This window comes from Caballeronia glathei, assembly GCF_000698595.1.
GTDB classification, from domain to species: Bacteria; Pseudomonadota; Gammaproteobacteria; order Burkholderiales; family Burkholderiaceae; genus Caballeronia; species Caballeronia glathei.
The window spans coordinates 1-54,723 of record NZ_JFHC01000020.1 but is presented as its reverse complement, the minus strand read 5'-3'; the positions used below and the strand labels follow the sequence as shown (position 1 = coordinate 54,723).

Annotated in this window: 56 protein-coding genes and 1 pseudogene; 24 read left to right on the top strand and 33 right to left on the bottom strand. The window is 66.0% G+C overall.

All coding sequences use genetic code 11. From position 1 onward, the window contains the following. The first annotated feature begins 114 nt into the window (after positions 1-114). On the top strand, positions 115-1,161 hold the full coding sequence (locus BG61_RS14710) for a phytoene/squalene synthase family protein (protein ID WP_035935606.1): 1,047 nt from the start codon (positions 115-117) through the stop codon (positions 1,159-1,161). Positions 1,162-1,293: 132 nt separating this feature from the next. On the opposite strand, the gene BG61_RS14705 is transcribed toward BG61_RS14710, so the two are convergent. Next, positions 1,294-2,718, bottom strand: a complete 1,425-nt coding sequence (locus BG61_RS14705) for an aldehyde dehydrogenase family protein (protein WP_035935608.1) — start codon at positions 2,716-2,718, stop codon at positions 1,294-1,296. A 101-nt stretch (positions 2,719-2,819) separates the two neighbouring features. On the opposite strand from BG61_RS14705, the gene BG61_RS14700 reads away from it, so the two are divergent. After that, positions 2,820-3,713, top strand: a complete 894-nt coding sequence (locus BG61_RS14700) for a LysR family transcriptional regulator (protein ID WP_035935610.1) — start codon at positions 2,820-2,822, stop codon at positions 3,711-3,713. Between the two features lie 42 nt (positions 3,714-3,755). On the opposite strand, the gene BG61_RS14695 is transcribed toward BG61_RS14700, so the two are convergent. Then, positions 3,756-4,277 carry a MarR family winged helix-turn-helix transcriptional regulator gene (locus tag BG61_RS14695; protein ID WP_035935613.1) on the bottom strand — a complete coding sequence of 174 codons (522 nt, stop codon included), beginning with the start codon at positions 4,275-4,277 and terminating at the stop codon, positions 3,756-3,758. Between the two features lie 346 nt (positions 4,278-4,623). On the opposite strand from BG61_RS14695, the gene BG61_RS14690 reads away from it, so the two are divergent. From BG61_RS14690 to BG61_RS14655, 8 genes are read left to right on the top strand one after another with little or no spacing between them, the layout of a single operon-like run. Beyond that, the gene (locus tag BG61_RS14690; RefSeq protein ID WP_035935780.1) at positions 4,624-5,886 is read left to right on the top strand and encodes an amidohydrolase/deacetylase family metallohydrolase; all 1,263 of its coding nucleotides are present in this window, start codon (positions 4,624-4,626) and stop codon (positions 5,884-5,886) included. Positions 5,887-5,906: 20 nt separating this feature from the next. Beyond that, positions 5,907-8,306, top strand: coding sequence for a xanthine dehydrogenase family protein molybdopterin-binding subunit (locus BG61_RS14685; RefSeq protein WP_035935614.1), 2,400 nt, complete (start codon positions 5,907-5,909; stop codon positions 8,304-8,306). Then, positions 8,303-9,133, top strand: a complete 831-nt coding sequence (locus BG61_RS14680; protein ID WP_035935616.1) for an FAD binding domain-containing protein — start codon at positions 8,303-8,305, stop codon at positions 9,131-9,133. The genes BG61_RS14685 and BG61_RS14680 overlap by 4 nt, the downstream gene beginning before the upstream one ends. Further along, positions 9,130-9,648, top strand: a complete 519-nt coding sequence (locus BG61_RS14675) for a (2Fe-2S)-binding protein (protein WP_035935619.1) — start codon at positions 9,130-9,132, stop codon at positions 9,646-9,648. Before BG61_RS14680 ends, BG61_RS14675 begins: the two co-directional genes overlap by 4 nt. A 20-nt stretch (positions 9,649-9,668) precedes the next feature. Then, positions 9,669-10,382 (top strand): SRPBCC family protein, encoded by a 714-nt coding sequence (locus BG61_RS14670; RefSeq protein WP_035935622.1) that lies wholly within the window; start codon positions 9,669-9,671, stop codon positions 10,380-10,382. After that, entirely contained in the window at positions 10,379-11,560 is a 1,182-nt protein-coding gene (locus tag BG61_RS14665; RefSeq protein WP_035935624.1) for an oxamate carbamoyltransferase subunit AllG family protein, read from the top strand. Before BG61_RS14670 ends, BG61_RS14665 begins: the two co-directional genes overlap by 4 nt. A 7-nt stretch (positions 11,561-11,567) precedes the next feature. Further along, the gene (hpxZ, locus tag BG61_RS14660) at positions 11,568-11,945 is read left to right on the top strand and encodes an oxalurate catabolism protein HpxZ (RefSeq protein WP_035935783.1); all 378 of its coding nucleotides are present in this window, start codon (positions 11,568-11,570) and stop codon (positions 11,943-11,945) included. Next, positions 11,942-13,153 (top strand): amidase, encoded by a 1,212-nt coding sequence (locus BG61_RS14655; RefSeq protein WP_035935627.1) that lies wholly within the window; start codon positions 11,942-11,944, stop codon positions 13,151-13,153. The genes hpxZ and BG61_RS14655 overlap by 4 nt, the downstream gene beginning before the upstream one ends. Before the next feature lies 1 nt (position 13,154). Here BG61_RS14655 and BG61_RS14650 read toward each other — a convergent pair whose 3' ends face one another. Together BG61_RS14650 and BG61_RS14645 are read right to left on the bottom strand one after the other, a co-directional pair. Then, a complete protein-coding gene (locus tag BG61_RS14650) occupies positions 13,155-13,715 on the bottom strand; it encodes a MarR family winged helix-turn-helix transcriptional regulator (protein WP_063741023.1) in 561 nt (186 codons plus the stop codon). Next, on the bottom strand, positions 13,712-14,371 hold the full coding sequence (locus tag BG61_RS14645) for a DUF1989 domain-containing protein (protein ID WP_035935629.1): 660 nt from the start codon (positions 14,369-14,371) through the stop codon (positions 13,712-13,714). Before BG61_RS14645 ends, BG61_RS14650 begins: the two co-directional genes overlap by 4 nt. A gap of 438 nt (positions 14,372-14,809) precedes the next feature. On the opposite strand from BG61_RS14645, the gene BG61_RS14640 reads away from it, so the two are divergent. The 4 genes from BG61_RS14640 to BG61_RS14625 are packed head-to-tail and all read left to right on the top strand — an operon-like array spanning position 14,810 to position 17,835. After that, positions 14,810-15,682 carry a transporter substrate-binding domain-containing protein gene (locus BG61_RS14640; RefSeq protein WP_035935788.1) on the top strand — a complete coding sequence of 291 codons (873 nt, stop codon included), beginning with the start codon at positions 14,810-14,812 and terminating at the stop codon, positions 15,680-15,682. Between the two features lie 22 nt (positions 15,683-15,704). Further along, complete coding sequence (locus BG61_RS14635) at positions 15,705-16,349, top strand: amino acid ABC transporter permease (protein WP_035935632.1); 645 nt, start codon at positions 15,705-15,707, stop codon at positions 16,347-16,349. After that, entirely contained in the window at positions 16,346-17,005 is a 660-nt protein-coding gene (locus BG61_RS14630) for an amino acid ABC transporter permease (protein ID WP_035935633.1), read from the top strand. Before BG61_RS14635 ends, BG61_RS14630 begins: the two co-directional genes overlap by 4 nt. Before the next feature lie 11 nt (positions 17,006-17,016). Continuing rightward, the gene (locus BG61_RS14625; protein WP_051672529.1) at positions 17,017-17,835 is read left to right on the top strand and encodes an amino acid ABC transporter ATP-binding protein; all 819 of its coding nucleotides are present in this window, start codon (positions 17,017-17,019) and stop codon (positions 17,833-17,835) included. Between the two features lie 65 nt (positions 17,836-17,900). Here the strand turns inward: BG61_RS14625 and BG61_RS14620 are convergent, their stop codons facing one another. The 3 genes from BG61_RS14620 to BG61_RS14610 form a co-directional block, all read right to left on the bottom strand. Then, a complete protein-coding gene (locus BG61_RS14620; RefSeq protein WP_035935637.1) occupies positions 17,901-19,412 on the bottom strand; it encodes an aldehyde dehydrogenase in 1,512 nt (503 codons plus the stop codon). Positions 19,413-19,428: 16 nt separating this feature from the next. Continuing rightward, complete coding sequence (locus tag BG61_RS14615) at positions 19,429-20,820, bottom strand: MFS transporter (protein ID WP_035935790.1); 1,392 nt, start codon at positions 20,818-20,820, stop codon at positions 19,429-19,431. 71 nt (positions 20,821-20,891) lie between these two features. Continuing rightward, on the bottom strand, positions 20,892-21,623 hold the full coding sequence (locus BG61_RS14610; protein WP_035935640.1) for an enoyl-CoA hydratase/isomerase family protein: 732 nt from the start codon (positions 21,621-21,623) through the stop codon (positions 20,892-20,894). 66 nt (positions 21,624-21,689) lie between these two features. On the opposite strand from BG61_RS14610, the gene BG61_RS14605 reads away from it, so the two are divergent. The 4 genes from BG61_RS14605 (at position 21,690) to BG61_RS14595 (ending at position 25,700) form a co-directional block, all read left to right on the top strand. Continuing rightward, on the top strand, positions 21,690-22,448 hold the full coding sequence (locus BG61_RS14605) for a GntR family transcriptional regulator (protein WP_129572206.1): 759 nt from the start codon (positions 21,690-21,692) through the stop codon (positions 22,446-22,448). Between the two features lie 309 nt (positions 22,449-22,757). Next, entirely contained in the window at positions 22,758-22,919 is a 162-nt protein-coding gene (locus BG61_RS40080) for a DUF3563 family protein (protein WP_075584164.1), read from the top strand. Between the two features lie 329 nt (positions 22,920-23,248). Further along, entirely contained in the window at positions 23,249-24,892 is a 1,644-nt protein-coding gene (locus BG61_RS14600; protein ID WP_035935647.1) for an acyl-CoA synthetase, read from the top strand. A gap of 10 nt (positions 24,893-24,902) precedes the next feature. Continuing rightward, positions 24,903-25,700: an enoyl-CoA hydratase gene (locus BG61_RS14595; protein ID WP_035935650.1), complete on the top strand. Its 798-nt coding sequence runs from the start codon at positions 24,903-24,905 to the stop codon at positions 25,698-25,700. Here the strand turns inward: BG61_RS14595 and BG61_RS14590 are convergent. The 10 genes and pseudogenes from BG61_RS14590 to BG61_RS14555 form a co-directional block, all read right to left on the bottom strand. Then, positions 25,691-26,083 (bottom strand): DUF779 domain-containing protein, encoded by a 393-nt coding sequence (locus BG61_RS14590; RefSeq protein WP_035935652.1) that lies wholly within the window; start codon positions 26,081-26,083, stop codon positions 25,691-25,693. The genes BG61_RS14595 and BG61_RS14590 overlap by 10 nt on opposite strands. A gap of 64 nt (positions 26,084-26,147) precedes the next feature. After that, entirely contained in the window at positions 26,148-27,668 is a 1,521-nt protein-coding gene (adh, locus tag BG61_RS14585; protein WP_035935792.1) for an aldehyde dehydrogenase, read from the bottom strand. 239 nt (positions 27,669-27,907) lie between these two features. Continuing rightward, entirely contained in the window at positions 27,908-28,441 is a 534-nt protein-coding gene (locus BG61_RS14580; protein WP_035935655.1) for a cupin domain-containing protein, read from the bottom strand. Positions 28,442-28,622: 181 nt separating this feature from the next. After that, positions 28,623-29,783 carry a porin gene (locus tag BG61_RS14575; protein WP_129572207.1) on the bottom strand — a complete coding sequence of 387 codons (1,161 nt, stop codon included), beginning with the start codon at positions 29,781-29,783 and terminating at the stop codon, positions 28,623-28,625. Between the two features lie 99 nt (positions 29,784-29,882). Next, on the bottom strand, positions 29,883-30,236 hold the full coding sequence (locus BG61_RS44000; RefSeq protein WP_051672528.1) for a hypothetical protein: 354 nt from the start codon (positions 30,234-30,236) through the stop codon (positions 29,883-29,885). 33 nt (positions 30,237-30,269) lie between these two features. Then, on the bottom strand, positions 30,270-30,425 hold the full coding sequence (locus BG61_RS43995) for an SMP-30/gluconolactonase/LRE family protein (RefSeq protein ID WP_232256328.1): 156 nt from the start codon (positions 30,423-30,425) through the stop codon (positions 30,270-30,272). A gap of 9 nt (positions 30,426-30,434) precedes the next feature. Next, positions 30,435-30,506 (bottom strand): annotated as a pseudogene (locus tag BG61_RS43990) (hypothetical protein); the annotation flags it as partial. Between the two features lie 37 nt (positions 30,507-30,543). Then, a complete protein-coding gene (gene kce, locus BG61_RS14565; protein WP_035935657.1) occupies positions 30,544-31,476 on the bottom strand; it encodes a 3,5-dioxohexanoate:acetyl-CoA acetone transferase in 933 nt (310 codons plus the stop codon). Between the two features lie 36 nt (positions 31,477-31,512). Beyond that, positions 31,513-32,319, bottom strand: a complete 807-nt coding sequence (locus BG61_RS14560) for an SDR family oxidoreductase (RefSeq protein ID WP_035935659.1) — start codon at positions 32,317-32,319, stop codon at positions 31,513-31,515. Between the two features lie 42 nt (positions 32,320-32,361). Continuing rightward, positions 32,362-33,006 carry a GntR family transcriptional regulator gene (locus BG61_RS14555; RefSeq protein ID WP_129572212.1) on the bottom strand — a complete coding sequence of 215 codons (645 nt, stop codon included), beginning with the start codon at positions 33,004-33,006 and terminating at the stop codon, positions 32,362-32,364. 467 nt (positions 33,007-33,473) lie between these two features. Here BG61_RS14555 and BG61_RS14550 point away from each other — a divergent pair, with 467 nt between their 5' ends. Together BG61_RS14550 and BG61_RS14545 are read left to right on the top strand one after the other, a co-directional pair. Further along, a complete protein-coding gene (locus tag BG61_RS14550; RefSeq protein WP_035935663.1) occupies positions 33,474-34,868 on the top strand; it encodes an L-lactate MFS transporter in 1,395 nt (464 codons plus the stop codon). A gap of 18 nt (positions 34,869-34,886) precedes the next feature. After that, a complete protein-coding gene (locus tag BG61_RS14545; protein ID WP_035935664.1) occupies positions 34,887-35,021 on the top strand; it encodes an MFS transporter small subunit in 135 nt (44 codons plus the stop codon). Positions 35,022-35,383: 362 nt separating this feature from the next. On the opposite strand, the gene BG61_RS14540 is transcribed toward BG61_RS14545, so the two are convergent. Both BG61_RS14540 and BG61_RS14535 read right to left on the bottom strand, forming a co-directional pair. Beyond that, on the bottom strand, positions 35,384-35,938 hold the full coding sequence (locus tag BG61_RS14540; protein WP_035935667.1) for a cytochrome b: 555 nt from the start codon (positions 35,936-35,938) through the stop codon (positions 35,384-35,386). Positions 35,939-35,954: 16 nt separating this feature from the next. Continuing rightward, on the bottom strand, positions 35,955-37,019 hold the full coding sequence (locus BG61_RS14535; RefSeq protein WP_051672527.1) for a catalase family peroxidase: 1,065 nt from the start codon (positions 37,017-37,019) through the stop codon (positions 35,955-35,957). A 507-nt stretch (positions 37,020-37,526) separates the two neighbouring features. Between BG61_RS14535 and BG61_RS14530 the strand changes: the two genes are divergently transcribed. Then, complete coding sequence (locus tag BG61_RS14530) at positions 37,527-37,853, top strand: BON domain-containing protein (protein ID WP_051672526.1); 327 nt, start codon at positions 37,527-37,529, stop codon at positions 37,851-37,853. A 162-nt stretch (positions 37,854-38,015) separates the two neighbouring features. Here BG61_RS14530 and BG61_RS14525 read toward each other — a convergent pair whose 3' ends face one another. The 3 genes from BG61_RS14525 to BG61_RS14515 form a co-directional block, all read right to left on the bottom strand. Beyond that, complete coding sequence (locus tag BG61_RS14525) at positions 38,016-38,441, bottom strand: hypothetical protein (RefSeq protein WP_035935798.1); 426 nt, start codon at positions 38,439-38,441, stop codon at positions 38,016-38,018. A 93-nt stretch (positions 38,442-38,534) separates the two neighbouring features. Further along, positions 38,535-38,738: a hypothetical protein gene (locus BG61_RS14520; protein WP_035941707.1), complete on the bottom strand. Its 204-nt coding sequence runs from the start codon at positions 38,736-38,738 to the stop codon at positions 38,535-38,537. A gap of 58 nt (positions 38,739-38,796) precedes the next feature. Further along, positions 38,797-39,759, bottom strand: a complete 963-nt coding sequence (locus tag BG61_RS14515; protein ID WP_051672525.1) for an AraC family transcriptional regulator — start codon at positions 39,757-39,759, stop codon at positions 38,797-38,799. Between the two features lie 329 nt (positions 39,760-40,088). On the opposite strand from BG61_RS14515, the gene BG61_RS14510 reads away from it, so the two are divergent. Then, entirely contained in the window at positions 40,089-40,397 is a 309-nt protein-coding gene (locus BG61_RS14510) for a high-potential iron-sulfur protein (protein WP_035935677.1), read from the top strand. A gap of 31 nt (positions 40,398-40,428) precedes the next feature. Here the strand turns inward: BG61_RS14510 and xth are convergent, their stop codons facing one another. The 4 genes from xth to BG61_RS14490 form a co-directional block, all read right to left on the bottom strand. Further along, on the bottom strand, positions 40,429-41,253 hold the full coding sequence (xth, locus tag BG61_RS14505) for an exodeoxyribonuclease III (RefSeq protein WP_035935803.1): 825 nt from the start codon (positions 41,251-41,253) through the stop codon (positions 40,429-40,431). 207 nt (positions 41,254-41,460) lie between these two features. Beyond that, on the bottom strand, positions 41,461-42,555 hold the full coding sequence (locus tag BG61_RS14500) for a M14 family metallopeptidase (protein ID WP_035935679.1): 1,095 nt from the start codon (positions 42,553-42,555) through the stop codon (positions 41,461-41,463). A 25-nt stretch (positions 42,556-42,580) separates the two neighbouring features. Continuing rightward, positions 42,581-43,774 (bottom strand): M20 aminoacylase family protein, encoded by a 1,194-nt coding sequence (locus tag BG61_RS14495; protein ID WP_035935680.1) that lies wholly within the window; start codon positions 43,772-43,774, stop codon positions 42,581-42,583. 196 nt (positions 43,775-43,970) lie between these two features. Further along, positions 43,971-44,855, bottom strand: a complete 885-nt coding sequence (locus BG61_RS14490) for a LysR substrate-binding domain-containing protein (RefSeq protein WP_035935683.1) — start codon at positions 44,853-44,855, stop codon at positions 43,971-43,973. A gap of 206 nt (positions 44,856-45,061) precedes the next feature. Here BG61_RS14490 and BG61_RS14485 point away from each other — a divergent pair, with 206 nt between their 5' ends. After that, positions 45,062-46,381 carry an MFS transporter gene (locus tag BG61_RS14485; protein WP_035935804.1) on the top strand — a complete coding sequence of 440 codons (1,320 nt, stop codon included), beginning with the start codon at positions 45,062-45,064 and terminating at the stop codon, positions 46,379-46,381. 1,060 nt (positions 46,382-47,441) lie between these two features. On the opposite strand, the gene pdxA is transcribed toward BG61_RS14485, so the two are convergent. Genes pdxA through BG61_RS14470 form a run of 3 tightly spaced genes read right to left on the bottom strand, consistent with a single transcriptional unit; the run spans position 47,442 to position 50,765 of the window. Then, positions 47,442-48,443 (bottom strand): 4-hydroxythreonine-4-phosphate dehydrogenase PdxA, encoded by a 1,002-nt coding sequence (gene pdxA, locus BG61_RS14480; protein WP_035935686.1) that lies wholly within the window; start codon positions 48,441-48,443, stop codon positions 47,442-47,444. 37 nt (positions 48,444-48,480) lie between these two features. Beyond that, entirely contained in the window at positions 48,481-49,785 is a 1,305-nt protein-coding gene (locus tag BG61_RS14475; RefSeq protein ID WP_051672524.1) for a four-carbon acid sugar kinase family protein, read from the bottom strand. Next, entirely contained in the window at positions 49,782-50,765 is a 984-nt protein-coding gene (locus tag BG61_RS14470; RefSeq protein WP_035935687.1) for a 2-keto-3-deoxygluconate permease, read from the bottom strand. Before BG61_RS14470 ends, BG61_RS14475 begins: the two co-directional genes overlap by 4 nt. 277 nt (positions 50,766-51,042) lie before the next feature. Here BG61_RS14470 and BG61_RS14465 point away from each other — a divergent pair, with 277 nt between their 5' ends. Then, positions 51,043-51,834 carry a DeoR/GlpR family DNA-binding transcription regulator gene (locus BG61_RS14465; protein WP_035935807.1) on the top strand — a complete coding sequence of 264 codons (792 nt, stop codon included), beginning with the start codon at positions 51,043-51,045 and terminating at the stop codon, positions 51,832-51,834. A gap of 72 nt (positions 51,835-51,906) precedes the next feature. Here the strand turns inward: BG61_RS14465 and BG61_RS41905 are convergent, their stop codons facing one another. The 4 genes from BG61_RS41905 to BG61_RS43670 all read right to left on the bottom strand — a co-directional run. Continuing rightward, entirely contained in the window at positions 51,907-52,335 is a 429-nt protein-coding gene (locus BG61_RS41905; protein WP_129572208.1) for a hypothetical protein, read from the bottom strand. A gap of 61 nt (positions 52,336-52,396) precedes the next feature. Then, positions 52,397-53,791: a hypothetical protein gene (locus BG61_RS14460; RefSeq protein WP_035935690.1), complete on the bottom strand. Its 1,395-nt coding sequence runs from the start codon at positions 53,789-53,791 to the stop codon at positions 52,397-52,399. Continuing rightward, entirely contained in the window at positions 53,788-54,051 is a 264-nt protein-coding gene (locus tag BG61_RS39760; protein WP_035935692.1) for a PAAR domain-containing protein, read from the bottom strand. The genes BG61_RS14460 and BG61_RS39760 overlap by 4 nt, the downstream gene beginning before the upstream one ends. Beyond that, on the bottom strand, positions 54,048-54,723 hold a 676-nt coding region (locus BG61_RS43670), incomplete at its 5' end, for a T6SS immunity protein Tli3 family protein (protein WP_035941705.1). The genes BG61_RS39760 and BG61_RS43670, both read right to left, overlap by 4 nt.

Genomic DNA, 54,723 nt, shown 5'->3' with positions numbered 1-54,723 from the left:
GGCGCCACGGCTGCGCCGATACCGTTACCCGGTAAAATCCGTCCTTTCCCTGGGAAGCGGACCATGTGTCACCGCGGCAGCACCGCTTCCATCACGCCAATCCTGCAATCGAGCATGCCCGACACCCAACGCGCCTTCCTGCTGGGCGAACTGCTGAAAAACGTTTCCCGCTCGTTCTACCTGACGCTGCGCGTGCTGCCCGCGGGTCTGCGTGAACCGATCGGACTTGCGTATCTGCTCGCCCGCGCCGCCGACACGATCGCGGACACCTCCGTCATCCCGCCCGAGCACCGGGTCGAACTGCTGCTTTCGCTGCGCGCGCAGGTCAACGGCGTGGCAGACCAATCGCGGCTCGCGCGCATCGAATCCGACGTCGCGGGTCAGCAGGCGGACTCGCACGAACACGCGCTGCTCGCGTCGATCAAGCCGATGCTCGCGCTCCTCGACGCGCTGGATGACGGCGACCGCGCGGCCGTCCGGCACATCGTGACGACGCTGACGATGGGAATGGAATTCGACCTGCGCACGTTCCCGGACGAGCGTTCGGGCCGCCTCGCCGCACTCGATACGGCCGATGAACTCGATCACTACACGTATCTCGTGGCGGGTTGCGTCGGCGAGTTCTGGACCACGATCACCCATGCGCACCGACCCGAAGTGCAGCACTGGGACCTGGCGCGGATGCCGCAACGTGGCGTGCGGTTCGGAAAGGCGTTGCAGCTGACCAATATCCTGCGCGACTGCGGCAAGGATTTGCGCATCGGCCGCTGCTATGTGCCTGCCGCGCTGCTCGAGCCGCTCGGCCTGCGCGCGGAGGACCTGCTCCAGCCGGGCGCTTCACGCGACGCGAAACCGCTGCTGTTCGATCTCGTGCGGCGCACGCTCGACCATTACCGCGAGGCGGCGGACTATACGCTCGCGATTCCGCGCCGCTGCGTGCGCTTGCGGCTCGCCTGCCTGTGGCCGATTCTCATCGGCCTCGAAACGCTGCTGCTGCTCGTGCGCAACGACGCGTGGCTCGATCCGGCACGGGCGTCGAAAATCTCGCGCAACGATGTATACCGGCTGACGGCGCTCTCGCTGCCGGTCGCCGGATCGAACAGCGTCGTGCGCGGCTGGATCGGGCGGCTCATCGCGCGCGTCGAAGCGCAAATGCACTGAGGCCGGACGGCCCGCGTCCGGCATGACGACGATGCACGCGCTTTTACCGCACGGCGGCAACGCCGTGCGGCCGAGCAGCATGCGGACCGGGCCTCAAATGCCGGCGCGGACACGTCGCATCACGCGGCTACGTCACGCGGCTACACCGAGAATCGACTTCGGCTCCAGAAACGCTTCCAGTCCGAACGTGCCGGATTCGCGGCCAATCCCCGACTGCTTGAAGCCGCCGAACGGCGCGGCCGGTTCGTGCGCCAGCGTGTTGACGAGCACGCGGCCCGCCTCGATACGTGCCGCGAGCGCATGCGCCCGCGCAGGATCGGCGGACACCACGTAAGCCTGCAAGCCGTAATTCGTGTCGTTGGCGATGGCGACGGCTTCTTCGATGTCGCGGTAGCCGATGATGGACAGAACCGGGCCGAAGATTTCCTCGCGCGCGATGGTCATGTCGTTGCTGACGCCGCCAAAGAGCGTCGGCCGCACGAACCAGCCGCGCCCGATGCCCTCGGGGCGGCCCTCGCCGCCGGCGAGAAGCCGCGCGCCCTCGTCGATGCCGATGCGGATGTAGCGCTGCACGCGCTCCCACTGCTTCTGGCTGACCATCGGCCCGACGACGGTTTTCGGGTCGCGCGGGTCTCCGGCGCGCGTGCCGGCAACTTCCGCGCGGGCCAGTTCCTCGAACTCCGCCATGCGCGCCTGCGGCACGAGAATGCGCGTGCCCGCGATGCAGGCCTGTCCGCTGTTCATGAAGCCGGCCTGAATGGCGAGCGGCACGGCCTGCGCGAAATCCGCGTCATCGAGAACGATCATGGGCGACTTGCCGCCCAGTTCCAGCGTCACGCGCTTGAGCGTCTCCGCGCCCGCGCGCAGGATCGTCTTGCCGACGACGGTCGAGCCCGTGAACGAAATCTTCGCGACGTCCGGATGCGTGCTGATCTCGGCGCCGACGGTTTCCCCCCGGCCGGTGACGATATTGATGACGCCCGCGGGCACCCGGGCTTCGTGCAGCGCTTCGGTCACGATCCGGGTCTGCATCGCGCTCATCTCGCTCGGCTTGATCACGGCCGTGCAGCCCGCCGCCAGCGCGGCGGCAAGCTTGCCGCAGATGAAGCCCGCGTTGCTGTTCCATGGCGTGATGAGGCCGGCCACGCCGAGCGGCTGCATCACCACTTCCGCCGCGCCCGCCCGGCGCGTGAAATCGTAATCCCGCAGCACCTTTGCCGCTTCCTGAATGACGCTGGTGGCGTGCTTCACCATGAAACGCGCGCGCGAAACCGGCGCGCCGTATTCTTCGATGATCGCATCGAAAAGCGCGTCCTCGCGTGCCTCGACGGCGTCGTGCATCCGCTGCAGGATCGCGAGGCGCTCCTCCTTGCTCGTGCGCGAATAGAGGGCAAACGCCCGCTTCGCCGCCGCGATCGCATGCCGGGCATCCGTTTCATCCGCGAGCCTGACCTTGCCGATGACTTCCGCCGAAGCGGGATTGTAGAGATCGAACCACTCTTCGCCATGCGGTGTGACGAAGGCGCCGTCGATATAGATCCTGTCGATATGCTGCATGCCTGCTCCCGCGAGCTGTCTGAATCCCAGGGAAGATAGCCCGCTCGCATTGGCCTGACTAGCCATATAATCCGGCATGACACGTTGAGCAATCTGGGACAATGAACACCTCCGGGCTTGGCGAACTGGAAGCGGTCCTCGCGGTGGCGCGCCATCGCAGTTTCCGCGCGGCGGCAACCGAACTCGGCATCTCGACCTCGGCGCTGAGCCACTCGATTGCGGCACTGGAAGCGCGAATCGGCGTGCGCCTCTTCAACCGCACGACGCGCAGCGTATCGCTTTCGGAAGCTGGCAGTCAGTTCGTCGACAGCATCGCGCCCGCGCTGTCGGCAATCCGCGTGGCGATCGAGCAGGCAGGCAGTTTCCGCGATACGCCCTCGGGCACGTTGCGCATCAATACCTCGATCGGCGGCGCGCGGCAGGCGATGCCGCTCTTCATGGCGTTCCTGCAGCGCTACCCCGAGATGAAGCTCGACGTCGTCACGGAAGGGCGGCTCATCGATATCGTCGTCGAAGGTTTCGATGCGGGCATCCGCCTTGCCGAGACCGTGCCGCGCGACATGATCGCCGTGCCCTTCGGCCGCTCGCAGCGTTTCGCGGTGGTCGCGAGCCCGGCGTATCTCGCCGGGCATCCTGCGCCGCGCACGCCGGCGGACCTCGCGTCGCACCGGTGCATCCGCACTCGCATGGCGAGCGGCATGATCTACCACTGGGAATTCGAGCGTCATGGCGAAACGATGACGGTCGCCGTCGACGGCGCGCTGACGCTCGACGAAGCCGGGCTGATGCTCGACGCCGCGCGCTCGGGCGCCGGCATCACCTATCTGACGGAGTGGCAGGTCAGGGACGATCTGGCCGCCGGCACGCTCGTGCGCATGCTCGAAGACTGGACGCCGCCCTTCGACGGCCTGTGCCTCTACTATCCCGGCCGCCGGCACATACCGGCAGGCCTTCGCGCGCTGATCGAACTCATCCGCGAACAGGCGAACGCGTAACCCGTCGCGCCGTGAGGCGCTCTTTCGCTGCGCCAGCGCACGCTACTCCGACGGAGGCAAACGGAACGGCACGATGCTGTTGTCGTTGTTCGCCTCGACGAGGCGAATCAATTGCAGCATGAAGAAATCGCGCTCCATGGGCGGGAGGTGTTCGACGGTCCGCTCGTGTGCGCGCTGCACCGCGGGCCCCATCTTCGTGACGAGCCGCTTGCCCTGCCGCGTGAGCTTGACGAGCTTCACGCGCTTGTCGTGCGATGCCTGATTTCTCGCGATCAGCCCGCGCGACTCCAGACGCGGGATCACTTCCGCGACGCTTGAACGCTCCAGTCCGACTTCGATCGCCAGCGTGTTCTGGTCGATTTCGCCGAGTGAATCGAGCGTCGTAAGCAAACTGTATTGAACCGGTGTGATATTGAAAGCGCTCGTCTCTTCGGCGAAGAGCGATCCATGAATCTGATGCATGCGGCGGATCAGGAAGCCGGGCCGGCTGAAAAGCGGCGACCTCGCCTGCAGCGCTTCGAGTTCCTGCCGGACAGAGCCGGTGTCTGCTTCATCGTTGATCATCGTCGACGTGGACCGGAGGTTGAACGACCTTCGCGTTTGGCGAACGCCCTGTTGTCATCATTCTATGCGATTCCAGCGCCACGACGAATATAGGTGGCACACCACGCTAATTCACCATAAGCATGCGCCGCGCATGAATCCGGTGCGGGTGCGGGCACGCGCCGCTCATGCTGGTGCATGAGGCGTCCGCCAAATGCGTGGTATAGCCCGCATTGTCCCGATGCTCCGGCCCGGGGCCCTTGTGGCTGCGGCCTTCGCGCCACATTCAGGCTCATCCGGACAAACCGGCACGCTATTTGCGGTACACCACGCATCTCGCCAACTCCCCATGAGCCGTTATCCGCATATGACCCAGGTCCTACTCAAAGGCGGCCGCGTCGTCGATCCGTCCGCCGGGCTCGACGCCGTCCTCGACATTCTCGTTGTGAACGGCCGCATCGCGGCCATCGGGCCGGACCTCGCCGCACGCGAAACGGACGCGGAAACGATCGACTGCCGCGACCGCCTCGTCCTGCCGGGCCTGATCGACACCCACGCACACGTCTACCAGTACGTGACCGGCCGCTTCGGCCTGAACGCAGACATGTGCGGCGTGCAATCGGGCGTGACGACGCTCGTCGATCAGGGCGGCGCAAGCTGCATCACGATGCCGGGCTTCAGGCACTTCGTCGCGCAGCCTGCCGCGACACGCGTGCTCGCCTACATGTCGGCGTATCTGGTCGGCGGACTCGAAGGGCACTATTACCCGGACCTGTACCGTCCCGACTGTCTCGACGCCGCCGCCACCGTGAAATCGGCGCTCGCCAACGCGGACCTGGTGAAGGGAATCAAGGCGCATGCCGAGATCGGCGGCTTCGCGCGCTGGGGGCTCGACGTCATGAAGATCGCCGCGAAAATCGGGCGCGATGCGAACCTGCCGCTCTACATCCATTTCGGGCAGTTGTGGCCGAAGCCCGAAGCGGGCGGCCTCGCCGTGAATCCGGATTCGATCTTCGATCAGGTCGTCGAGACGCTCAAGCCCGGCGACATCCTCGCGCATCCGTTCAGCCGTCACCCGGGCGGCTTCGTCGAAGAGAACGGACGGCTGCATCCGCTCGTGCACGAGGCGACCGCGCGCGGCCTGAAGGTGGATGTCGGACACGGCTCGCATTTCAGCTTCAATACGGCGCGCATCGTGCTCGACAGCGGCGTGATGCCCGACACGCTCGGCGCCGACATGCACGGCTACAACACGACCGTCCCCGCGCCCGCCGGCACGCCCGACAGCCACCCTGACGAAGAGCATTCGTTCCTCGGCCGCTCGCAGTTCAGCCTCGTGAGCGCGATGACGAGCATGCTCGCGCTCGGCCTGCCGCTCGACCACGTCGTGCGCATGGTGACGAGCAACGCCGCGAAGCTCGCCGGCATGGAGGACCAGATCGGCACGCTGCAAGTGGGCCGCGGCGCCGACATCAGCGTGCTCGACGATCGCCGCGGACGCTGGGTGCTGGAGGACAACGAGGGCACGAAGGTCGTCACGGACCGCATGCTCACGCCGCTCTTCTGTCTGCGCGACGGCGTGCGCTTCAACGCGAACTCGCCGAGCCTGCCGCTCGCGATGGCCGCCTGACCCGCCCACGAGGGAACACGATGAAACGCCCGCTCACGCCCCCTTCGCCGGACCGGCCGCAAGGCATCGGCGCCTCGCTTGCGCGCAAGGAGGATGACCGCTTCCTGCACGGCCGCGGCGAATACGTCGGCAATATCCGCATGGTCGGCATGCTCGACGTCGCGTTCGTGCGCAGTCCGATCGCGCATGGCCATATCGTCGGCATCGAGAAGCCGCCGGGCTTCGAGGGCGCCGTCTATACGCTCGCCGACCTGGACGGCGTGAGTCCGATCGTCGCGAACTCCGGGCTGCCCGGCTTCAAGCCCTCGGAGCAGACGGTGCTCGCGGGCGGCAAGGTTCGGCAGGTCGGCGAGCCGATCGCGATGTGTGTCGCGGCGACGCGCGCCGCTGCCGAAGATATCGCCGCGCAGGTGTTCGTCGACTTCGAGGAACTGCCCGCGGTCGTGGACATGCTCGCCGCGCGCAGCGAAGGCTCCGCGCTCGTGCATGAGCATTGGGGCGACAACGTCTTCCTGGAAACCTTCGTCGACGCGAAGAGCGAGATCGATCTCGACGCGATCCGCGAGAACGCGCCGATCCGCGTGCATCGCAAGCTGCGCACCGCGCGCCAGAGCATGGCGCCGATGGAAGGGCGCGGCGTCGTCGCGCATTGGGACAGGCGTCTGTCGCAGCTGATCGTGCACACCTCCGCGCAGATGCCGCACATCACGCGCACGGGACTCGCGCAGTGCCTCGGGCTCGACGAAGGACAGGTGCGCGTGATCGCGCCGGACGTGGGCGGCGGATTCGGCTACAAGGGCATTCTGCTGCCGGAGGAAGTCTGCTGCGGCTGGCTCGCGATGCGTCTCGCGCGGCCCGTGCGCTGGCTCGAAGACCGCCGCGAGCAACTGACGGCCAACGCCAACTGCCGCGAACACGACTACGACATCACCGCCTATGCGGAGCGTGACGGGCGCCTGCTCGCCGTCGAATGCGAAGCGACCGTCGATTCCGGCGCCTACTCGTCCTACCCGTTCTCGGCGTGCCTCGAAGCCGCGCAGGTCGGCAGCATTCTGCCGGGGCCGTACAAGATGGACCGCTATCGCTGCCGCACGTGGTCGGTCGCCACCAACAAGCCGCCGATCCTGCCGTATCGCGGCGTCGCGCGCACCGGCGTGTGCTACGCGATCGAAACGATGATGGACGCCATCGCGGTCGAAGCGGGCATCGAGCCGCACGAGGTGCGGCTGCGCAATCTCGTCGAGGCGCACGAGATGCCGTTCGACAACATCACGAACAAGCACTTCGACAGCGGCGACTATCCGGAGGCCGTGCGCCGCGCGGTCGCCGCCATCGACCTCGCCGCCGTGCGCGAGCGGCAGCGGCGCGGCGAGCCGGACGGACGGCGCATCGGATTCGGCATCGCGGTCTTCTGCGAGCAGGGCGCGCACGGCACGTCGGTCTATCACGGCTGGGGCATTCCGATGGTGCCCGGGCGCGAGCCGGCCGTGATCCGCCTCACGCCCGACGGCGTGCTCGAAGTCCGCGCGGGCGTGCACTCGCACGGCCAGGGCATGGAGACCACGCTCGCGCAGATCGCGCACGACGTGCTCGGCATCGATACGGAGCGCGTGCGCATCGTGCTCGGCGACACCGGCGTCACACCCTATTCGACGGGCACGTGGGGCTCGCGCTCGATCGTGATGGCGGGCGGCGCCGTCGGGCAGGCGGCGAAGGAGCTGAAGGCGCGGCTGATGAAGATCGGCGCGTGGCTGCTGGCGGAACCAATCGAGCGGGTGCGCTGGGAAGGCGGCGCGGTGGTGGGCGCGGCGGGTCGCCGCACGCTCGAGCAGATCGCGCACACCTGGTATCTGCAACCGCAATTGCTGCCGCCCGATGTCGATCCGCGCGGGCTCGAAGTCTCCACGTCGTATCAGGCTAAGCGCGATACGGGCACCTTCAGCTATGCGTGCCACGCGGTGGTCGTCGCCGTCGACACGGCGCTCGGGCAGACCGAGATCCTCGACTACGTGATCGTCGAGGACGGCGGCGTGCTGATCAATCCGATGGTCGTCGACGGACAGGTCTACGGCGGCGCGGCGCAGGGCATCGGCACGGCGCTCTATGAGGCGATGCCGTACAGCGAGGACGGGCAGCCGCTCGCCTCGACGCTCGCCGACTATCTGCTGCCCGGCGCGACCGAAGTGCCCGCGATCCGCATCGAGCACATGGAAACGCCCGCGCCCTACACGGAGTTCGGGCAGAAAGGCATCGGCGAAAGCGGCGCGATCGGCTCGCCCGCCGCGATCGCGAATGCGGTCAACGACGCACTGCGCCCGCTCGGCGCCGAAGTCAACCAGTTGCCGGTGTCGCCGCGCGTCGTGCTCGAGGCACTCGCCGCCGCGGCGCGTGAAGCCCTCGGAAAAGGAGTTCCCGCATGAAAGCGGCCGCCTTCGACTATGAAAAGCCGCTCGCCTGCGACGAAGCGATCCGCCTCGTCACGCCGACGGACGGCATGGGCAAGTTCGTGTCCGGCAGCCAGTCGCTCGGCCCGATGATGAACCTGCGTCTCGCGCAGCCCGAACTGCTGGTGGACCTGCGCGGCATTGCCGCGCTGCGCGAAACGCGCAGCGACGGCGAGTACGGCGTGATCGGCGCATGCGTGACGCACGCCGAGATCGAGGACGGCGCGATCGAGGACTTCACGCAGGGCCTGATGGCGCATGTCGCGCGGGGCATCGCGTATCGCGCGGTGCGCAATCGCGGCACGCTCGGCGGCAGCCTCGCGCACGCCGACCCCGCCGCCGACTGGATCAACGTGATGTGCGCGCTCGCGGCGGACTTTCTCGTCGCGGGGCCGGGCGGCGAGCGCGTGGTGGCGAGCGCCGACTGGATGGCCGGGGCGTTCACCACCGCGCTCGAAGCCGACGAGATCCTGACCGGCGTGCGCATCCGGCGCCTGTCGGATACCGCGCGCTGGAGCTACTACAAGTTCAACCGCAAGCCGGGCGAGTTCGCGGAGGCGATCGCCGTCTTCATCGACGACGCCCGGGCCGGCATCTGCCGCGCGGTGATCGGTGCGATCGACGCTCCGCCCTGTCTGATCGCCAATGCGCGCGCGCTCGTCGACGATCCCTCGCCCGCGCTCCTCGATCCCTGTCTGACCGGCGCGGGGCTCGAGCCCGGCACTTACGAATACCAGGTGCATCGCGTGGCGCTCATGCGCGCCGCCGCGACGCTACGCGAACACGGCAGGAACCCGCAATGACCGACGCCATCAGAAAGCCGCTGCAACTCACCGTGAACCGCGCGAAGGTCGCGGACTTCGTCGAACCGCGCACGAGTCTCGCGGACTTCCTGCGCGAGCAGCAGATGCTCACCGGCACCAACATCGGCTGCGAACAGGGCGTGTGCGGGGCCTGCACGCTGATGGTGGACGGCGCGCCCGCGCGCTCGTGCATCACGCCCGCAATCGCGTGCGCGGGGTCGGACGTGCGCAGCATCGAGGGCTTCGACGACGACGCCCTGATGAACGAACTGCGCGCGGCCTTCACGGCCGAGCACGCGCTGCAATGCGGCTACTGCACGCCGGGCATGCTCGTGACGGCGCGCGACATCGTGAGCCGCCTGCCCGACGCCGACGACGCGCGCGTGCGCCTCGAACTCTCCGGCAATCTCTGCCGCTGCACGGGCTACGTCGGCATCGTGCGAGCGATCCGGCGCGTGCTCGACGCGCGCCGTGCCCGCGCCGCGCAGCCCCTCGCTGCCGCCGTCACCGCCTGAACCCTTCGCCGCGAGAGCCTATGGAAATCGAACAGAGCTTCACTGTCCCCTATCCGCCCGACGCCGTATGGGCCTGCTTTCACGATACGCCCGGCATCGTCGCGTGCCTGCCGGGCGCATCGCTCAGCGCGCCGCCCGTCGGCGGCCTGCTCAAGCTCGCGATGACCGTGAAGCTCGGCCCGATCGTCGCGAGCTTTGCCGGCGACGGCGAGATGAAACTCGACGAGGCCGCGAGGCGCGGCAGCGTGAGCGGCGGCGGCGTGGATCGCAAGAGCGCGTCGCGCGTGAAGGGCGAAGCGGCTTTTTCGCTGGACGAGCCGTCGCCCGGGCGCACGCGCGTCGACGTCAAAGTCGACTACACGATTGCCGGCACCCTCGCGCAGTTCTCGCGCGGCGGCATCGTGAAGGAGCTCGCGACCCGCATGACCGAGGCATTCGCCGCGAACCTGAAGGCGAAGCTCGACGCCGCCGCGGCGGATGCGGCCACGGTCGAGGCCCAGGCCGAGGCGGAGGCAACCGAAGCCGGAACACGCGAGCAGGCCGCGGAAGTTCCCATCGAGGCAGGCCCCTACACTGCCCGGCCCGCGGCCAACGACCCACCCGCCGCGCGACCCGCCCCGCGACACGTCGACACGGCCCCGTCGGGTGCGCCGCTCAACCTCGGCAACATGTTCTGGAAGATCCTGTGGTCACGCGTGCGCGGCTGGCTCAGCCTGGGAAGCAGCCCGCGATGAGCACGCAGGCCGCCAATAGCGCGGCGCTCGCGCGGATCTACGCCGTGCGGCCGCAATGGCGCGCGGTGGCGGCGGCGCGCGACGCCGTCGGCCTGCCCGACTTCACGCTGCTGCACGCGGGGCCGCCGTACGACGATCCGCGCGATCCGCCGGCGCCCGTGCTGTCCTCGGCGGTCATGTGCTGTCTGCACGAGGACTGGGCGCCCACCGAAGCGGAGGCCGTGCGGCTCATCGCGAGCGGCGGCGTGCGGCTCGCGAGCGCGCAGTCGTTCGGCGTCGTGACGCCGCTCGCCGCGGTCGTCTCGCCTTCGGCGACGCTCGTCGAAGTCTGCGACGCGAACGATCCCGCGCATCGCGCGTGGTCGCTTCTCGGCAGCGGCGCGGGTCCGCAGATCCGCTTCGGCACGCGCAATCATGCGCTGCTCGAGCGGCTCGAATGGCGTGACACGATGCTCGCGTCCGCGCTTGCGGAAGCGCTCGAAAGCGGCCCGATCGATCTGCTCGCGCTCGCCGCAGCGGGCCTCGCGGATGGCGACGACCTGCACGCGCGCACCACCGCCGCGACGGCCGCGCTTCGCGAACGCCTTGCCCCGCGCATGCGCGAGCCCGCCGTCGATACGATGCTGCGGGAGACGCCGCTCTTTTTCCTCACGCTGTGGATGGCCGCGTGCCACCTGATGATGGACGCCGCCGCGAGCAGCGGCGCCGATCCCGCGTGCACGCTCGTCGTCGCGCTCGCGGGCAACGGCCGCAGTGTCGGCGTCCGGCTTGCGGGCAATCCGTCGCGCTGGTCGACGCTTGCCGCCGACGCGCCTCGCGGTCCCCGGCTCGACGCGGCATCGCAGACGCTTGCCGCGCCGCTCACCGGCGACAGCGGCGTGATCGACGCAGCCGGCTTCGGCGCGCAAGCGCTCTCTCTTGCGCCCGAGCCCGCGCAGGCATTCGCCGGCTGGCTGCCCGCGGCCTGGCGCAGCGAACAGCCGCCCTTGCTCGCGGGCGCGCATCCGGCTTTCGGCGGCCATCGCTGCGCGCTCGACGCCGCTGCGGTATCGTCGATGCGCATCGCACCGCTTGCCGCAATCGCCATGATCGGCGCCGATGGCCGCGCAGGCCTCCTTGGCCGCGGCCTGTACGCCGCGCCTGTCGAACTGTTCGACGCCGCGCTCCATGCGCAATGAAGACACCATGCTGATAAACGATCCCGCCACCCTTGCCGCCGTCGATGCGGCCTTCGATGCGTACGAACGCGCGCTCACGACCAACGACGTCGCGATGCTCGACACGCTCTTCTGGAACAGCCCGCACACCTTGCGCTACGGCGCGACGGAAAACCTTCAGGGTTACGACGCCATCCGCGAGTTCCGCGCGCAGCGCCCCGGCAAGGGCCTCATGCGAAGCATCGTCGACAGGTCGATCACGACGTTCGGAGACGCATTCGCCGTCGCGAACATCACGTTCCGGCGCGAGGGCGAACCCCGCATCGGACGCCAGTCGCAAACCTGGGTGAAGGTAGGCGAGGACTGGCGCGTGGTTGCCGCACACGTGAGCTGGAGAGACGAATGACGCGCGACGACCTGCTCCAGCCCGGCCTGAACGGGGCGTTCGTGCGCGACGGCTTCGGCGCGCTGCCCGCGCCGGTGGCGCCCCTCTACGCGACGCTCGCTGGACAACGGCTTGCGGTGAAGGACGTGTTCGACATCGAGCGCCTCACGACCGGCGGCGGCAACCCGGAATGGGCCGCTCTTCAACCGTGCGCGACGGTCACCGCGCCCGCCGTGCGCCTGCTGCTCGACCATGGCGCACAATGGGCCGGCAAGACCGTCACCGATGAACTCACCTACAGCCTCGCCGGCATCAACGCGCACTACGGCACGCCGCGCAATCCCGCCGATGCGGGCCGGTTGCCGGGCGGGTCGTCGTCGGGGTCGGCGGTGGCGGTCGCCGCGGGGCACGCGGACATCGGCCTCGGCACCGACTGCGGCGGCTCGATCCGCCTGCCCGCGAGCTACTGCGGCATATGGGGCATGCGGCCGACGCATGGCCGCATCGCCCCGAACGGCTGCGTGACGCTTGCGCACAGCTTCGACACCGTCGGCTGGTTCGCGCGCGACGGCGCGCTGCTCGCCGATGTCTTCAGCGTGCTCGCGCACAGCACTCCGCAGCCGGTGAGCACCGACGCGCAGCTCTACGTGCCCGAGGTCGTCCTGCCGCTGCTGCATGAAGCCGTGAACACGGCGTTTGGCCGGACGATAGAAGCGCTGTCGGACGGATTCGCCTTGAAGCTCCTGCCCGCCGGACTGCGTCCGGACGCATGGGCGCAGGCGTTTCGCGTGCTCCAGGCCGCCGAAGTCGCGCAGCAGCACGGCCGCTGGGCCCTCGATCACATCGGGAGCTTCGGCGCCGACGTGCGCGCCCGCATGGAAGCGGCGGTGCGGGTCACCGCGGCGGACGTGCACGCGGCGCAACGCGTGCGCGTGGAAGCGGTGCGCGAGCTTGCCCGCGTCTTCGACCGGCCAGACACGTACGTCCTCATGCCTACCTTGCCGTGGATCGCGCCGCGTCTCGACGCATCGCGCGAAACGGTCGACGAGGTGCGCGCGCGTTCGCAACAGATGCTGTGCATGGCCGGGCTCGCAGGCCTGCCGCAAGTGAACATGCCGTGGACGACGTTCGAAGGCGCGCCGCTCGGCTTGTCGGTCATGGGCGCGCGCGGCGCTGACGAAGGCGTGCTCTCGATCGCGCGCGCCGTGCATGCCATGCTCGCCGCGTAAGCTACGATTCGTCGCCGCCCGCCTTCCTCTTGCCCTCGCGCATCACGGGCGTACGGCTCAGTTCGTTGTTCGTTTCGACGAGGGTCAGCAGATACGCCATGAACTGCTTGCGGTCCGCAGGCGGGAGCGCGGCGAGCGTGCGTTCGTGCGCCCTCGCGACACCGGTTTCGAGCCGCCCGAGCAGCGCGCGCCCCACGTCTGTGAGTTCCGCGACCTTCTTGCGCTTGTCCGTGCGCGAGCCGCGACGCTGAATGAACCGCCGTTCGACCAGCCGGCCGATCACGTCGGCGGTATTCGCACGGTCGAGGCCGACCGCGCGCGAAAGCGCGATCTGCTCCGACGGCCCCATCTGCTCAAGCGCCGTCAGGATGCTGTACTGCACCGGCGTGATTCCTTCCGGCGCGCATTCCTCGACGAACAGCGCGACGTGAATCTGATGCAGCCGGCGGATGAGGAAGCCGGGACGCGCGTCGAGCGCCGTGTGGCGCCACTGCGAAGCCTCGCCCGCATCGGCGTCGGCTGCGGCCCCGGATTGGGTCCTGCCTCGCGCTCTGGTCGTCATGCCGCCGCTTCGCGTGTCGTGTCGCCGGGCGCGCGCCAGATCGCGACCTCGACCGGCGTGGGCTTGAATCCCGATGACGGATTGTTCTGCTGCGGACAGTTCGACAACACCGCGATCACCGGCATTTCCGCCTGCAGCACGACGTAGTCGCCCGCTTTCGACTGGCCCGGCGCAATCTCGACGCGCCCCGCGTCGTCGAACGAGACGCGCATGAAGAAGTTGATGTTCGACACGATCTCGGACGGTGCCATCGACCACTTCGCCAGCTCGGCGACGAAGTTGCTACGGCAGCTCAACGTTTTGACGACCCCATAGCGCAGCAGATCCATCTCGTTGCTGCAACAGCCGGCGAGCGTGTCATGAAAGCCGCACGTGTCTTCGAGCACCGAGAACATCCTGCGCGCGCGGTCCGAATAGATCGTGCTGCCCTTCGACACATACAGCGAGCGATTCAGCTTCACCGTGTTCGGAACGTTGAGCCGGTCGAGCGGCAGTTCCGCGGAATAGCAAAGGAAATCGACCGCCTGCTGCCCTTCGAGATCGACGATGCGCAAGCGCTCGCCCGTCTCCAGCCGGCGCGACCAGCGCCCGCCCGGCTCGATCACTTCACGAAATGATGGCTCGTCGCCGAGGGTGAGTTGTCCGCTTTCGATCATGGTCCGGTTTCCTGATTGCCGCTTGATTGCCGCGTGATTGTCGATGATTCTGGATGATTGTCAGCACACATCGTATCAGGAAGAAACGCGTCCGGGCACTGCGATATGCGCGCCTTTTTTGGCGCGCATCAACACGCATTCGCGCTGCATCTTTCGCGCCTGCCGCCGAACCAAACGAGTGCAGGAATCACGCTATTTTGTGCAGTTTCCGTGATGCTTTGGTGCGTCGGCGCGTGGCCCGGGCGATGTCGATCCGCGCACGGCGCACCCGTGCCGCGTCCTACGGGAATGCCCCGTTCGTTGGCATGCCACTTGCATTAATCGGCCAACTCGTAAGTGTGCATACAAACCGTCTTGCCGCAGGCAGCAAACATCGATCCGGCCAAAGCAGTGCGCCTGAACGCGCACGACGATGGCCTCAACACAAAGGGGAATTCCATGTCGTCTCGTCATACCTGGTTCACCGCACTCCAGATCAAGAAGCGCGACGGCTTGCGGCGCGCGGCGCAGTCGGCGTTGTTCGCCGCGGTCGCGGCGCTCGGCATCGTGCAGGCGGCGCATGCGGCGACGGCGGAGGAGATCAAGGCGCGCGGCTATCTGTCGGTGGCGACCGAGGACGACTTCAAGCCCTTCGAGTTCGTCGACAACGGCAAGCCCACCGGGTACGACAACGAAATGCTCGCGCTCGTGAAAAAGAAGCTGCCGGTCGAGGTGCGCCAGCAGATCATGCCGTGGTCCGGCATCCTGCCGGGCGTGACGACGGGCAAGTACGACATGGCCGTGACCGCCGTGCTCGTCACGCCGGAGCGCAAGGGTACGTTCGACTTCACGTCGCCGCTGTCGGAATCGACGACGTACTACGCGGTCAAGAAGGGTTCCAGCATCAAGTCGGCGGACGATCTCGCCGGCAAGGTGGTCGGCGCGCAGACCGGCAGCGCGATGCTCTCCGACCTCAAGGCCTTCGACGAGGAACTGAAGAAGAAGAATGGCGGCAAGGGCATCAAGCAGATCGTCGAATATCAGTCGTATCCGGAGACGTATCAGGACCTCGCACTCGGTCGCCTCGACGCGGTCGCGAACACGCAGATCAACCTGAACTCGCTCATCAAGACGCGCCCTGATACCTTCGTGCTCGGCCAGAAGATCGGCAACCCGGTGTACATCGCGTGGGCCGTGAAGAAGGGCAACTCGGCCGCGCTCGAAATGATCAATGGCGCGCTGCTCGACCTGCGCAAGAGCGGAGAGATGTACCAGATGCAGAAGAAGTGGTTCGGCGCGAGCTTCGAATCCATGCCGCAGTCGGTCAACTGAAGCGCGCCGCCGGGTCCGACAGATGACCGCTTTCGATTACTGGAGCATCACCCAGGGCGCGCTCGCGACGATTTCGCTGTCGCTCGCGAGCATCGTGCTGGGTGTTCCGCTCGGGCTCGCGCTGGCGCTCATCCGCTGGGCCCGGGTTCCCGGGCTCAACGGCATCGTCTATTCGTACGTGAGCATCGTCAGGTCGTGCCCGACCGTCACGCTGACGCTGCTCATCTTCTTCGCGCTTCCGCAATTCGGCATCTCGCTCGATCCGGTGCCCGCGGCAATCGTGGCGCTGACCGTCAGCACGTCCGCGTTCAATTGCGAGATCTGGCGCAGCGCGCTCGTCGAGTTCCCGCGCGACCAGTATGACGCGGCGCTCTCGTTTGCGATGCCGCGCGCGACCCGCATGCGCCGCATCGTGCTGCCGCAGGTATGGCGTGCGAGTCTGCCCGGCCTCGTCAACGAAATGACGCTGCAAATCAAGTCGACGCCCGCGGTTGCGGTGATCGGCATTGTCGAGATCACGCGCGCCGCGCTGCGCGTGGGCTCGAACACGTATGAGCCGCTGCCGCCGTTCATCTTCGCGCTGGTGCTGTACGGGCTGATCGTCTTCGTGCTCATCCGCCTGCAGCGCATGATCGAAGTGCGCCTGCGGCACGGGGGAATCGCATGATGCATGATTTTGCGACCATCTGGAGCCAGCGCGACGTCGTCTTCGCCGGGCTCCTGAACACGGTGATCCTGCTCGTCGTCGCGGGCGTCGCGTCGCTCGTGCTGGGCGCGCTCCTCACGCCGCTCCTGATGTCGAGACACAAGCTCGTTGCCCGGGCCGCGTCCGCCTACGTGGATGCGATGCGCTGCGCGCCGTTTCTCCTGTTCGTCTACCTGATCTACTTCGGCTTGCCGACGTTCGGTATCAGCATGTCGAACTGGGCGGCGGGCGCGCTCGCGCTGATTCTCTACAACACCGCGTACATGGGCGAACTGCTGCGCGGCGCGTGGCAGGAACTGCCCGTCACGATGATCGAGTCCGGCAAGGCGTTCGGCTTTCGCGGCCTCACGCTCCTTCGGCGCATCATCCTGCCGCCGATCCTGCTGCGCGCAATGCCCATGATCGGCAACCAGATGATCCAGATCGTCAAGGACAGCGCGTTCCTGACCGTGATCGCCGTCAGCGAGCTGACTCACGAGATGACGGGCATCCAGGCCACCTACTTCATACCGTTCGCTGCCTTCGTCACGGCAGTGCTGCTCTACTGGTGCATCTGTCTCGCCATCGAGGCCGGCACCGGCGTGCTGAACAAAATCGCCGAGGAACGCCGCGCGTGAATTCACTCTCTATGTCTTCCGCCGCACACGCTGCGTCGGCCGCAACGGCGGCAGCCGCGCCCAACGTCCTGATGCTGAACGGCATCTCGAAGTCGTTCGGCACGAACCACGTGCTGCGCGATGTGTCGCTTCAGGTCGCGAAGGGCGAGACCGTCTGCCTGCTCGGACCGTCAGGCTGCGGCAAGTCGACCCTGCTGCGCTGTATCAACTGGCTGGAAACGCCGGACGCGGGCAGCGTCCACGTGTCCGGCCGCCGGATGGGCGTGCGCGACAACACGAGCATCCGGATGAGCGACGCCGACCTGGCCTCGATGAGGGCGCGCATCGGCATGGTGTTTCAGCACTTCGCGCTGTGGCCGCACCTGAGCGTGATCGAGAACGTGATGGAGGCGCCGCTGCATGTGCTGAAGCGCGATCGTGCGACCGTGAGGCAGGAGGCGGAGGCGTTGCTCGCGCGCGTGGGTCTTGCGGACAAGCACGATCAGTTTCCGTCGCGGCTCTCGGGCGGGCAGAAGCAGCGCGTCGGCATCGCCCGCGCGCTCGCGATGAAGCCCGACGTGCTGCTGTTCGACGAACCGACGAGCGCGCTCGACCCGATGCTCGTGGGTGAGGTGCTGAGCGTGATGAAGTCGCTCGCGAACGAGGGCGCGACAATGGTCATCGTGACCCACGAGATGGAATTCGCCCGGCAGGTGGCGAGCCGGATCGTGTTCATGGATGGCGGACAGGTCGTTGAAGCGGCGCCGCCGGAACAGTTCTTCGGCTCGCCCCAGTCCGCCCGCGCGCAGCAGTTCCTCGCGCGCTTTCACGGTCATGGCGCGGGCGGCTGACGCGGCCCGCGGCCATCTCATGCGAACGCGCAAGGCGGCCTGCCTTGCGCGCCTTGCGGGGCCAATCAGTTGAGGCGTTTGAGCTGACCGTCGTCGGCGTACCAGTCGACCGTCGTGCCGCTCGTGTTGACCGTGACGGCGCGCGGTTCGCTGAACTGGTCGAACGATTCGATGCCCGTCTCGCGGCCCGTGCCGCTCTGCTTGAAGCCGCCCCACGGCGACGCCGGGTCGAGCCGGTGGTGGTCGTTGATCCACACCATGCCGAACACGAGCTTGCTCGCCACGCGATGCGCGCGCGCCACGTCGTTCGTCCATACCGATGCGGCGAGCCCGAACTTCGTGTCGTTCGCGATGCGCAGCGCGTCGGCTTCGTCCTTGAACGGCATGATCACCGTGACCGGGCCGAAGACTTCTTCCTGACCCAGTTCGGATTTCGGATCGACGTCGTAGAACGCCGTCGGCTCGATGAAGAAGCCCTCGCTCAGATGCGCGGGAATCTTGCCGCCCGTCAACACCTTGGCGCCGTCGTTGACGCCGCGATCGAGCATCGCCAGGATGCGGCGCCGCGAGCGCTCTGAAATCACCGGCCCGAGCTGCGTGTTCGCATCGGCGGGATCGCCCACGCGGATCGACGCCACCTTCGCGCGGAACTTCGCGAGAAACGCGTCGTAAATCTTCTCGTGCACGAGCAGCCGCGCGCCGCACACGCACGTCTGCCCCGCCCCGATGAACGCCGCGAACGCCGCACCATTGACGGCGCGATCGATGTCCATGTCGTCGAAGAGGATCACCGCGCCCTTGCCGCCCAGTTCGAGCGTGGTCAACGCGAAGTTGCGCGCGGCCGCCTCGCCGATCGAGCGGCCGACATCGGTGCCGCCCGTGAACACCACTTTCTTGACGAGCGGATGCCTTGCGAGCGACGCGCCGGCTTCCTTGCCTTCGCCGTTCACCACGTTGACGACGCCATCCGGCACGCCCGCCTCCTTGAGAAGGCGCACGAGCCGCACGGTCGTGAGCGGCGTCTGCTCGGAGGCCTTGATGACGACGCTGTTGCCGGTCGCGAGCGCCGGGGCGAGGCTCTTCGAGAGGATCATCAGCGGATGGTTGAACGACGTCATCAGCGCGATGACGCCGAGCGGCACGCGCTGCGTGTAGCAAAGATACGGGCCTTCGACGGGAATCACGTCGCTGCGGCGCGTGAGCGCAAGCGCCGCGAAATAGCGGTAGAACTGCGGCAGGCGCGACACCTGCGCGCGCGTTTCGACGAGCGGCCGACCGTTGTTCAGCGTCTCCAGCCTGAAGAAGTTTTCGAGGTCCGCTTCGAACAGGTCGGCGAAGCGATTGAGCACGCGGGCGCGCTGCTGGATCGGCAAATCGCGCCACGCGCCGCCTTCGAACGCGCGGTGCGCCGCGTTCACCGCGCGGTCGACGTCCGCTTCCGACGCCGCCGCGAGACTGCCGATCACCGTGCCCGTCGCCGGGTTGACGATGTCCATCGTCGCGCCCGAGGCGGCATCGACGAACTGCCCGTCGATGAACAGCTGGGCATCGAGATTCTGCTGGTTCACTGCATCCATCTTCGCTTCTCCATGTCTACTTGAGCGGGGAAACCCGCGCATCGGGGCCGACCTCGTGAAGCGCTCGCGCGCCGGTCGGCTGAATATCTTCGAGGCCCTGTCCGGTGGGCTCGACCCCGAGCCACGCGACCACGACGATCTGGATCGCGAGCAGGCCGATCATGAGGGCCAGCACGCCGACGATCCCGTAGCGCCCGAACAGCGCCACCACGATGAACGGCGTGACGATCGTCGCGCCGCGGCCGAGGGTGTTGCAAATGCCCGAAGCGCGCAGCCGCACTTCGGTAGGAAAGAGTTCCGGCACGTAGATCGCGAAGAGCAGCGCGACGAGCACGTAGATCGGAATCACGAGAAGCAGCCCGACGATCGGCAGGAGCACCGGGTTGCTCACGAACGGATAGATCGCGCCGAACACGATGGCAATCAGCGACGAGATCACGATGGTCGGCTTGCGGCCCCAGCGGTCCGCCGTCAGTGCGCCGATCGCGGAGCCCACCGGCGCGCCGAGCGACATCACGAGCGCGTAGCCGAACGACTTCGCGATGCTGAAACCCTGATGCACGAAGAATGTCGGCAGCCACGTAACGAAGCCGTACAGCAGCGTGTTGATCACGACGAGCGTCACGCAGCCGACGATCATCCGCGGCAGCATCGCGCCTGCAAAGAGCGAGCCGAGCGCCCGCGAGCGCTGCACGGTCGGGCGCGCCGAAGGCGGCGGAAGCGGTTTGCCCGGACGGCTCGCCATCACTTCCTGCTCGATGCGCCGCAGAATCGCGTCCGCTTCGTCGTGGCGGCCGACCGACTCGAGCCAGCGCGGCGACTCGGGCAGCGACTTGCGCGCATACCATACGCCGAGCGCGCCGATTCCGCCGAGCACGAACATCGCGCGCCAGCCGAACGAAGGGATCAGCGTGAGCCCGATCAGCCCGGCGACCGGCAGCCCCGATACGACGAACACGGCCATCAGTCCCTGCAGCTTGCCGCGCGACGCGGGGGGCGCGAACTCGGTGAGCGTCGAATAGCCGACCACGTTCTCCGCGCCGAGCCCGAGCCCCATCACGAAGCGGCACGCGATCAGCACGGCCATGTTCGGCGCGACGGCCGCGCCGAGCGACGCGAGCCCGAATACGACCAGATTGGTCTGATACGTGAAGCGGCGGCCGTAGCGGTCACCGAGAAAGCCCGTGGCGAGCGAGCCGATCATCATGCCGAGAAACGTGAGCGACACGAAGAGCGCATTCTCGCCGAGCGTCGAGAAGCCGCTCTTCAGCGTGGCTCCGAGCACCGTCGAGGCGACGTAGATATCGAAGCCGTCGAAGAACATGCCGATACCGATAAGCCACATGATCCGCCGATGAAACCCCGACATCGGCAGCCGGTCCAGCCGTGCACCTGCATTCACGCTCATGCCTGTCTCCAACTTTTTCTGGTCTGTTCTGTCCGCGTGCAGGCGCCATCCGGCGCCGCGCCGCCGCTACTTCACTTCGACTGTTGCAACCGCAACGCGGAAACCGTGAGCATTTCCGTGGCATGGCGGAAGTTGTGCTCGAGCGAGCTTTCCTCCGTCGCCTGGAAGAACGCCTTGCAGTGGCGGGCGCCGGTCTCGTCGAGGGCGAGGATGCGCTCGACCAGTTCCGCGGCCTGCTCCGGCAGCGATTCCGGCGTGCAGATTTGCGTGATGAGGCCGGCCTGCAGCGCGCGCTCGGGCGTGACGGCGTCGCCGAACAGCACCATCGGAAACACCTGCTTCGGCAGCGCGTAGCGGCCGAGGTAAGCCATGATCGCCGCGGGCGGCAGCCCCTTGCGCATTTCGGGGAACGCCAGGCGGGCGCGCGAGGACACCAGCGTGAAGTCGCACAGGATGGCGAGCCCGAAACCGAAGCCGAGTGCGTCGCCGTGCACTTCCGCAATCGTGATCAGCGAGGACGCGCGCAGCAGGCGCTTCAACTCGATCAGCCGCGACACCTCCGCATGGATCGACACGGCGTCGCGTCCGGCGCGTTCGCGGCCCGTGCAGAACACCGCGCCGCGTGCGCGGATGCGCAGCACGCGCGCCGACGGCTCGGCAGCCTCGCCGCGCAGCACGGCGATCATCGCGTCGAACATCGGCGCGGTGATCTCGTTGCCGCCGTCCGGATTGTTCAGGGTGAAAGTCAATACCGCCCCGGCTCGCTCGGTCAGAACGCTTTCCGGCAGAATCTCAATATCCACGTCGTCTCCTGAGGTATGATGCTGTATTAGCTGTATACAGCGTATTCATGGAATACTGAGATGTCAATGGCGACTTCAGCAAATAATGAAATCGGCGCGGCGGCCGCCGATCAGCCGGATCAGGCCCTCGATGCGATCGGGCGCAAATATCACTCGCGCATGCGCACGGTGGATGCTTCGAGCGACTCGCTCTCCGACGGCGTGGTCGTGCCCGCGCTGCGCGAGGCGATCGTCGAGGGCGTGCTCGCGCCGGGCAGCCGGCTCTCCGAGGTGCAGATCGCAAAGCAGCTGAACGTGAGCCGCACGCCGATGCGCGAGGCGTTCGCGCAACTCGAACGCGAGGGGCTCGTGACGATCGTCGCGCGTGTCGGCGCGTTCGTGCGCTCGGTGACGCTGCGCGATGTCGCGGAAATCTATACGGTGCGCACGGCGCTGGAATGTCTCGCGGTGCGGCTCGCGGCGGAACGCATCAACGCGCTCGGCCGCGCGCAGCTCGACGACGTGATCGAGGCGATGCAGGCGAGCGTGGAGGCGGAGGACCCGGCGGGTTATGTCGATGCGCTCGACCGCTTCTATTCGATCGTGATGACGCTCGCCGACAACCGCACCCTGCAGGCGACGCACGCGAGCCTCATCGGGCCGGTGCGGCGCCTGCGGCGTATCGCGATGGCGCGCGGCGGGCGCATGCGCTCGTCCTGCGAGCAGGCGGTGCGGATCAAGGACGCGATCGTCGCCGGCGACCCCGAAGTGGAGACGCTGATGCGCGAGCAACTGCGCGGCGCGTGCGAGGCGGCAACCGAAGTGCTCAATCAGAGCGAGCAGTAGCACTGGGGAGAAAGCCTCGCTCGACCTCGTTCGAGCGGGCCTTTCCTCACACAAAATCGTCATGGCGCGCCATATGGGATGCGCGCGCCATGATCCCGGCACCGCATCGGCGTCGCACTCACCTCGTTCGAATTCCGGAATAAATTCCGGCCGTCCGGCGTTCTATAAGGTATGCGCACACGCATATCGGTCTGCAATCCCGCTCTTTACCGACAGCCTCTCTGCGCAAATCGATGCTTCGATGGCGGAATCTCCGCATAACGCGCGGCTTCCGAGCCGAACAGCATCGTTCCATCTCAGGAGCACGTCATGTTGTCGTTTCTCATTGCAAAGATCAGTGGCTGGCTTGAACAGGCCGAACGTGGGCGCACGGACGCCTATCTGGCTTCGGCCGCCGACCTTCCGGAGCTCGAGCGCCGCATCCGCGCGATCGACAGAGGGCAATTCCAGCCGCAGACCGAAGGCAATTGAATGACGAGACAGGACGCCTGTTCTCGATAGCGCAAGCCACATCCTCGTTCGAGCGATAGCGCGCATTCATTTTCCAGGCGGCGCATCGTCCGATGCGCCGCGACTCCGCACGCGCTTCGCACTGGTCACGTGCGCTTCCCTTCGCCTGCTTCAGGCACTGATCGAATGCGGCGCCATTGAACGGCCTCGCGCCGCGGGCCTTCCATCGGCACAGACCGCTTCGCCTCCGCTCCCCCAGCTTTAAAGCAAACTGTAATCGCGCGTATTATGGAATCCGCGCGACGACCGGACGAAGAGCCGCTCCTCGCGCGCCGACAGGGAGACACGCGATGAACGGCACCATGTACGAAGAAGGCCTCGACAAGACCGCTGCGAACTTCGCAGCCCTGACACCGCTCACGTTCATCGAACGCGCGGCCGCGGTGTATCCGGCGATGCCTGCCGTCGTGCACGGCTCCGTGCGCCGCACCTGGGCCGAGACCTACGCGCGCACGCGGCGCCTTGCGTCGGCGTTGAGCGCGCGGGGCATCGGCGTGGGGGACACGGTCGCCGCGATGCTGCCGAACATCCCCGAGATGGTGGAGGCGCACTTCGGCGTTCCGATGATCGGCGCGGTGCTCAATACGCTCAACACGCGGCTTGACGCCGGCACGCTCGCCTTCATGCTCAGGCACGGCGAGGCGAAGGTGCTTCTGATCGACCGCGAATTCTCCGCGGTGATGCGCGAGGCGCTGGCGAGCGTCGACCAGCCGGTCCTCGTGATCGACGTCGACGATCCCGCCTACACCGGCCCGGGCGAACGCATCGGTGAAACGGATTACGAAGCCCTGCTCGCCAGCGGCGACCCGGCTTTCGAGTGGTCGCCGCCGTCCGACGAGTGGAACGCGATCTGTCTGAACTACACGTCGGGCACGACCGGCAATCCGAAGGGCGTCGTCTATCATCACCGCGGCGCGTACACGAATGCGATCAGCAATGTCCTCGAATGGGACATGCCCAAGCATGCCGTCTACCTCTGGACGCTGCCGATGTTCCATTGCAACGGATGGTGCTTCCCGTGGACCGTGGCCGCGCGCGCGGGCGTGAACGTGTGCCTGCGCAGGATCGACGCAAAGACGATCTTCGACCTGATCCGCAGCGAGGGCGTCACGCATTACTGCGGTGCACCGATCGTGCAGAACCTGCTCGTCACTGCAGCCGATGAACTGAAGGCCGGCATCGCGCACCGCGTGCACGCGATGGTCGCCGGAGCCGCACCGCCCGCCGCGATGATCGAAGGAATGGAGCGGCTCGGCTTCGAACTGACGCATGTCTATGGGCTCACCGAGGTCTACGGGCCGGCGACGGTATGCGCGCATCAGCCCGGCTGGGACGCGCTCGACGTGAGCGAGCGCGCGCGCATGAACGCGCGGCAGGGCGTGCGCTATCACCTGCAGGACGCCGTGAGCGTGCGCGATCCGCTGACGCTGCGCGAAGTGCCCGCCGACGGAGAGACCATCGGCGAGATCATGTTCCGCGGCAACATCATGATGAAGGGCTACCTGAAGAATCCGGCAGCCACCCAGGAAGCGTTCGCGGGCGGCTGGTTCCACACCGGCGATCTCGCCGTCGCGTGCCCGGACGGCTATGCGCGCATCAAGGATCGCAGCAAGGACATCATCATTTCGGGCGGCGAGAATATTTCGAGCATCGAGGTGGAAGACGTGCTGTACCGGCATCCGGCGGTGCTCGTCGCCGCCGTCGTCGCGAAGCCGGATGCGCGCTGGGGCGAGACGCCGTGCGCATTCGTCGAGCTCAAGCCCGGCGCGAGCGCGAGTGCCGCCGAGCTGATCGCGCATTGCAAGGCCCATCTCGCCGGATTCAAGGTGCCGCGCGCGGTGGAGTTCTGCGAGCTTCCGAAGACGTCGACCGGCAAGATACAGAAATTCGAGCTGCGCAAACGCGCGGGCTCGGTCGCGGCCATCGACGTTTGAAGGAGCGAGCATGATCGAAACCGCCGGTCCGCTCGTCGCAATCGAGCCCGATGTGTACGGCGTGCCGGGCGCGGTGCGCATCACCCTGAACCGGCCGGACACGTTCAATGCGCTGTCGGAAGCGCTTCTCGACGCGCTGCAGCGCAGCCTCGACGACGTCGCCGCGTCGGATGCGCGCGTCGTCGTGCTCGCGGGCGCGGGCAAGGCGTTTTGCGCAGGCCACGACCTGCGGGAAATGCGCGCCGAACCCGGGTTCGAATACCACCAGACGCTCTTCGCGCGTTGCTCGAAGATGATGCTGACGATCCAGCGCATGCCGCAGCCCGTGATCGCGCGCGTGCACGGCGTCGCGGCGGCGGCCGGCTGCCAGCTGGTCGCGATGTGCGATCTCGCCGTGGCCGCAAGCGACGCGCGCTTCGCGGTGTCGGGCGTGAACCTGGGACTCTTCTGCTCGACGCCGAGCGTGCCGCTGTCTCGCAACGTGTCGCGCAAGGCCGCGTTCGAGATGCTCGTGACGGGCGAGTTCATCGATGCGAAGACGGCGCTCGAACGCGGCCTCGTGAACCGGGTGGCGGCGCCCGAGCAGCTGGATGACGCGACGCGTGCACTGGCAGCGAGCATCTGCGAGAAGCCGCGCGCGGCGATCGCCGCCGGCAAGAGCCTTTTCTACCTGCAGCTGGAGACGGGCATCGATGCGGCCTACCGCCTTGCCGGCGACACGATGGCGCACAACATGCAGGACGACGCGGCGCTCGAAGGCATTCAGGCGTTCATCGAAAAGCGCGCGCCGCGATGGCGTCAGACGTGAACGCGCTCGACAGGATGCGCTTCCAGCCACGCGGATTGCGCATCGTCGAATAGCCGCGAGCGGGTAAGAAAACGCAGACCCGTGGGGCGTTCCAGCGAGAACATGCCGCCGTTGCCCGGCACGCAATCGATGATCAGCTGCGTGTGCTGCCAGTACTCGAACTGCGATTCGCTCATGTAGAACGGCGCCCCGCCGATCGAGCCGAGCTTCACGTCCGACGTGCCGACCATGAACTCGCCTGCCGGGAAGCACATCGGCGCGCTGCCGTCGCAGCAGCCGCCGGACTGATGGAACAGCACGTCGCCGTGCTCGGCCCTGAGCTTGCCGACAAGCTCGATTGCCGCGGGCGTCGCCACGACGCGCGCGACTTCTTCAGTGGTCATCGTGCGTATCCTGTGTGAGCGAGCCGCCTCGCGGCGGCTCGCGGTTGCAAGTGCATCAGGGGAATCAGAAGAAGCCGAGCGGCTTCTGGCTATAGCTGACGAGCAGGTTCTTCGTCTGCTGATAGTGATCGAGCATCATCTTGTGATTCTCGCGCCCGATGCCCGACTGCTTGTAGCCGCCGAACGCCGCATGCGCCGGATACGCGTGATAGCAGTTGGTCCAGACCCGCCCTGCCTGGATCTCGCGGCCGAACCGGTACGCACGCGTGCCGTCGCGCGTCCACACGCCCGCGCCGAGGCCGTAGAGCGTGTCATTGGCGATTTCCAGCGCTTCATCCTCGTTGCGGAAAGTCGTCACCGATACGACCGGCCCGAAGATTTCCTCCTGGAAGATGCGCATCCTGTTGTGACCGCGAAACACGGTCGGCTTCACGTAGTAGCCGTTCTGAAGCTCGCCGCCGAGCGCGTTGCGCTCGCCGCCCGCGAGACACTGCGCGCCTTCCTGCTTGCCGAGATCGATGTACGACAGGATCTTTTCCAGCTGCTCCCGGGACGCCTGCGCGCCGATCATCGTCCTCGCGTCGAGCGGATGGCCCTGGTTGATCGCGGCCACGCGCTTGAGCGCGCGCTCCATGAAACGCTCGTAGATCTTCTCTTCGATCAGCACGCGCGACGGACACGTGCACACCTCGCCCTGATTGAGCGCGAACATCGCGAAGCCTTCCAGCGCCTTGTCGAAGTAGCTGTCGTCTTCGTTCATCACGTCGGCGAAGAAGATGTTCGGGCTCTTGCCGCCCAGTTCGAGCGTGACCGGAATGATGTTCTGGCTCGCGTACTGCATGATCAGACGGCCGGTGGTCGTCTCGCCGGTGAACGCGATCTTCGCGATGCGCTTGCTCGACGCGAGCGGCTTGCCCGCCTCCAGTCCGAAGCCGTTGACCACGTTCAGCACGCCCGCCGGCAGCAGGTCTTCGATCAGCTCGATCAGCACGAGGAGCGACGCCGGCGTCTGCTCCGCAGGCTTGAGCACCACGCAGTTGCCCGCCGCCAGCGCGGGCGCGAGCTTCCAGGTCGCCATCAGGATCGGGAAATTCCACGGAATGATCTGCCCGACCACGCCGAGCGGCTCGTGAAAGTGATAGGCCACGGTGTCGTCGTCGATCTGCGAGATCGAGCCCTCCTGCGCACGCGCGCAGCCCGCGAAATAGCGGAAATGATCGATCGCGAGCGGGATGTCGGCGGCTATGGTCTCGCGCAGCGGCTTGCCATTGTCGATGGTTTCAGCCACCGCGATGCGCGTCAGGTTCGCCTCGATGCGATCCGCGATCTTGTTCAGGATGTTCGCGCGATCGGCTGCCGAGGTCCTGGCCCATGCGGCCTTCGCCCGATGCGCCGCATCGAGTGCAAGTTCGATGTCGGCCTCGCGCGAGCGCGGGATCGACGTGAACGGCTCTCCCGTGATCGGCGACACGTTGTCGAAATACTCGCCGCCCACCGGCTGAACCCACTGGCCGCCAATGAAATTTCCATACTGCTTCTTGAACGGAAACTCGGTGTTCAGGAACTGCATCTCGGCATGATTCATCTGCGTGCTCCTCGCATATCGTTTGAATGGACCGGCGCGGGGAGTGCCCGGCGCCGGTGCGTCGTTGATTGCGAGATCCATGCCACCCGCGCCCACACCGCCGTCTCGTTTCCGAAAGCCTTGCTGGCAGGGCCTGATGTTCACCTGAACCGATATGAAACCGCTGTCGGTGTGTCCAGTTTCAAAACAGCCGTACGCGACTGTAGCGAAATGGAACAGTCGACGCGCGGCGCAGGGCGTCAATGCCAGAGGCGTGTCAGCTCGCCGCGCGCGCCACCGACCGGATCGCACGGGGGGAACGGCAGCGCTTCCATCGCGCGCAGTTCCCCCGGCGTGAGCGCGTCGCGGCGAATGTCCCACTGCTGCCCTGGCGGATAGGCGCCGATCACCTGAAAGCGGCCCTCACTGGAAAGCAGGCAGTGGCCCGTGCCCGCGGGCAGCACGAGCGCGTCACCGGCCTGCACGGTCACGACCCGTCCGCCGGGACCGCCCAGAATGAGTTCGGCGCGTCCGCTCGCGATGCCGAGCGCTTCGTGTGCGGTCGAATGAAAGTGGTGGTAGTCGAAGACGCTGTCGCGCCATTGCGGCGGCCAGCCGTTGCGGCCGAACATCGACTCGAAGCGAGCGGCGGCGTCGGACGACTGTGCGTCGAGCGCGCCGCGCCATAGAAGAACGGGCAGGTGCCGGTTGTTCGGCACCCAGCCGTTCGCATTCAGCATGAAAGCTTCGCAACGGGCATCCGTTGCGTGCAGGTGTTCCGTCGGGTACTTCATGCGGGTATCTCCTCGAAAGTACCGGGGATTCCCGCGCAAGTGCCGTTCCTGTCCGCCGCGCGCCCCTTCCAGAAGCGCCGCGGCGCGCAATGCGAATCGCGCGCAAGGCCGGAACGATCCGGCGCCTGCGCAAACGCGAGTCGATACGCTTTTTCAGCCTGTTTGCTTCAGGCTGACAGGATCAGAAGCGTGTACGCATGCCAACCGTCGCCATGACCTGATTGGCCGTCGACGAGGCGCCGCCCGCCGTATTGATGAACGCGACGAAGTTGTGGCCGGAAGCGTGCTGATACATGCCTTCCAGATAGACGTCGGTACGCTTCGAGAGCGAGTAGACCGTCTGCAGGTTGACCTGATTCCACTTGGGATCTTCGCCGAAGGTCGTGCTGTCGCTCACGTGACCATTGGTGAACACATAGGAGGCACCGAGGCTCAGTGCCGGCGTCAGCGCGTACTTGCCGTTCACTTCGTAGTTGTCGAAGCGCACCGTGCCGTTGTTGGAACCGAACGATTGCGAGCCCTGGAACTGGCTGTGCGTGTAGACGAATCCGACCACCGCCGGGCCGAACGCGTAGTTCAGGCCCGCGCCGACCGTGCGTTGCACATCGGCGCCGAGCTGAAAGCCGCCCGTGCCGTTCGCAGCCGATTCGCCGAGGTCGACCGCGCCCGCCGTGTTCGCCGTGCTGTTCGAGCCGTTGATCTGCAGGTAGCCCGCGGCCACGTTCAACGGGCCGTAGTTGTAGCTCGCGCCGACGCTGTAGGCGCGGTTCATGGCGAAGTCGGTATTGTTCGAGAACGCGTACAGGGCACCAGCCTTGAAGCCCGCATAGTTGTTGCTCGTGTACTTCACCGAGTTGTTCATGCGCACCGAGTGATTCAGGTTGTCGTTGTCGAACGGGTGCGCAAAACCGGTGTCGCCGAAGGTGCCTGCCGTGCCCGACAGCGGCGCGACGAAGTCGACGAGCGAATCGTACTGGCGGCCGAGCGTGATCGTGCCGTACAGGTTGCTGCTGATGCCGACGAATGCCTGACGGCCGAATTCGCGATTGTTCTGTGCGAGCTTGCCGCTCTGCACGCTGAAACCGTTCTCGAGCACGAAGATGGCCTTGAGGCCGCCACCGAGGTCCTCGGCACCACGCAGGCCGAAGCGGCTGCCGTTGATTTCGCCGCTCGTCGCCTGGACGAGCGAGCCGCTCGTTCCGCCTTTCGATACGTTGTTGGTGTATGCGATGCCGGCGTCGATGATGCCGTACAGCGTCACCGCGCTTTGCGCATGAGCCGCGGACGAAACGACAACAATGCCGCACGTGCCGAGAACTAGGGAAACTTTTTTCACGAACATCTCCAAGGGAACAACCAAAAAAACCCGAGATGAAGTGTAAAAATCCCCGGCCTGTATCGGAACCGTTGACCGATGCAAATCAGTGTTAAGGATCGCGGCCTAATCGGTCACATTTCCGACAACAGCAGATACAGCGCGGCCCGCGCCGGCATCGCGCGTGCGCGCGCATGGATAGGCGTGCAGCGCGGGGCCTTGCCGCGTTGTGTTCACGCGACATAAAAAAACGGCGCAGCCCACAGCCGCGCCGCCTGCGTTCGTGCGCCGCCGCCAGCCCGCGATGCGCCGCTCGGGCAGACCCCTCACGCCAAGCCCCGTCACCGCGAAGAGGCGGCCCTTGTCGCGCTCGTTCTGCGGTATGCCCCACATCGGCCGGCCCATCGTCGTGACGCACATGACGTCGAGCTTCGGGCCGCCGAACATTACGCTCGTCAGGTTGCGCACAGGAAACGGCACGACGCGCTCGAGCGTGCCGCCGGGCGCGAAGCGCTATATGCACCCGCCAAGAACGAGTGCCGACCAGACGTAGCGTTCGGCGTCGACGGTCGCGCCGTCGAACGTGCCCGCCATGTCCCGCGTCGATGCGAACACGCGCCGGTCGCAGGCCTTCGTACCCGCGACGAAACGTCCTTTGCGATCCACCATTCCGTCGTCGAAGCGTGTCTGCGGGCCGTCGCCTTCGGGGTCCGCAATGAACTGGACCGTTTGCGTATCGAAGTCGTAAATATGCAGGCCGTTTGCAAGCGCGACGACGGCGCCGTGGTCAGAAGTTCGTTTCGCTTGCGCCCTTGAGTCCGAGCATCGCGCGCGCGTCGGCCGGCGTCGCGATGTCGAGCGACAGCCCCTCGATCACCTGGCGGATCTTCTTCACCTGCGCAGCGCTCGATTCGGCGAGCTTGCCCGGCTCGATCCACAGCGAGTCTTCCAGACCCACGCGCACGTTCGAGCCCTGCGCGACGCCCATCGTGCCGAGCGGAATCTGGTTGCGGCCCGCGCCGAGAATTGACCACACATAGTCGCTGCCGAAGAGACGGTCGGCGGTGCGGCGCATGTGCATCAGGTCTTCCGGATGCGGCCCGATGCCGCCGAGCAGCCCGAAGACGCTCTGCACGAAGAACGGCGGCTTCGCCAGCCCGCGATCGACGAAATGCGCGAGGTTGTAAAGGTGCGAGATGTCGTAGCACTCGTACTCGAAGCGTGTGCCGTTCGCGCCGCACGACGTGAGGATGTACTCGATGTCCGCGAACGTGTTCTTGAAGATCAGGTCGCGGCTGTTTTCCAGATGCTTGCGCTCCCAGTCGTGCTTGAATTCCTTGAAGCGATCGAGCATCGGATACAGGCCGAAGTTCATCGAGCCCATGTTGAGCGACGCCACTTCCGGCTTGAAATGATGCGCGGGCCTGAGACGCTCCGCGACCGTCATGTGCGGGCTGCCGCCGCTCGTGATGTTGATCACCGCGTCCGTCTCGCCCTTGATGCGCGGCAGGAACTGCTGGAACACCGCGGGGTCCTGCGTGGGGCGGCCGTCTTCGGGGTCGCGCGCGTGCAGGTGAAGGATCGCGGCGCCCTCCCTTGCGGCGGCGAGCGCGGCGTCGCCGATCTGTTGCGGCGTCACCGGCAGGTACGGCGACATCGACGGCGTATGGATGGCGCCCGTAGGCGCACAGGTGATGATGACCTTGCGTTTCGTTGCCATGTCGTCCTCTTGATGGATCGGTTCAAAGCAATGCGTTCAGAGCACTTCGACGTTGCCGCACACCGATATCGCCTGCCCCGAGATGCCGCTGCCGCCCGGCGAGCAGAGAAAGAGCGCGGTGGCCGCCACTTCTTCGGGCGTGGTCATGCGGCGCAGAGAAATCCTGGCGAGATAGTCCTTCTCCATCTGCTCGTAGCTGAGCCCGAGTTGCTCGGCGCGCGCCGCGATCACGCGCTCGATGCGCGGTCCCTTCACGACGCCGGGCTGGATCGCGTTGACGCGAATCCCGGCCGGGCCGAGTTCGATCGCAAGGCTCTTCGTGAGGCCGACGATCGCCCATTTGGTCGCGGAATAAGGCGTTCGATAGGCGTAGCCGAGACGCCCTGCAACGGAAGAAAGCGCGATGATCGCGCCGCCCTCGCGTGCGTGGCGAAGCAGCGGCACCGCACGGCGCGCAACGTAGAACTGCGCGTTGAGATTGACGTCGACGGTCTCTTCCCACTGCGCCACGTCGAGCTCTTCGATCGCGCCGGTCGGGCCCGCGATGCCCGCGTTGTTGATCAGCACATCGAGCCCGCCGAGCTGCGTCTCTACATCGGCGAAGACGCGCTCGACCGCCGCGCGGTCCGCCACGTCCGCGAGCGTCGCGGTGATCGCGTTGACCTCGGTGCTGCTTTCCGCCTGAACGAGCGCGTCGACGTGCGCCTGGCTCGCATCGCAGACGTGCACGCGCGAGCCCGCATCGGCGAAGGCACGCGCGATCACGAGGCCGATGCCCGACGCGCCTCCCGTCACGAGCACGCGCAAGCCCGCGTGCGGCTTCAGCATCTGAAGTACCGTCATGCCTGTCTCCGGTGGTTGTTTTTTCGACCCACGCGCCCGCGTTCAGGCGCTCGCTGCTTCCCTGCTGTGCAGCCGTTCCTGCAGGTCGGCGGCGGCGTCGCCTATGTCCTGCTCGATGCCCGCGCGCGCGCCCTCTCCGTCGCCGCGCCAGAGCGCCTCGACGATCTTGCGGTGCGCTGCCATCGAACGGCGCATGTGGGGAATGTCGGGTGCGACGAGGTTGAGGAACGGACCGATGCGCATCCAGAGGTTCTGAATGGTCGCGAGCGTGATGTCGCTTGCGCCATGCGTGTAGATGGCGATGTGGAATTCGAAGTTGCTGCGCAGATAGGCCGGGACGTCGCCCGCCTCGACCTGCGCGTCCATCGTGTCGAAGACGCGCTGCAACGCGGCAAGGTGCTCCTGCGTCATGCGCGAGGCCGCGCGTTTCGCGACGCAGCCTTCCAGCGAGATCCGCACGTCGCGCAGTTCGTCGAGCAGTTCGAGGGTCATCGGCGGGACCATCAGCGCGCGCCCGGGGCCGTCGATCAGCGCGCCTTCCGCCTGCAGTCTGGTGAGCGCGGCGCGTACCGGCATCGTCGACGAACCGACTGCCTCAGCGACGCCGCGCAGGCTCAGCAGTTGCCCGGGCGCGAAGCGCCCGGTCATGATCGCCTGGCGCAACTGCGCATACACGCGCCCGGCCATGGTTTCGCGTGCAACCAGTTCGAGCGCAGGCAGGTCGTTGGTCGCTGAGCGTGTCGCCACTTCGCATCTCCGCTGTTGTGATGGTGTGACATGTGATCACAAATCTTGGACGAAGTGTGTGTCGCGAAGGATCGGGAGTCAACCGGCAATCGCTAGGGACTAACGCTAGTCCGGACGGCAGGAGAGTGGCCGCATTGCCCTCAGGCCGCGAACGCGCGTGCACATATGCCGCGACGCTTCATATTGCCAAGCGCTTCTGTCTTGTCTATGTTCTGGCGCAGCCATTTCAGTAACTGCCTAAGTTAATTACAAATTGTCAGGAATGGATGGCAATCGCGGCATTCGTTGCCGCGACGAACGACAGGAGAATCCGGCGCTTCGCTCACCCCCAGGAGAAGCCGCCCGGCAGAACAACAAGCCCAAAAAGTGAAAAGCAGTACCACAGCCAAGCGTTACGGAGACACACAATGAACAGCACGACCGACCACCGCGCAGCAAGCGGTCCAAACAGCTTTTTCTCCAAGGACGCAACCCTCGCTCCGCCCGGCTTCTCACGCTGGATGGTGCCGCCCGCCGCACTCGCCGTTCACTTGTGCATCGGACAGGCGTATGCGTTTTCGGTTTTCAATGCGCCGCTCACGAAGGTGATCGGCATCACCCAGTCGGCGCCCGACGACTGGTCCCTCACCACGCTCGGCTGGATCTTCTCGCTCGCGATCGTGTTTCTCGGCCTCTCGGCGGCATTCGCCGGCAAGTGGCTGGAGAAAGTCGGCCCGCGCCGCACGATGTTCACGGCAGCGTGCTGCTTCGGCGGCGGCTTTCTCGTCTCCGCGCTCGGCGTGCACCTGCATCAGATCGCGCTGCTGTACCTCGGCTATGGAGTGATCGGCGGCATCGGGCTCGGACTCGGCTATGTGTCGCCGGTTTCGACGCTGATCCGCTGGTTCCCCGATCGCCGCGGCATGGCGACCGGCATGGCGATCATGGGCTTCGGCGGCGGCGCGATGATCGCCGCGCCGGCATCGGTCGCGCTGATGAACCACTTCAAGAGCGCGACGAGCAACGGCGTGGCCGAGACGTTCCTCGTGCTCGGCATCGTGTACTTCATCTCGATGACCATCGGCGCACTCACGATCCGCATCCCGCGCCCGGACTGGAAGCCGGAAGGCTGGACGCCGCCCGTCAAGACCAACAAGATGATCACGCGCAATCACGTGCACATCGATCAGGCGCTCAAGACGCCGCAGTTCTATCTGATCTGGCTCGTGCTGTTCCTGAACGTGACGGCGGGCATCGGCGTGCTCGGCCAGGCTTCGGTGATGATTCAGGAAAGCTTCAAGACATCGATCACGGCCGCGGCCGCGGCCGGCTTCGTCGGCCTGCTGTCGCTCTTCAACATGGGGGGCCGCTTCGTCTGGGCATCGACCTCCGACTGGATCGGCCGCAAGAACACCTACTTCGTGTTCTTCGCGCTCGGCTGCGTGCTCTATCTGATCGTGCCGCAACTGGCGCAGGCGGGCAACGTCGCCCTCTTCGTGCTCTCGTACTGCGTGATCCTGTCGATGTACGGCGGCGGCTTCTCGACCGTGCCCGCGTATCTCGCCGACATGTTCGGCACGGCGTTCGTCGGCGGCATCCACGGCCGTCTTCTGACCGCCTGGGCGGCCGCGGGCGTCGCGGGGCCGGTGCTCGTGAACTACATCCGCGCGTATGAAGTGGCGCATGGCGTGGCGAAAGCCGAAGCCTATACGATGACGCTTCACATCATGGCCGGGCTGCTCGTCGTCGGCTTCATATGCAATCTGCTCGTCTCGCGCGTGCACGAAAAGCACCACATGACGTCGTCGCTCGCCGCCGAATAAACAAGAAAGGAGACTCGAATGAACGCCCGTTCCAATGCCGCCACGGTTCCGACCAACAAGGCGCTGCTCGCCGTATTCTGGATCTACGTGCTTGTTCCGCTCGCCTGGGGCGTGGTCAACACGCTCGCGCAGGCCATCAAGCTGTTCGGCTGATTGCGCGTAACATTGCGCATAAGCGCCAGGAGGCGTTGCCGCGCTCGCGGCAACGCCCCGATTTCCGCTGCCGGGACTCGACGCGCGGAGACATCCTGCCGCGTGCCAGCGAAGGGCAAAACGGTACAGCCTGTCGGCCGCGCCTTCATCCCCGAGTCGCAATCTCCAGATGCCGCCGTGCGAGGACGCTCATGAAAAGCGTCGAGCCCACGAGCGCGACCAGATAAACCCCCGCCAGCATCCAATCCGTTTCCACCACTGCCGTTCTCCCGTTCAAGGCCGTTGTTGACTGGCCTGATTGACGGCCGGCGCGCGGCAATCTTGAGCGCAACGCCGCAGGCGCCGGGCGGCAAACACGGCATTCAATCCTGCCCGGCTGCGCGCGCACCCGTCGTCATGCTCGAGAACACGCCGTCGCGGCGAATGAGCCCGTGAAACAGCGCGGCGCCCAGATGCATCAGGAAAGTCGCGAACAGCAGGAGCGCCAGGTACGTGTGCGCCGCGCGCAGAAACGTATACAGATGCACGTCGTGCGGCACGATCGGCGGCAGGTACACGGACCCGGCCAGTTGCACCGGATAGCCGCCCGCCGAGAGCATCGACCATCCGACGAGCGGCATCGCAAGCAGCAGCGCATAGAACAGCCAGTGCGAGCCATGCGCGAGCCCCCGCTGCCACGCGGGCATGTCGGAGGGGAGCGCGGGCGTCCTGCGCGTCACCCGGACGATCAGGCGAATCACGGCCAGCACGAGAATCGCGATGCCGAGCGGCCTGTGAATGGACAACAGCACCTGATGCCACGACGAAAGCGTCGCCACCATCCCGATGCCGATGAACAGCATCGCGACGACGAGCGGCGCCATGAGCCAGTGGAGCAGGCGCGCGAGCGGACTGAAGGAAGTCGGTTGGGCAGTCATACGTCGCCTCGCACGATCATTGCGCGTTCGTGCCGGAAGCCTCGGCTTCCTCATGCGTGCGCCGGTTGAAGGAAACCGCGTAGGCTGACGAACGAGCGGCCAGAAGCGGATCATCCGAGATTTTAAGGCCATCGGGCAAAACGGTCGGATCGTAGTTGATGTCGCGGCAATCGCCGTCGGCTTGCGCGCTCTCCCGTTGCACCACGAGCGTGCCCGCGTCGATGCGCGCACGATCGTCGGGCCACGCGACGGTTGCGTCGTTGGTCACGTCGCCGGGCTTCGCCACCGTCAGGATCAGATGCCAGCGCAGCGGGCCCTGGCTCAGGCGGTCTTCGAGCTCGCTGTCGAGAAAATCGTGCCGGGCGGCATCCTTCGTCGTCACCGGTATATAAGGCGCTTGCGGAACCACCGACCAGCGAACGTCGTGCGTTTGCCCCGACATGTCGACAGCGCGAAACGCGTTGATGCCGTAGTAAGCGGCATTGGCGAAACTCGTCGACGGCGGGTGGGACCTGACCCAGTTGCGGAACGGCCGCGTCTCCGGGTGCGCTGCAAAGAATGCCGCGAGCTTCGCCGGATCGGGCTTGCCGGTAGCAGGATCGGGGCGTGACGCCTCGAGTTGTTCATAGAACCCCCTTGCGCTGTTCACAACGAACACGGGTGTGTTGTTCATGGCGGTACGCCACTGCTCTCCATTGCCCGACCTGAATTCGAGCGCCATGCTGCGCACCGGCGTGCTGCCGTCGGCGATGGCCGGATTGGTGCCGGGAATGGCGAAGCGGCCGATCACGGGCGTGCGTCCGGGCCGGAAGACCTGCGCGCGGGAGATGTCCGAGGCGCTTCCGTTGCTCTCGAAATAGCCCGCGAAACAGACGCCCTTCGCATGGTTGCGGCGATATCCCGGATGAACGCCGCCGTTCGCCTCGAACGTGTTGATCATCCGCTGGGCCGTGAGGCGATGCGGCGTCAGCACGCCCGACACATACGCGAAGCCGCCGCCGATGCCGACCACCACCACGCCGATCGCCGCGAGCCGGCCGAGCACGTCGAGATGCTGTCCGGGACGGCGCAGCAGTTCCATCATGGAAGGCAAAGGTCGTTTCATCCGCATCTTTCCTGGGACGCCGATTCGCGCAGTGCCGCAGGCACCGTGGTCGGCGAGTGCTTCGCGGCACGCCGCATGTAGTGGTGCAAACCGCTTGGGCGCGCATTTATTCCATCGCGGGAGAAACGAGTGCGCTTCTAAATAGATGTGTTTGCACGCGGGGCCCGCGACTCGTCAGGGCTTGCGCCGGCGCCGCTCGTATGCGCGGCGTCCGGTGAACGGGCGTGCAAATCTGCAAGCGGGCGTGCTGATTCGAAATCGATGCGCGGCAAGTCGGTGCAAAGTTCCACACGTTCTGCACGTCATGTCGACGGTTCGCTCACTGCCGCGGCCGCCACCCCGCGACCGTGCCACGCGGACACGACCCGATACGCAGAGCACCGGCGAGGGTGTCCATGACACCCCACGGTTCAGAGGCCACTACATCACCCTGGAGCGAGAACCATGAAGTCACTTATCCGACGTTCTACCGCAGTGGGCGCAATGGCAACGATGATCGCCGTCGCGTCGCTTGGCATGGGCACCGCCGCATTCGCGCAGGATGCGGGCGCCAAGGCAACGCCCGTGGCAGCAACCACGTCGTCGAAGAGCGCCGACCGGCAACTGGCGCACAGCGTGCGCAAAGCGCTCAACAAGACGAAACACCTCGATACCGCGGACGTGCGCGTGCGAGCCAAGCATGGTGTCGTGAGCCTCGATGGCACGGTGCCCGACGCCGGCCAGATCCAGGAAGCGGGAACGGTTGCGGGCAGCGTGAAGGGCGTATCGTCCGTGCACAACCTGCTCGCCGTGCACGAAGTGGGCAACTGATCCCACGGTGCGCCTTGCAGGCGGCTGCGTGCCGCGGCCTGCAAGGCACATTCGCGCAAGACAAGAAAAGGAGGCGCCGCGAACCGGGTTCGCGGCGCCTTTTTTCATGAGCGGGGAGCAGAAGCGACCCGAGAAGCGGTCCGAGAAGCGGCCCGGCCTGCACTACGCGACGAGTTCGAGCCGATGCGTCGAGAGGCTGAACTGGCGTGCGATCTGAAGCAGCCGCCTGTTCCATTCCCATGTGCCGAAGACATCGTGGACATTCTGGAGGCAGCTGAGCAGCTCGACGGTCGTCGCATCGAACACGTTCACGCGCGAGCGCAGCAACGCGCGCCGCAGCGCCGCGACACCCGTCGCCATGTAGGACGGAACGTCGTCGCGCGTGCTGTCGATGAACCTGACGGGAATGCCTTCCATCGCCGTCATGTAGTCGCGAGGCCGGATGAACCTGCCGACCGGACAGCCGCCGCAATAGCCGTGGTACGCGCCGCCGCCATGCGGCAGCAGCACGGCGCGCCCCTGCGACAGCAGGTGATCGACCGCCTGATCGAAGATGGCCTGATGTGTCAGGAAACCGAGGTTTTTCATCATGCACTCCTGTGGTCGATCATTGACTGGTCGCGGATTGAATCGTCGCCAAGCGCGCAGGACGTCAGGCGCGCAGTGAACCGTCGGGCCCTGCTACATGCGTGCCACCACGGCGCTCGCGGTCTGCAGTTCACCGTCCGGGCGGCCGCCGTAGAACACGTCGACGACATAGTCACGTCCGTCGCGCTGCGAACTGATGAGGTCCTGCTGACGGGCGGGCGTCCTGTCCACGAACGCGAGCGCGCAACACGATGCGAGTGCGAAAAGCACCAACGCCAGGGCCGATACGTTCTTCATCGCCGTCACTCCGCCAGGGTGAGAAGGATCGATTACTGCAGTCGATAACCGCGCCGCTTCAACTGTTGCCGCGCGCGTCGGCGCGCCAGCGCGCAGGCGTCTCGCCAACGAGCCGCTTGAACACCGTCGTGAAATGCGCCTGCGAGCGAAAACCCGTGCTGAGCGCGACATCGAGCGACGTGAGCCGCGGGCGCATCAGCAGCGTCTGCGCGCGCTCGACGCGCCGGCGCAGCAGGAATTCATGCGGGCGCATACCCGTCGCGGCACGGAACTGCGCGGCGAAATGCATGCGCGACAGGCCCGCGCTTTGCGCGATGTCGCTCAGGCTGAGCTGCTCGGAGAGATGCGCGTCGATATAGTCGATCGCGCGCTTCACGCGCCATGCAGGCAAGCTGGCGCGGCGCCGGGTGGCCGCACGGTCGATGCTTCCGAACTCGCGTGCAAGCAGACGCGAGACGATCGCGAGCCCGAGGCTGTCCGCGTACACCCGCCCGAAGGCGCCGCACGTTTCGCCGGCGTTCGCGAGCGCGAGCCCCAGCCGCTCGATGGCCGGGTCCTGAATCAGATTGGGGTTGCTGATGACGATGTCGCCGCTATGGCCGGCTCCGAACGCGCCTCCGTAGCACTCCGCGAGCAACGGCTGCGAGACGTAGACATGCAGCACGTCGCAAGGCGCATGGAACACCGCGCGCACCGGCGTGCCCGGGCTCGTCACCTGCGTCGCGCCCGGCACCGCGCAGCCGCTGTGAATCGGCCGCCCCGCATAGTCGAAGGTGAGCTGGGTGGACTTCAGATTGATGGCAATGGTGTGATGGTCGCTGCCGGCCTGCGTCGAATGCTCGGCGGCATCCGCGCCATCGCACTTCCAGCGGGTAATGACGACGGTGTCGGCGGCTTTCGACGCCGCGCTGTCCGTATCGACCGGGCAGCGCCAGCGGTCCTCCACGCCTATCGGATCTTGCGCCCGCGTGGAGCGGGCAGGTTCGGCGGGAATTGCAATCTCGGGGGACGACCTGAGCATTGTGTTCACCCTTTACCGTTCATCGATCGGTGCGGGCGTGAATCACATTCGATACGCGCCGCCATGTACGCAAGATAGCGCCGGGCAACACGCGCGACCATTCTACGAGCGGATGGAGCCGTACCCGCCATGGGGTGAGGATTTCATACCTTGGTATGACAGGAAGCGCTTAATTGCGGCTATCTTTCGCGCGCCTTTCGGGTGCATGTCTGAATACGCTTCGCGCCCGCAGCGCGGCCCGGACGGCGTATCGTTCGATATACGCGGCGGCCTTCGCACCGCCTTGCCGCCGCGCTCCCCACGACCACCAGAACAAGGCATCGGCAGCCATGAACACATCGCGCCGCAGTTTCGTGATTTTCAGCGTCGGCATCGGATCGTCGCTGTTCCTTGCGCGCCGAGCGCTTGCCGAACCGCCAAAGCTGAGCGAGGCCGATCCGGCGGCGGTCGCCGTCGGATACCGCGAAGACGCGAGCAAGATCGACAAGGCCAAATACCCGAACTACGCCGCCGGACAGGACTGCAGCAGTTGCTCGCTCTATTCCGGCAAGTCTCCCGACGCGTGGGGCGGCTGTGCGCTCTTTACCGGCAAGCAGGTGGCCGCGCGCGGCTGGTGCAGCGCCTATACGAACATGTAGCGAACAGGTAGCCGTCGAACGTCCAGGGACGCTATGCCTTCGCCGCGGCGCGGCCGCGCGATGCCGCTTTTTTCTTCGCGCTCATGTCGAGCTCGATCCACACCGGCGCGTGATCGCTCGCATGGGGCTCGCCGCGCACCCACCGGTCGACGCCCGCATCGCGCAAGCGCGGCGCCAGTTGCGGATTGAGCAGCAGATGATCGATGCGCAGCCCCGAGTTCTTCTGCCAGTGCTGCCTGAAATAGTCCCAGAAGGTGTAGATGCGCTCCTGCGGATAACGCGCGCGCACCGCATCCACCCAGCCCTGCGCGAGCAGCCACCGATAGCACTCGCGGCTTTCCGGCTGCAGCAGTGCGTCCTTGAGCCATGACTTCGGGTTGTAGATGTCCTCGTCGGTCGGCACGACGTTGAAGTCACCCGCGAGCACCACCGGGTGGCCGCTGTCGTGGAGCCCGGCAGCGTAGGCGATCAGCCGCTCGAACCACGCGAGCTTGTAGTCGAATTTGGGTCCGGGCTGCGGGTTGCCGTTCGGAAGATACAGGCAGCCGACCAGCACGCCGTGCGCCGCTGCCTCGATATAACGGCTTTGCGTATCGCCCTTGTCGCCGGGAAGTCCACGGCGGCTCTCGATCGGGTCCATGCCCTTCGCGAGGATCGCGACGCCGTTCCACGACACTTGTCCGTGCCAGATCGCGCCGTAGCCCGCCTCGCGGATCGCATCGGCAGGAAACGCCGGATCGGGCGCCTTCAGTTCCTGCAGGCAGACGATGTCCGGAGCCTCGCGGCGCAGCCATTCGAGCAGCGCGGACGATCGAGAGCGGATGCCGTTGATGTTGTACGTCGCGATCTTGAGCATGGCACGCAGGTTCCGGGGCGGCGCAGGGGGCTCGCTCATCGAATTCATGGGAGCGTGGCGAGCCAGATGCACAGGGTATCCGATCCGGTGGAGCCCGGCAGCCGCGGTTCAAGCCGCAGTCCCTGCCGCGCCATGCTGCGCCGCGCCAGACGCCGTCGCGGATCGCAGCGCGACACCGCCGGCGGCGAGCCCGCGCCTTCCCGGGCCCTAGCGCGTTTCGCGCGAAAGCCCGTAGAGCGCCTGCAGCACGGCCACCTGCGCCTGCCCGACGACCATGCCCTTCCAGCCGTCGTCGTCGAGACAGAACGCCGAGCGCATGTCCGCGCGAATCTCCGCTTGCAGCGCTTCCGGAGCCTGCGGATGATGCCGCAGCCACACGTCGGCACGCAGCATGTGCAGCATGTCGGTGAGTGGAACGGTGCCGTATTCGATGGCGATCGCCGCGTTCGCCGCGTGCGCGCACGTCTGCCGCAGCACCTCCGACACCGGCCCCGCGACGTCCGCCGCAATCGACGTGCCGTCGAGCGGGCTCGTGACATCCGCGCCCCACCAGCTTCGCGCACGCCGCAACTCCCCGCTCCCGCCGCTGCCGACGCTGATCTTGGCGCCGAAGCCCGGCGGACCGAGTCCCGTGTGAAAGTCGATCCAGCCGATGCTCTCGCACGCCTCGCCGTAGTCGGCGAGCAGCTCGCGCAGCGTGGTCGTGCTCCATGCGGGCTCGCTGCCGCCGAAGAACATGCCATGCGGATGCGTGTACTGGCCGGTCGTCACCGCTTGCTGGTACGCCCATTCGCCGCGCGTCTCGATGTACTGGCGGATCGCCGCCGCATTGGCCGGCGAGGGCGGCCACGCCTCGGGGACGAGCAGGCCGTGCACCTCGTCGTAGGCCGGATTGCGCGGCAGCGGCGCCCCGAAGTCGACGCTGTTGCGGTTCAGGTCGACGTTGGCCTCCGTCGTGCGGCTCAGGAACGAAAATCCGTACGGGTTGATCGCATGCACGAAGAGGATCGCGACGCCGAGTTTCGCGAGAAGCGGGTCCAGCGCGGGGTCGTCGAGCAGTGCGAGTTGCGCAGCCGACCCGCAAAAGCCTTCCACGCCGTGCGTACCCGACGTGAGGACCAGGAGGCGCCTCGCGCCCGCGGGGCCGAGACGCACCACGTCGGTGGCGAGCGGCTCGCCTTCGAGCCCGGTCAGGCGAGGCAGCACGCGGCTGTCGACCGTGACGCTGCGCGCGGCCGCGAGGCGCAGGAAGCGCTCGCGCGCCTCGCGGTAGGACGCGGAAAAACATGAGGCTGGGTTCATCCGGAATTCCTCGTGTCTGGAATGCTCACGCCTGTTTCAGGAACTTCTCGACGAGCCGGACCCAGTAGGTGGCGCCGAGCGAGAGCACCTCGTCGTTGAAGTCGTAGCTGCTGTTGTGGAGCATGCACGGGCCGATGCCGTGGCCGTGCTCGCGATGCCCGCCCGTGCCGTTGCCGATATACGCATAGCAGCCCGGCCGCTCCATCAGCATGTAGGAGAAGTCCTCCGCGCCCATGGTGGGATCGACGTCGGTGTCGACGTACTCCGTGCCCGCGACTTCCTGCATCACGCCGAGCGCGAAGCGCGTCTCGCTCTCGGTGTTCACGGTCGGCGGATAGTTGCGCACGAAGCTCACCTCGGCGGTGCAGCGGTACGCGGTGGCCGTCGCCGCGGCGATCTCCTTCATGCGCGTTTCGATCAGATCGAGCACATCGACGGAAAACGTGCGCACGGTGCCCGCGAGCGTCGCTTCGTCGGGGATCACGTTGAGCGCGTGGCCGGCGCGGATCTGCGTGACGGACAGCACGGCGGCGTCGATCGGGCGCTTGTTGCGCGTCATGATGCTTTGCAGGCCGGTGCCGATCTGCATCGCCGTGAAGACCGGGTCGATGCCATCGTGCGGGATCGCCGCGTGCGAGCCCACGCCCTTGATGCGGATCTCGAACTCGTTGCTCGACGCCTGCGTCGCGCCGACGCGCGCCCCGAAGTTCCCCGCGGGCATGCCCGGCCAGTTGTGCAGGGCGAACACGGCGTCCACGGGAAAGCGGGTGAAGAGCCCGTCGCCGATCATCGCCTTCGCGCCGCCGCCGCCCTCCTCCGCCGGCTGAAAGATGAACACGACGGTGCCGTCGAAATGGCGATGCTGCGCCAGATACTTGGCGGCGCCCAGCAGCATGGCGGTGTGGCCGTCGTGGCCGCACGCGTGCATCTTGTTCTTGTGCTGCGACGCATGCGCGAACGTGTTCAATTCGGGGATCGGCAGCGCGTCCATGTCGGCGCGCAAGCCGATCGCGCGCTTGCCCGTGCCCCGGCGCAGCACGCCCACGACGCCGGTCTTGCCGAGCCCGCGCGTCACTTCGATGTCCCAGCTTTCGAGCTTCTGCGCGACGAGATCCGCTGTGCGCTCTTCCTCGTAGCACAGCTCCGGATGCGCGTGGATGTCACGGCGGATCGCCTCGATTTCGTCGTGGGACTGCGCAATCTCGGGGATGATCTGCATGCTGCTTCCTCTCTGTTGATTCGCCGGCAGGCGATGAAATGGAGCAGGCGGCAGCCGCATCGTTCGCGCGTGTGCCGCCCGTTCAGTTCATTGTCGATGGCCGCAATTCACAGGGAAAGCTGATATTTCTTGTCCGTGACTTAAGGAAACCTTGTGCTTCGCCGCGCCGGACGCGCAGCGCGCGGCAGCCGCCGCTTCAGGCGACGCGGCCGCTCGCGCGTGCCCGGATGCCGTCCTGGAGGACCGTCATGACCGCGTGGCGGTCGTGAATCTTGCGCTCGAGCATGCCGACCACGCGCCGCGGCGTGTTCCGGTGCAGCGGCAGGATGCGCAGCGCCGGGTCGTTCGCCCACGAGCCGTATTCGAGCAGCGGCACGACCGACACGCCCGCGTTCTGCCGCACGAGTTCGATGATCACTTCGAGCGAGTTCAGCTCGAGAAACTCGTTCACGGCGAGGCGGTTGTGGCGCAGCGCGCGCTCGATCAGCGCGCCGGTGCGCTGGGCGCGGTCAAAGCGCAGGAACGGGCGGCTCGCCAGCAACTCAGCGGCACTCTCGGAAGCCGTGTCCCTGCCGCCCACGGCGACGAGCGGCTCCGCATAGAGCGGCGTCCAGTTAAGGCTCGCGGGCGTCTTGCCCGCCATTTCGACGATCACGGCCGCGTCGATCTCGCCCGCCTCGACCTGCGGCGCGAGCGCGAGCGCCTTGCCCGTGAAGAGCCGCACGTCGAGGCTCGGATACTGGCCTTTCAACCGGGTTACGACGGAGGCGAGCGCACCCATCGCAGAATCCACCGCGCCGACCGAGATCGAACCGGCGATTTCGTCGTCGAGGCCGGTGAGCCGCATGCTGTCGTACAGCGCGACGAGCCGCTCCGCCTGCGGCAGGATCTGCTTGCCGATGCTCGTCAGACGGTTGGTGCGGCCGACGCGGTCGAAGAGCGGGCGCTTCAGGTCGTCTTCGAGCGTCTGCATCTGCATGCTGACCGCCGCCTGCGTGAGCGCGACCTTTTCGGCAGCGGCGGCAAACGAGCCGTATCGCGCGACCGCGATGAAGGTGCGGAGAAAGCGGATGTTGCTCATGGCCGGGGGTCCCGATCGTCAGATCAGGTTTCCTTAAGTCTCAGTTTAGAAATTATATATTTTCTTATTTCAGGGAAGCGTAGCGTTTGAGCGTTGCAGCGGCTTTCGGCCGGCTTGCGCCGGACGTGAGAACCGAAGTGGATGTAGTCCGCACGACGTGCTTCAGCCGGCACGTTTCCCTGACCGACTCACATGGAGTGCTTCCGATGAGCACTGTCTTACCTGCAGCAGGCGCCGCCGCCGAGCGCGAGAACCTGAGAAGCCTGTCCGGCCGACGAGCCATCGTGGTGTCGACCATCGGCAACGCGCTCGAATGGTTCGACTTCATGGTCTACGGCTTTTTCGCCGTCATCATCTCGCGGCTGTATTTTCCGGCCACCAATCCTACTATTTCGCTGCTCGCCACCTGGGCGACATTCGGCGTCGGCTTCATGACGCGGCCGCTCGGCGGCATCGTGCTCGGCGCCGTGGCCGATCGCGTAGGCCGCAAGTCGGCGCTCACGCTGACCATTTCGCTGATGGCGGTGGGCATCGCGTTCATCGCGTTTGCGCCCACGTATCAGGCGATCGGGATCGCCGCGCCGATCCTGATGCTGATCGGGCGGCTGATCCAGGGCTTCTCGGCGGGCGGGGAAGTGGGCTGCGCGACGGCGTTTCTCGTCGAGTACGCGCCGTCCAACCGGCGCGGCTACTTCGGCAGCTATCAGATGGTGGCGCAGGCGATCGCGAGCCTGTGCGGGTCGCTCTTCGGCGCTGTGCTGACCCGCACGCTGAGCCCCGACAGTCTCGACAGCTGGGGCTGGCGTGTTCCGTTCGTGATCGGGCTCCTGATCGTGCCGGTGGGGCTTTACCTGCGCTCCAAGCTCGACGAGTCGCCGGTGTTCCTCGAGAAGAGCCAGAACAACGAGCTGACCGCCACGCCGATCCGCGATGCCGCGACCAAGCACTGGGTGCAGGTGGCGGCGGGTTTCGGGCTGACGGTGTTCGGCACGATCGGCACGTACATCTTCCTGCTCTACATGCCGACGCACGCGACGCGCGTGCTGCACATGGCGCTCACCGACGGGCTGATCAGTTCGACGTTCGGCGCGCTTGTCTATCTCGTGTGCTGTCCGATTGCGGGATCGCTGTCGGATCGCATCGGGCGCAAGAAGCTGATGGCGACGGCGCTTACGCTGTCGCTCGTCACGGCGTATCCGATCTTTGCGGTGCTTACGGCGCATCCGAGCCTGCCGATGCTGATCGCGTGTCAGGCGTTGCTGATGTTCTATCTCGGCATTTTCCAGGGGTGCTATCCGGCGTTCATCGCCGAGCTGCTGCCGTCGAGCGTGCGCTCGACCGGGATTTCGGTGAGCTATAACGTCGCGGTGATGATCTTCGGCGGGTTCGCACCCGCCATCGTGCAGTGGCTCACCATGACCACCGGGGATGCGCTCTCGATCTGCTATTACGTGATCTTTGGCAGCGCCGTCGCGCTTTGCACGCTCATGCCGTTGCGGGATCGCTATAGCGAAGCTTTGCGATAACGGACGGAGGTGGGGGCGCTGGCGCTTGGACGGGGGATGGTCGTGTTGTGATTGCACCGTCTGATGCGCCCGCGCTTCTATGAAACTTGGTTTCTTATTGGTTTATTCGCTTCGCCCCTGTGCGGGGCGGCAGTCACACAGGGATGTCGCTGGCGCTTGGGTTTGGCGTTTTTAGAACCGTTTGATGTTTTTGCGCTTCTATGAAACTTGATTTGATATTGGTTTATTAGCTTCGCCCCTGTGCGGGGCAGCAGTCACTTTCTTTGCACAAGGTGAGCCGCTGGCGCTTGGGTTTGGTATTTGTTGAACCGTCTGATGCGCCTGCGCTCCCATGAAACTTGTTTTCTTATTGGTCTATTAGCTTCGCCCCTGTGCGGGGCAGCAGTCACTTTCTTTGCTGCTGCAAAGAAAGTAACCAAAGAAAGCAGCTATGGGGTCAGCGGTATTAGGACGTGACCATGTTTGAGTCATTCAGAGTGGCCCGACCGTAGGAGTGTCCACCTCTGTTGGTTAAGCGGATAGGCACGCGGACCCACTGCGTCCTCGCACCGTTAAACGGAGTGGTAAGGCCGTCATCCATCCGTCCTCGCTGCGCTCCGACGCGAGGATCAATACAACCCGACCCGACCCAACGAATCGCTTTTACTTCTTTGCGGCGCACACTCTCGGCACTTCGCTGTGCCTTTGGGGCGTGCCTCACCACCTGCAAACCTTACGTCGGGCACGTAGTGCCGAGACGGATGAATGACTGCCTTACCACTTCGTTTAGCGGCGCGACGCCACAGTGGGTCCGCGTACCTATCCGCTCAACGTATCGAGGTGGACACTCCCACGGCCGAGCCACTCTGAATGACTCAAACGTGGTCACGTTCTAACACCGCTGAACCCATAGCTGCTTTCTTTGGTTACTTTCTTTGCAGCAGCAAAGAAAGTGACTGCCGCCCCGCACAGGGGCGAAGCTAATAAACCAATATCAAAGCAAGTTTCATGGAAGCGCAAGCGCATCAGATGGTTCAAAAAACACCAACCCCTGCCGGAAGGCAGAACCCCAAACGAGCCCTTACCCGCGCCGGGTAGCCAGTTCCGCCCCTTGTCGCAGAGCTTCGAGCAAGCTCCCCTCATCCGCGATGCCTTTGCCCGCGATATCGAACGCGGTCCCATGATCGACCGATGTACGGATCACATCCAGCCCGACCGTCACATTCACGCCCGCCTCCAGCCCGAGCACCTTCACGGGCCCATGTCCCTGGTCGTGGTACATCGCGACCACGAGGTCGAAATCGCCGCGCCCCGCGCGATAGAAAAGCGTATCCGCCGGCAGCGGCCCCGTCACGTCCAGTCCGCGCTCCTGCAAGACCTTCACCGCCGGAATGATCTTCTCCTCTTCCTCGCCATAGCCGAAAAGCCCGTTCTCGCCCGCATGCGGATTGATCCCGCATACGCCGATGCGCGGCTTCGCAATTCCCGCCTTCACGAGCGTCGCGTTGCCGCGCTCGATCGTGCGCTGCACGAGGCCCGGCTCGATCTTGCGAATGGCGTCGATGATGCCGATGTGCGTCGTCACGTGAATCACACGCAGTTGCGGCGCGACGAGCATCATCGACACTTCGTCGATACCCGTCAGCTGCGCAAGCATCTCGGTGTGGCCCGGAAACTTGTGGCCGCCCGCGTGCAGCGCTTCCTTGTTCAGCGGCGCCGTGCAGATCGCGTCGATCTCGTTCGCCTGTGCCAGTTCGACCGCGCGCGCGATGTAGCGGTACGCGGCGTCGCCGGCGACCGGCGAGAGCTCGCCGAACGGCAGGTCGTCGGGAATCAGGCCGAGGTCGATGCAGTCGATCGTGCCCGGCTCGTACTTCGCCTCGGACGCGCTCTCGATGCGGCGCACCTTCGCGCTGCCGCCGACGATCTCGTTCGCGCGCTCGAGCCGGCGCGCATCGCCAACCACGAGCGGACGGCACTGCTTGTACACGGTGTCGTGCGTCAGGCTCTTGACGATGATTTCCGGACCGACGCCGGTGGCGTCGCCCATCGTGATACCGATTACGGGGAGATAGTTGCTCATGTGGGTTCGTTCAAGGTGGGTGAGTTCGCCTGGCCGTTCAGCGCGCCGCAACGGCGGACGCGCCAGGGTGCTGCGTCTCGGGCGCGCCGCGCAGATGCCGATACGCGCCGTAGAGCGCATGTTCGCTGCCGAATGCGCCAGCCTTCGTGACGATCGCCGGGAACGCCGCCGTGGCCGGGCGCGCGACGGCGACGCCCGCCTCGACTTCCGCCAGCAGTTCCAGACTGCCGATGCCCGCCGCGCCGAGCATGGCGCGCGCAGTCTCGCCGCCCGTCGCGATCAGGCCGCCCAGGTGCCCGAAATGCGGTGCGACGAGCGCGGCCAGCGCCGTCGACAGGCGCGCGCCCTCGGCGGGATCGAATGCGTTGTCGCGCCCGATGCGCACGATCAGGTCGGCGCCCGCGCGAAGCCCCGCTCCGATGCGCTCGTCCCATTCGCTCCAGGCTTCATGCCGTTCGCCTTCGCGCAGGACGACGGGGGGCACGATCAGTTCCGCAACGCCCGCGCGCTCGCGCAGCATCGCGCACTGGCGCTCGGACACGGCCGACAGGCTGCCGACCAGAATCAATATGGCGCCCGCCGGTACCGGGCGCGCCGCGTCCGCGCGGGCGGTCGAAGCCGGATCGAACAGGTCGGGCAGCGCCGCCAGCTCGCGCGCGAGGCCGCCGGAGCCGACCCAGAAAAGCGGCTCGCTCATCGCCGCCGATACCTGCGCCAGCGCGGCGAGATCCGCGCCGGTCTCGGTGTCGACGATCAGTGCCTGCGTGCCGCCCGCCGCCGCCGCCGCGATCCGCTCGCGCAGCATCCGCGGCTCGCCGCGCAGGACGTCGGCCGCCAGCAGCGCGGTGCGCAGACCGGCGGCTTCCAGCATCGGCTGAAGGCCGGGGGCGCGGCCCGCGTGTTCCAGCTTCCATGTATCCGTGGTTTCGAGCGGCGCGCCGTGCACGAACACGCGGCCATCGCGCACCGTGCGGCCGGTCGCCGGAAAGGCAGGCGCGACGATCGCGAGACCAGCGAGCGGCTGCAGCGCCGCGACTTCGGCCGTCCAGTTGCCCCGCAGCGTCGAGTCGATCTTCTTGTAGAGCCGGCGGCCGGGGGCGCGAAGGTCGTTCCATGCCTGCGCGGTGCGCTCGGCCGCTTCGGCGGGCGTGAGGCGCCGCGTGTCGGTGTCGGCGGCGATGACGGTCGCGCCGGCGTCGCCCGCCTGCGAATCGAGCGTCACCACCGTGCGGCGCCCCGCGCCCGCAAAGCCGATTGCGCAGTCGGCGGCGCCCGAGAGATCGTCGGCGATGATCAGCACGCTCGTCGCGCTGGTCGTGCCCACCGTGCCCGCCGCGCTCATTGCGTGGCCTCCTGCCGGCTGACGCGGCGCGCGGTCACCCGCTTCGCGACGGCAGCGGTGAGGATCGGCGAGACGATCGCCGTCACGACGACGCATGCCGCGACGAGCAGCGTCGCGCTTTTCGCGGCCTCGGTGTAGACCGGATTAGCCGCCGCGATCAGTGCGGGAACCGCCGCGGCATTGCCCGCCGTATTGGCCGCCGCCATGCCCGCGACGCCGGTGCCGCCCGTCAGGCGGTCGGTGAAATAGAGCGGAATGCCGGTCACGACGACCACCGCGAGCCCGAGACCGATGCCGAGCAGGCCCGCCTGCCAGACCTTGTGCAGATCGAGGCTCGCCCCGAGCGCCAGCGCGAAGAACGGAATCATCACGGGTACCGCGCGGGCGAGGAAGTCGCGCAGCTCGCGGTCGAGATTGCCGAGCAGCATGCCGACCGCGAGCGGCAGGATGCTGCCGACGAGCGTCGGCCACGGAAAGGCGGACAGCCCGGCGACGCCGAGCGTCACCATCGTGAGGAACGGGCCGGATTCGAGCGACATGATCGTGTACGCGCCCACGTCCTCCGACCTGCCGTACTGGCCCATCAGCGCCATGTAGAGGCCGCCGTTCGTGTCGTTCATCGCGGCGACGACGGCGAGCGTCGAAATGCCGGCGAACAGTCCCGACGACACCGGCTGCTCCCCGAGGAAGTGCCCGAGCACCACGCCCACGAGGATCGCCGTGCCCACCTTGGCGGCGAACAGCGCGCCGCCCTTTCTGACCAGGTACGGCGTCGCCTTCACGTTGATGCTCGCGCCCATGCAGACGTAGAAGACCGCGAGGATCGGCAGCGCGCCCGTGAACAGCGCGTTCGTGAACGAGCCGAAGAACTTCGGCATGCCGGGCAGGAAGGTCGCGATCAGCGAGCCGATCAGCAGCGGGACGATCATCATTCCGCCGGGCACGCGTTCGACTGCCCGCTTGATATAAATCTGAGCCATCCGTGTCTCCACTCTCTAGGGATGTATGCCTGAATCGATCATTTTGTGATTGAACCAATCAATCGTGAGTGTATGCCCCCGCGCGATAACGCGCAATTCGATCATTATCGGGGTTTACTCTGATCACCGAATGCGCGATTTCCCGCTGAAATGATCGAATCGATCAGTATTGTCACACTCGTACGGCCGTTGCCGGTTCGCTACACTGTGCGCCGGCGGTGCGCTTCGTGCAGCGATGCGCACCGACGAAGCGACGGCCCTTACTCACAGGAGCTTCATGAAAGTTGCGAAACGCCGCGAGGCGATGCTGAGAGCCGTGCTCTCCGGCATGAACGACGTGAGCGCGCTTTGCGAGCACTTCGGGATGTCGGAAGCCACGGTGAGGCGCGATCTGCGGGCGCTCGCCGACGAGCGGCGCATCGTGCGCACGTATGGCGGCGCGGCATCGGTGGGCATGCACGAGCCGGAAGAGTCGCTCGATACGCGCCGCGAGAGCTTTCGCGAGCAAAAGGATGCGATCGGCCGCGCGGCGGCGGCGCACGTGCATGACGGCGATACGATCTTTCTCGACGGCGGCACGACCACGGCCGCGCTCGCGCGGTGCCTGAGCGGCCGCGAAGGCGTGCACGTCATCACGAACAATCTGCTCGCGGTCGGCGTGCTCGCGCAGAGCGACGTGCGCGTCACGCTGATCGGCGGCGACGTGAGGCCGTCGAGCATGAGCACGCTCGGGCCGCTCGCGCAGGTCGCGCTGTCCCGGCTGACCGTGGACAAGGCGTTTCTCGGCGCCGACGGCGTTGTGGCGGGCCGCGGCCTGTGCGAGGCCACGGCGGAACAGGCGTTCCTGAAGGAGTGCATCATCCGCCAGGCGGCGAGCGTGTTCGTGCTGGTGACGTCGAACAAGCTGGAGCGCGCGAGCCAGCAGCACTGGACGCCGCTCGAGCGCGACTGGACGCTCGTGACCGACGCCGCCGGCGACGCACCGGCGCTCGCGCGCTTCGCGCAGCGCGACGAGGTGACGGTCGTCTCGGCCGACGCTGTGCGTCAGGCGGGTGATCGGGTGGGCTGAGGGTCAGGAAAAGACGCCCGCCGAGAAGGGACTCCGCGAAGGAAACAGAGCAATGGCTGAGAGTGCGTTAAATCAACGCCCTTGATTCCGGGCGTCGTTCCGCTCATCTGAATCGCGAAACGCCCGATCTATCTCTTCGGGTCGTGCCAGCGCCACGATGGTGCGCACACGGGTCGCTCGCGGTTTGGATTGATGCGTCACGGCGAATCCTGTGGGCATACCATGTCCACGCGTTGGCACCGATGATGCGGCGCCGCGATCCGGGCAGAGTCCGTCAATGCAGCCGTCCATGTAATGGATGTGAACGAGATACGCGCGCCATTGATGGCTCGATACTCCGCCAATATCCACGAGGGTGGTGCCACGCGGGACAAATCCCGCCTGTACGAATATCGGCAAACCGATGTCACGTGCGGCCGCGCAGCCGATGCCCGTTACCCCGGCCGCCGATAGCAACATGCCAAGCCGTATCAGGCATAGCACGAGGCTGACTTTGCGCAAGGGATTGATCCGGGTACGACGTTGAAGGGCGCGCTTGGGTGTCGTGTGGCTTCTTTGCGGCTCAACCGTAGCGGCTCCAAAACTGCTGTTCGATCAGACGTCTTGTCAGGTAGTCGCCGCCAGTCATGATTGCAATAAGCAATAGTGCGATCGCGAAAACGACCAGACAAACCGTGGTGGTAAAAACCGGATGAGGCAGAAGAACAAGGAACGTGGCAAGGGCGAGAATGCCGAGAGTTGTCGGAATCGAAACCGGCGAATGGGTGAGCCGGGCATCGTAGGGTATGGCAACCGGTGCTGGCTCGCCGCCGACGAGATTGAACGAAACGCCCGTGTCGAACGGCACCGCGACCAGCTGCGCGCCCTGACCGTGCTGGACCATTTCCGCGGCAAGTGCCTGAAGCAGCCACGCATTCACGGGGCCGGGCTTGCCCATCGCGTGGTCCAGGTCATGCTCAACCGCCAGCAGTCCGCCATCCTTGATCGCCTCTTTCGTGGCGTGTCGAGTCATCCGGTTCAGGCGACTTGACCAGAAGTGTTTGATCCGGTCCTGCGGAACTTGCTCCCCCTTCAGCAAGTTCGCCAGTCCGGTGCCAATCGCATCCGAGTCGGCTACGATGGGCCGGTACAGGTGCGCTTGCGGCTTGACCTTGCCTTTCCAGCGCTCCAGTGCGGCCGGTTTGGCTAACAGCAGTGCGGTCGCCGCCTCGGAAAACGTGGGGTCGAGTCCTGGTTCATGCAACTGCCACGCGACCACCAACTGGAAATCCGGCATCGACGTCGAATCAAGCCATTCGCCAGCCGGAAAGGCGCTGTCGCAAGGGCTCCAGCGTATCTCCGGCGGACCGGGCAATTTGAGCTTGCCCCATACGCGACGCAGTTCGAGCGCATCGTCGGCCGCTCGGGAATGCACCACGATATCGAATGTGCCCTTGCGCGTGACAGACATTATCGTCACGACCAGCGGCGTCAGCAGTGCTTCAAGCACCGTTGCCGGCCTCGTCTCGCCCTCAACCGCTCGCAGGTCGGACAATGCCATCACCTTGTCCGGGTTCATCGGCATGGAGCCTTCCAGGCCAAGCATGCGCTCGGCCAGTTCCACTTCGGGCGTGATTGACGAACTGCCCAGTATTGCCAGGGTTTGCCGTGCCCATTGCTGCTGCAGAACGCGGTAACGCCAACACTGAATATTCCACGTCACGACCTGAAGGTGCTTGAATTCATAGCCCATGTGATAGATCAGCGCGCAAACGAAGACCCATAGAATCGCCGGGAGAGCAAATATGTATCCGAGAAACTCTCCGGTCATCGACGGCTTTTCCTTCGGCCAGTTGGCAACTGTGATCAATGCCCCAGCCAAGATCAAAACGACGAGCACGATGATATACACCCAGAAGGGTGGCGGCGATGGCAATGGTTCCTCGGGTGGATCAGGAAGGCCCCATTGCATGCTCATGCGATGGTCATCCCCGCGTTATCCTGCGCGATGACGAGGCTTCCGCACTGCGTTCGGCAATGGTGGACTACCAGAGGGCGGCCGTTTTCAATGTAGCCGTCTCCGCCCTCGATGATCGGGTTATTGCCGTGCTCGGGACACGATACGAGGTCGCCTTTTAGCGCTACCTTTTTGCTGTCCAGCGAAAGCGTCGATGTGGCTTCGATTACCTTGCCGCCGTGCGTGGTCGCGTCGCCGAAACAAACGGGTCGTTGGGTCATTGGGGTCTGGGTGGGTTTGACGGACGAATGGATGCGTCGCAGGTGAAGCGATCTTGGCCGGAGGGGGAGCGCAGACCGGATAGATAAGTAGGTCTCCGGGACGCCGTAAAGCTGCTGCCACGTACCCCCAGTGGATATGGCTTCGTCAGATCAATCCCTTGGACGAGAGGATATTCGATCACATAGGCGTCGTCCTGAATCTTTTCGGCCACGTAGAGCCTGTCGCCGTTCGCTGCCATCGTGTAATCCTTCGATCTATTGAACGGATTGAAGGTCTTCATGTACACCATGCCATGAAACGTCCTGCCGCTATCGGTCGAGTAGATAAGCGGCGTGGAACAACTCCGGTCCGAGCAGGCGGTATGGGGTGGCGCAGCCATCGGGAAAACGAGGTCCCTTCCGGACGGGTCTGCGTTAATCAACTTCCCTTGAAAGTTTTCCACACCTTCTCTTCCCAAATCTGTCCGAATTCCTAATCTCGTGTCGATGTAGAAAGCGTCGCCGTGAAAGCAGTCGCTATAGTTTTCGAACGAGACATACCGGTGGTCGTCAATTCGGTAGATGACTTGCGCAGGAACATCGTAGTGCGGAATCGGTTGCGAGTAGCGCGAGCGCCCCTCGTCGGAGACGCACGCGGACAGCGTTAGTACGCTAATCCCGATTACGAGAAGC

What these genes read in the sequence shown, in the direction of transcription:
- BG61_RS14710 (WP_035935606.1), top strand. Translation starts at nt 115, where the DNA reads ATGCCCGACACCCAACGCGCCTTCCTGCTGGGCGAACTGCTGAAAAAC.
- BG61_RS14705 (WP_035935608.1), bottom strand. Translation starts at nt 2,718, where the DNA reads ATGCAGCATATCGACAGGATCTATATCGACGGCGCCTTCGTCACACCG.
- BG61_RS14700 (WP_035935610.1), top strand. Translation starts at nt 2,820, where the DNA reads ATGAACACCTCCGGGCTTGGCGAACTGGAAGCGGTCCTCGCGGTGGCG.
- BG61_RS14695 (WP_035935613.1), bottom strand. Translation starts at nt 4,277, where the DNA reads ATGATCAACGATGAAGCAGACACCGGCTCTGTCCGGCAGGAACTCGAA.
- BG61_RS14690 (WP_035935780.1), top strand. Translation starts at nt 4,624, where the DNA reads ATGACCCAGGTCCTACTCAAAGGCGGCCGCGTCGTCGATCCGTCCGCC.
- BG61_RS14685 (WP_035935614.1), top strand. Translation starts at nt 5,907, where the DNA reads ATGAAACGCCCGCTCACGCCCCCTTCGCCGGACCGGCCGCAAGGCATC.
- BG61_RS14680 (WP_035935616.1), top strand. Translation starts at nt 8,303, where the DNA reads ATGAAAGCGGCCGCCTTCGACTATGAAAAGCCGCTCGCCTGCGACGAA.
- BG61_RS14675 (WP_035935619.1), top strand. Translation starts at nt 9,130, where the DNA reads ATGACCGACGCCATCAGAAAGCCGCTGCAACTCACCGTGAACCGCGCG.
- BG61_RS14670 (WP_035935622.1), top strand. Translation starts at nt 9,669, where the DNA reads ATGGAAATCGAACAGAGCTTCACTGTCCCCTATCCGCCCGACGCCGTA.
- BG61_RS14665 (WP_035935624.1), top strand. Translation starts at nt 10,379, where the DNA reads ATGAGCACGCAGGCCGCCAATAGCGCGGCGCTCGCGCGGATCTACGCC.
- hpxZ (WP_035935783.1), top strand. Translation starts at nt 11,568, where the DNA reads ATGCTGATAAACGATCCCGCCACCCTTGCCGCCGTCGATGCGGCCTTC.
- BG61_RS14655 (WP_035935627.1), top strand. Translation starts at nt 11,942, where the DNA reads ATGACGCGCGACGACCTGCTCCAGCCCGGCCTGAACGGGGCGTTCGTG.
- BG61_RS14650 (WP_063741023.1), bottom strand. Translation starts at nt 13,715, where the DNA reads ATGACGACCAGAGCGCGAGGCAGGACCCAATCCGGGGCCGCAGCCGAC.
- BG61_RS14645 (WP_035935629.1), bottom strand. Translation starts at nt 14,371, where the DNA reads ATGATCGAAAGCGGACAACTCACCCTCGGCGACGAGCCATCATTTCGT.
- BG61_RS14640 (WP_035935788.1), top strand. Translation starts at nt 14,810, where the DNA reads ATGTCGTCTCGTCATACCTGGTTCACCGCACTCCAGATCAAGAAGCGC.
- BG61_RS14635 (WP_035935632.1), top strand. Translation starts at nt 15,705, where the DNA reads ATGACCGCTTTCGATTACTGGAGCATCACCCAGGGCGCGCTCGCGACG.
- BG61_RS14630 (WP_035935633.1), top strand. Translation starts at nt 16,346, where the DNA reads ATGATGCATGATTTTGCGACCATCTGGAGCCAGCGCGACGTCGTCTTC.
- BG61_RS14625 (WP_051672529.1), top strand. Translation starts at nt 17,017, where the DNA reads ATGTCTTCCGCCGCACACGCTGCGTCGGCCGCAACGGCGGCAGCCGCG.
- BG61_RS14620 (WP_035935637.1), bottom strand. Translation starts at nt 19,412, where the DNA reads ATGGATGCAGTGAACCAGCAGAATCTCGATGCCCAGCTGTTCATCGAC.
- BG61_RS14615 (WP_035935790.1), bottom strand. Translation starts at nt 20,820, where the DNA reads ATGAGCGTGAATGCAGGTGCACGGCTGGACCGGCTGCCGATGTCGGGG.
- BG61_RS14605 (WP_129572206.1), top strand. Translation starts at nt 21,690, where the DNA reads ATGGCGACTTCAGCAAATAATGAAATCGGCGCGGCGGCCGCCGATCAG.
- BG61_RS40080 (WP_075584164.1), top strand. Translation starts at nt 22,758, where the DNA reads ATGTTGTCGTTTCTCATTGCAAAGATCAGTGGCTGGCTTGAACAGGCC.
- BG61_RS14600 (WP_035935647.1), top strand. Translation starts at nt 23,249, where the DNA reads ATGAACGGCACCATGTACGAAGAAGGCCTCGACAAGACCGCTGCGAAC.
- BG61_RS14595 (WP_035935650.1), top strand. Translation starts at nt 24,903, where the DNA reads ATGATCGAAACCGCCGGTCCGCTCGTCGCAATCGAGCCCGATGTGTAC.
- BG61_RS14590 (WP_035935652.1), bottom strand. Translation starts at nt 26,083, where the DNA reads ATGACCACTGAAGAAGTCGCGCGCGTCGTGGCGACGCCCGCGGCAATC.
- adh (WP_035935792.1), bottom strand. Translation starts at nt 27,668, where the DNA reads ATGAATCATGCCGAGATGCAGTTCCTGAACACCGAGTTTCCGTTCAAG.
- BG61_RS14580 (WP_035935655.1), bottom strand. Translation starts at nt 28,441, where the DNA reads ATGAAGTACCCGACGGAACACCTGCACGCAACGGATGCCCGTTGCGAA.
- BG61_RS14575 (WP_129572207.1), bottom strand. Translation starts at nt 29,783, where the DNA reads ATGTTCGTGAAAAAAGTTTCCCTAGTTCTCGGCACGTGCGGCATTGTT.
- BG61_RS43995 (WP_232256328.1), bottom strand. Translation starts at nt 30,425, where the DNA reads ATGGTGGATCGCAAAGGACGTTTCGTCGCGGGTACGAAGGCCTGCGAC.
- kce (WP_035935657.1), bottom strand. Translation starts at nt 31,476, where the DNA reads ATGGCAACGAAACGCAAGGTCATCATCACCTGTGCGCCTACGGGCGCC.
- BG61_RS14560 (WP_035935659.1), bottom strand. Translation starts at nt 32,319, where the DNA reads ATGACGGTACTTCAGATGCTGAAGCCGCACGCGGGCTTGCGCGTGCTC.
- BG61_RS14555 (WP_129572212.1), bottom strand. Translation starts at nt 33,006, where the DNA reads ATGGCCGGGCGCGTGTATGCGCAGTTGCGCCAGGCGATCATGACCGGG.
- BG61_RS14550 (WP_035935663.1), top strand. Translation starts at nt 33,474, where the DNA reads ATGAACAGCACGACCGACCACCGCGCAGCAAGCGGTCCAAACAGCTTT.
- BG61_RS14545 (WP_035935664.1), top strand. Translation starts at nt 34,887, where the DNA reads ATGAACGCCCGTTCCAATGCCGCCACGGTTCCGACCAACAAGGCGCTG.
- BG61_RS14540 (WP_035935667.1), bottom strand. Translation starts at nt 35,938, where the DNA reads ATGACTGCCCAACCGACTTCCTTCAGTCCGCTCGCGCGCCTGCTCCAC.
- BG61_RS14535 (WP_051672527.1), bottom strand. Translation starts at nt 37,019, where the DNA reads ATGGAACTGCTGCGCCGTCCCGGACAGCATCTCGACGTGCTCGGCCGG.
- BG61_RS14530 (WP_051672526.1), top strand. Translation starts at nt 37,527, where the DNA reads ATGGCAACGATGATCGCCGTCGCGTCGCTTGGCATGGGCACCGCCGCA.
- BG61_RS14525 (WP_035935798.1), bottom strand. Translation starts at nt 38,441, where the DNA reads ATGAAAAACCTCGGTTTCCTGACACATCAGGCCATCTTCGATCAGGCG.
- BG61_RS14520 (WP_035941707.1), bottom strand. Translation starts at nt 38,738, where the DNA reads ATGAAGAACGTATCGGCCCTGGCGTTGGTGCTTTTCGCACTCGCATCG.
- BG61_RS14515 (WP_051672525.1), bottom strand. Translation starts at nt 39,759, where the DNA reads ATGCTCAGGTCGTCCCCCGAGATTGCAATTCCCGCCGAACCTGCCCGC.
- BG61_RS14510 (WP_035935677.1), top strand. Translation starts at nt 40,089, where the DNA reads ATGAACACATCGCGCCGCAGTTTCGTGATTTTCAGCGTCGGCATCGGA.
- xth (WP_035935803.1), bottom strand. Translation starts at nt 41,253, where the DNA reads ATGCTCAAGATCGCGACGTACAACATCAACGGCATCCGCTCTCGATCG.
- BG61_RS14500 (WP_035935679.1), bottom strand. Translation starts at nt 42,555, where the DNA reads ATGAACCCAGCCTCATGTTTTTCCGCGTCCTACCGCGAGGCGCGCGAG.
- BG61_RS14495 (WP_035935680.1), bottom strand. Translation starts at nt 43,774, where the DNA reads ATGCAGATCATCCCCGAGATTGCGCAGTCCCACGACGAAATCGAGGCG.
- BG61_RS14490 (WP_035935683.1), bottom strand. Translation starts at nt 44,855, where the DNA reads ATGAGCAACATCCGCTTTCTCCGCACCTTCATCGCGGTCGCGCGATAC.
- BG61_RS14485 (WP_035935804.1), top strand. Translation starts at nt 45,062, where the DNA reads ATGAGCACTGTCTTACCTGCAGCAGGCGCCGCCGCCGAGCGCGAGAAC.
- pdxA (WP_035935686.1), bottom strand. Translation starts at nt 48,443, where the DNA reads ATGAGCAACTATCTCCCCGTAATCGGTATCACGATGGGCGACGCCACC.
- BG61_RS14475 (WP_051672524.1), bottom strand. Translation starts at nt 49,785, where the DNA reads ATGAGCGCGGCGGGCACGGTGGGCACGACCAGCGCGACGAGCGTGCTG.
- BG61_RS14470 (WP_035935687.1), bottom strand. Translation starts at nt 50,765, where the DNA reads ATGGCTCAGATTTATATCAAGCGGGCAGTCGAACGCGTGCCCGGCGGA.
- BG61_RS14465 (WP_035935807.1), top strand. Translation starts at nt 51,043, where the DNA reads ATGAAAGTTGCGAAACGCCGCGAGGCGATGCTGAGAGCCGTGCTCTCC.
- BG61_RS14460 (WP_035935690.1), bottom strand. Translation starts at nt 53,791, where the DNA reads ATGAGCATGCAATGGGGCCTTCCTGATCCACCCGAGGAACCATTGCCA.
- BG61_RS39760 (WP_035935692.1), bottom strand. Translation starts at nt 54,051, where the DNA reads ATGACCCAACGACCCGTTTGTTTCGGCGACGCGACCACGCACGGCGGC.